Here is a 56,490-nt window from a genome sequence, read left to right on the forward strand (position 1 = left end):
TCTTGATCTTCACCAGCATCGCGTATTCCCTACCCTCATCCGGTTCACCCCGGCGTCCCACCATCCACCGCGCCGGTACTGATGATGACCCGCCGTCGCCGCGAAGACCACCGGAAAGCCAAGAAGACCAGCACAATTCAGCAATAGAAACCGATCAGTCGGATCTATCCCGACCGGCCGATCCCCTAGTGGTACCCCTAGGGATCCGCGGATAAGCCGAGATCCCGGAGCCGCGCACCGCACAATTCGGCACCGCCGCCCCGCCGATCACGGACCTACCCGCTAGTACGCTCGGATTCGGTCCGGCAGGACGGACCCCGCCACCGGCGGCGGACAAGGAGGCATGAGCATGGTTTCGGCGTTGCAACCACGCATTTCACCCGGTCGACTCCGGGAGCTGGGCCCGATCAATTGGATTGTCTGGCAGATACTTTCACGTGCGGCGGGGACGGACGACGCACATCTGTTCAGCACACTCGGCCGCACCAAAGGACTGTTCCGCGGCTGGCTGCACTTCTCCGGGCGGCTGATGCCGGGCGGCCGACTGCCCAGGCACGAATCCGAGCTGGTCATCCTGCGCGTCGCACAACTGCGCGACTGCGCCTACGAAATGGACCATCACATTCGCCTCGGCAGGCGGGCCGGCGTCACGCCGGAGATCCTGGACCGGGTTCGCACCGGCCCCGCCGCCGACGGGTGGTCGGATAAGCATCGCGCGCTGCTCACCGCCGTCGACAAGTTGGTCGAAACCCGCGATATCGACGACGCCACCTGGTCCGCGCTTGCCGAGCACTACGACGAGCGCAGCCTGATCGAAATCGTGCTGCTCATCAATCAGTACGAGGGGCTGGCCGCGACCATCACCGCGCTGCGGATCCAGCGCGACGGCGTCTGACCGACCACGGCGTTGGCGCACAGTTCGCCACCCCTCGCCAACGCCACCCATTCTCGATTTAGCAATTCCATAGCGATCACCCGCGATAGCCCCTAAACTGAAACGCGACACGCACAGAATGACGACTTTCATCCCCGTCGTCATGCAGCACCATAGCTTTCGAGACATCAACCGACGTGTGTCGCACGCCATAGTGTGACAGCACCAGGATCGGAAACCCCTCCATCAAGCTAGCTGGCAATTAACTGTCGGCTCTAGAGGAGAAAGGGGCCGTCATGACTGTCAGCCTCGTGTTGATCGTGGCGGGATTCATTCTTCTGTCCATCGTGATCACAAGCTTCCTGCTTCCCGGCAGTGCGGACACCGCGCGGCATCCGAAACCGCACAACGAGACCGGCGATCAGTAGCCCTGCGGCTCAGCGGCTTTCGATGAGCTGCGCCAGGCCGTCCAGGACTCGCACCAGACCGAATTCGTAGGCGTGGTCGGCGCTGTAGGCGGAGTCGTACGCCTGCCCCGCGACCGCGCCGACGCGGGCGGCCAGCGGGTAGCGCTCGGCATCGAAGAACTGCGCCAGTAGCGGAGCTGCACGCTCCCACCATTGCCGGTCGGACATGGCGCTATCGGTTGCGGCGCGTTCGGTGTCGATGGCGATGCGAGCCGCCGAGGTGACAAAGCCGAGGACGTAGGTGACGGCGGCGTCCAGCTCGAGGTCGTCGAGACCGAGGCCGTCGAAGGCGCGCAGTTCGTGTTCGTATTTGGCGGCGACACCCGGGCCGAGCGGTGGCCGCGTGGTCGGCAGATAGGCGACCCACGGGTGACGGACCAGCATGGCGCGATTCTCGGCGGCGATCGTCGTGACGCGATCGCGCCAGGGCAGACCGGTCAGGTCGGCCCGCGGCATCTCCCGATAGACCGCGTCGAGCATCAGGTCGACGAGTTCCGCCTTGCCCGGCACGTAGGTGTAGGTGGCCATGGGGGTCAAGCCCAGCTTGGTGGCGACCGCTCGCATGGTGAGCGCGCCGATCCCATCCGCGTCCGCGATTTCGATGGCCGCCGCGACCACGGCATCCACACTGCTGCGCTGCTTCGGTCCGCGCACCGATGCGGCAGGCACGCGCCACAGCAGTTCCAAGGTGCGCACGGGATCGCCCGCGCTGCTGCGGTCCCGTGACTGCTCGGCCATGCCGCCTCCTCGTGTTCGCGAGATCCCCGTGCGAAAGCCGATCGTATCGGCGTGACCCACATAACAGTGCGGCCACTCGGGAATTCCTCTACAGAGTACAGCATACTTAGTATAGTATTTGAGTCCAGCTCCCGAGGAGGACCTTGTGAAAATCACCGCTTCCGCCATCTCGCTCAATGTCGCCGACCCGCAGGCCTCGGCAAAGTTCGCCATCGACCACCTCGGCTTCACCGAGCAGATGTCGGCCGACGGTTTCGTCTCGGTCGCCCGCCCCGATGCCGGTTTCACCGTGTGCTACCTGCGTACGGGTCTCGACAGCTTCAAGCCGAAAGACAAAGCGGGAAGTGCTGGCGAGGGGCTACTGGTCGCGTTCGTCGTGGACGATATCGATGCCGAGTACGAACGGCTCCAGAGCGAGGGCGTGCCGATCGTCACCCCGATCGAGACCGAGCCCTGGGGTGAGCGCTACTTCCAGACGGCCGATCCGAACGGCATCATCCTGCAATTGGTGCAGTGGGTCTGATGCGAGTCGAGGTCGCATGCCGTGCGGTAAGCAGGGCATACGACCTCGGTTGATGCAACCGGGCCTGCACGCCGTCTCAACGCCTCACGGCCGCGGCGTGCGAGCCCGGTGAACCTACCCATGGTTGCAACGCTGCGGCGGCGTATGCCCCCCGCGACTCAGCTACCAATTCCATTGACACAGAACGGGATTGCACACCGTATCGACGAACGCGGATAACGCGCGACCGAAATACGGGCGTGCAAGTTGGGTGACCTGCCTTTGGACGCGTGGAGCTGGGAGGCGCACGACCTCGGCGTCTTAGCCAACCAATTTAGGCGAGGGCGGCGCCGAAGACCTCGACGGCGGGAGTGGAGGGGCGGCCGAGCAGTTTCTGGAGGTCGCCGGAATCCACATCGAGGATGCCGTCGCCGACTCCGGCGTCCGCATCCGCGAGCACCGCGGCGTAGTCGCCGGGCAGACCGGCCTGCTCGAGCGCCGCGCTGTAGTCCTCCTTGGACAGGTTCTCGTAGCGCACCGGCTTGCCGGATGCCTGCGAAATCACCTGGGCGAGTTCGGCATAGGTGAGGCGCTCATCGCCGCCGAGTTCGTAGATCCGGCCCGCGTGGCCGTCGGTGGTCAGCACCTTGGCGGCCGCCTCGGCATAGTCGGCGCGCGCGGCACCGGCAACGCGACCCGTACCCGCAGCACCGCGCAGCACGCCGGACTCGACCGTGTGCCCGAGCGCGCCGAAGTAGTTCTCCCAGTACCAGCCGTTGCGCAGGAGTGTGTGCGGGACAGTCGATCCCGCGAGTACCTCCTCGGTGCCCCGGTGCTCCTGGGCCAGGATGAGCGGGTTCTCGGTGGCGCGCGGAATGCTCGTGTAGGCGAGCAGCTGCACGCCCGCACGCTCGGCGGCCCGAATTACATTGGTGTGCTGGGCGACTCGGGACCCGAATTCGTTTCCGGAGACCAGCAGTACCCGATCGACACCGGCCAAGGCCCGGTCGAGGGCTTCGGCGTCGTCATAGGAGGCCTGCCGGACCTCGACGCCCCGCTCGGCCAGATCGGCAACCTTCTGCGGATCACGCACGATCGCGACCACGGGCGTGGTCCCCTCACGCAACAGCGCCTCGACGACGAGACGGCCCAGCTGCCCACCAGCTCCGGTTACGGCGACGGTCATGACTTACCTCCATGGGTCTGTACGGTTCATCAAGTACTAACTAATAGTAAGCACTATGCATTCCGCATCCACTTTGGTCAAGTTGGGTACTATCGATTCCATGACCACTCAGCGCACGCCGTTGGTGGATACCGACGATCCGACGCTGGAAGCCGACGTATTCGCCCGGAACTGCACGTCACGACCGGTGCTCCAGAATGTGATCAGCCGCTGGGGCACCCTCGCCCTGGTCGCGCTGCGCGAGGGGCCGTACCGGTTCAGCGCCCTGCGCCGCCGCGTCGACGGCGTCAGCGAGCGCATGCTCTCGCAGACTCTGCAGGCCCTGGAGCGCGACGGCATGGTCCATCGCGAGGTGCAGGAAACCATCCCCCCGCGAGTCGAATACACCCTCACCGAGCTTGGCACTCTGGTCGCCGAACGCCTGGAAGACCTCATCCAGATCGTCGAAACCAACATGCCCCGAGTCCTCGAAGCCCAAGCCGCGTACCACCGCGACTGACCCCAACTCGGTCGGCGGATGCGCGCCCGGGAAGCTCGGGGCGTTGTCGCGGGTTGGTGTGGGTATGGAAATTTCCTCGGCTGTTGATTTCGCGCGGACCACCAAGCGGTCCGTGCTCACCACCATCCGGCGCAATGGTCGCCCACAGCTGTCCAATGTGCTGCATGTGGTGGGTGACGACGGGGTCATCCGCATCTCCATCACCGCCGACCGGGCCAAGTACCACAATCTGGTGCGCGATCCGTGGGCCGCAATCCACGTCACCCGCGACGACTTCTTCGCCTACGCCGTCATCGAGGGCACCGTCGATCTCACGCCCGTCGCCGCCGACCCCAACGACTCCACTGTCGACGAACTGGTCGCCTACTACCGAGCGGGCTCAGGCGAGCACCCCGACTGGGACGAATACCGCAAGGCCATGGTCACCGACCGCCGCGCCCTCGTTCGCCTGACGCCCACCCACGCCTACGGCATGCTCTGACGATTCTCAGTGCTTCAGAAGCTCCGACACCGTGACGAATTGGTAACCGGCGGAACGCAGTTCGCTGACTATGCGCGGAATGGCGGCAAGGGATTCATGCCATTGGCCCATGACGTGCAGTAGGACGATGGAGCCGGGCCGCACCTTGGACACGGTTTCGGCGACGATGGCATCGGCACTCGCCTGCTTGCCCGAGTCGGGTTCCACATCCCAGGTGATCGTCGTGCGGTCGTGGTCGGAGAGGTACTTCGGGAGCGCCCAGAGCTTCTTGCCGTAGGGCGGGCGGAAGGTGACCGGGCCCTGGTAACCGGTTTTCGCGATTTCCGCGTCGGTTCGCTCGATCTCGTCGCGAACGGTGTCGCCGGAGACGAGCACCATGCGGCGATGGTCGTAGGTGTGATTGCCGATCTCGTGACCGGCCTGCGCAATGGCCCTGCCGTATTCGGGATGCGCGGCCAGATCACGGCCCATGAGATAGAAAGTGGCCGGAATCGCCGCTTCGGCAAGGACTTTCAACACTTCGGGCGCTTTGTCCGTCGGCCCGTCGTCCAGGGTCAATGCGACCACCTTGTCGGTGGTATCGACTCGGTTCACGAGCCGCCCCGCCAGTTGGAAGGTGCGCGAGTTCATCAGGTAGTAGCCGCCGACCGCCAGCGCCAACACCACCACGAGCACCAGCGCACTACCGATCAACCATTTGCGTCGCATCGTTCAGCTCCAATGAAAAACGGTGGCGCCCGGACCTTTCGGCCCGAACACCACCGTCTCCGACACGGATCAGAAGTTGATCATGTGGCCGGCGAGGCCGTGGAACGCTTCCTGCAGGGCTTCGCTCAACGTCGGGTGAGTGTGGACGTTGCGGGTCAGCTCATTGACGGTCAGGTCCCACTTCTGGGCCAGGGTCAGCTCCGGCAGCAGTTCGGAGACATCCGGACCGATGAGGTGGCCGCCGAGGAGTTCACCGTACTTGGCGTCGGCGACCAGCTTGACGAAACCGGTCGGATCGCCGAGACCGTGCGCCTTGCCGTTGGCGGTGAACGGGAAGGTGGCGACCTTCACGTCGTAGCCCTCGTCGCGGGCCTGCTGCTCGGTGAGGCCGAAGCTGGCGACCTGCGGCTGGCAGAAGGTGGCGCGCGGCATCATCCGGTAGTCGCCGAGGGTCACCGTCGGCGCGCCGGCGATGGTCTCCGACGCCACGACCCCCTGGGCCTCCGCGACGTGGGCGAGCTGCAGCTTCCCGGTCACGTCACCGATGGCGTAGATATGCGGCACATTGGTGCGCATGTTGTCGTCGATGGCGATGGCGCCGCGCTCGAGCGCGACACCGGTGTTCTCCAGGCCGTAGCCCTCGACCCGCGGCGCGAAGCCGACGGCCTGCAGCACCTTGTCGACGGTGACCGTCTCCAGGTTGCCGGTCTTGTTGTCCTTGATCGACACGGTGACCTTGGAACCGTCGTCGTCGATCGACTGCACGGCCGCACCGGTGGTGATGGTGATGCCGAGCTTCTTGTACTGCTTGGTGATCTCCTTGGAGACGTCGGCGTCCTCGTTCGGCAGCGCACGATCCAGGAACTCCACGATGCGCACATCGACGCCGTAGTTCTTCAGGACGTAGCCGAACTCCATGCCGATCGCGCCAGCGCCGACGATCAGGATCGAGCCGGGCAGGTCGCGGGTGAGGATCTGCTCCTCGTAGGTCACCACATTCGCGCTGAGCGAGGTGCCCGGCAGCAGCTTGGTGACGGTGCCCGTGGCGATGATGACATTGCTGAAGGTGATCGTCTCGGTGCCGCCGCTGGACAGGGCGACCGAGAGGGTGTTCGCGTCGGTGAAGGTGCCCTTACCGTCGAACTCGTCGATCTTGTTCTTCTTCATCAGGAAGTGGACGCCCTTGACCCGGCCGTCGGCGACCTTGCGGCTGCGGTCGAACGCGACACCGAAGTCGAAGCTCACGTCGCCGGAAATGCCGAAGGTCTTGGCTTCCTTGGTGAAGATATGCGCGAGTTCCGCGTTGCGCAGCAGCGCCTTGGAGGGGATGCAGCCCACGTTGAGGCAGACACCACCCCAATACTTCTGCTCGACGATCGCGGTACGGAGGCCAAGTTGTGCCGCGCGGATGGCGGCGACATAACCGCCAGGACCGGCACCGAGAACGACAACGTCGTAATGGGAAGTCACGCCGTCGAGCCTAACTCTGTCGAGCAAACTTCACCCACCCGTCCCCCACCAAGGTTGGATGCGCCTGGTCAACGCCTCGGATGCCCCGGGCCTGGCGATTCCCGGCTCGGCCGCAGATCACTACGGCTCGCGACGCCCGGTTCGCCGTGCCGATCCCGGTCGAGAACAAAATGAACGGATTGTGGGTGCCGCGGATCAGTCCCGCCAGACCTGCTGGGCGACCCGAGCGAAGTTGCCACCGAACACCGCCGCCCGGTCCCCAGCACTGAAACCACGACCGGCAAGCTCGGCATCCAATCCGGGCAGCTCGTTCAGTCCGAGCAGATCTTCCGGCGGCACCCATTGCAGCGGCCCCCACTTGGTATACGCGTCGGAAAACGCCCCCGGATCCTGCGTGAGCATGTCATTGAAATCCTCGGCATCGAAGGAGTAGTCGGATCCGATGCCGATATGTTCGATCCCGACGAGCTCCGCACCGTATTCGATATGCGCGGCCATTGCCGCGACCCGCTCGGCCCGGCCATCGATCGCATTCTGGCCGAGGAAGATTCCCACTCCATTGATACCGATAACCCCGCCGGTCCGGGCACAAGCCAGCGCCTGTTCGTCGGTGATATTGCGCGGATGCGCCCACAGTGCGGCGAAATTGGAATGGCTGTAGATCATCGGAACCCCGGTGCATTCGGCGAGGTCAAGTCCGGTGCGGCGGGAGCAGTGCGAACCGTCGACGAATATGCCGACCTCGTTCTGTTTGCGCACCAGATCTCGGCCGTAGGCGGTGAGTCCGGTGTCGTCGGTATCCAGACAGCCGCAACCGGCCGCATTGGCGTGGTTGTAGGTCGGCAGCATTGAGCGAACGCCCAGTTCGTAGAACATCTCGAGGTTATCCGGATCACCACCCAGCGGCCCCGAATCCTCCAGGTCGAAAGCCAGCGAAATGGTCTCGGCGGCACCGATATCGGCGAACCGGTCGACCAGCCGGAACCGACCGTCGCCCAGCGCGTCCCGGCGGAACTTGTGCAGCAGCGCCAGCGAATCCTCCGTCGACTGCCGCGAATACCCGACGTTCACCGATAAATACGAGCCGAGCGGATAGCGCGCCAGATCGGCGATCCGAGCGGAATGCAGTAATGGCAGGCAGCAGTGCTGCTCCCAGAGAAACTGTGGCAAACCGGCCACCTTCCACCTCGGTTCGGTATCGGACCAGCGATCCTACTGATCCGACCGGTACGTATGTCACGCCTTGAATCGATGTCGAGCAACCGGTAACAGGCCGCCCGAATTGCCCGATTCATCGAGTGATATCTCACCTTTAAAGCCTCTCGGCAACAATGTGGACATGACGGGCGTTGAGCAAACTGTGACCGATCCCTACCTGTGGCTCGAAGAAGTAACCGATGAGCGGGCCCTCGACTTCGCCCGCGCGCACAACGATGTGGTTGTCGAGCGTTTCGCCAGCTCCGGTCGGTTCACCGAGCTCGAGCGCCGCATTCTGGACATGCTCGACACCGATACCAAGATCGCCTACCCGGGTCGGCGCGGCCGCTGGCTCTACAACTTCTGGCGCGATGCCGAACATCCGCGCGGGCTGTGGCGGCGCACCACCTTCGCCGAATACGCCAAGGAAGCGCCGGACTGGGATGTGCTGATCGACCTGGACGCACTCGGCACCGCCGAGGGCGAGAACTGGGTGTGGGGTGGTGCCGCGGTGCTGCGGCCGGAACAGTCGCGTGCGCTCATCAGCCTGTCCCGCGGCGGCGCGGATGCCAAGGTCGTGCGTGAATTCGATATCGAAACAAGGGAATTCATCGATCCCGCCGACGGCGGTTACTTCCTGCCCGAGGCGAAATCCGAGATCCGCTGGATCGATATCGACTCGGTCTATGTCGGCACCGATTTCGGACCGGGTTCGCTCACCGATTCCGGCTATCCGCGAATCGCCAAGCGCTGGCGGCGCGGTACCCCGCTAACCGAGGCCGAGACGGTATTCGAGGGCGAGGCAGGCGATGTCGCGGTCTCGGCCGGCTACGACCGGACGCCCGGCTATGAACGGCATTTCGTCGGTCGTGCCACCGACTTCTTCAACGAAGAGGTGTACCTGCTCGAACGCGACGGCAGTCTGCGGCATCTCGATGTACCGACCGACGCCAGCGAGTCCTGGTACAAGGATTGGTTCCTGGTCCGACTGAAGTCGCCGTGGGAAATCGGTGACAAGACCTACCCGGCCGGTGCGTTGCTGGCCATGGACTTCGAGAAATTCCTTTCCGGCGCACGGGAGTTCGAGGTGATCTTCACCCCGGACGAGCACACTTCATTGCACGGCTACGGCTGGACCGAGAACCATCTGCTGCTGATCACCCTCGAGGATGTGCAGACCAAGCTCTACGTCCTCACGCCCGGTCCGGACGGCTGGCACAGGGAGCCACTCGCCGACACCCCGCCGATGGCGACCACCAGCGTGATGAATCTCGACCCGCTCGAGGGCGGCGACGAATTCATGCTGACCACAAGCGGATTCACCACTCCCGCCACCCTGCTCGCAAGTTCGGTGGGCGGCCGGTCCGAACAACTCAAACAGGAACCCGGCTTCTTCGACGCCGACGGCATCGAGACCGAGCAGTTCTTCGCGCGCTCCGATGACGGAACCGTGGTGCCGTATTTCGTGATCCGCCACCGCGACCGCAAGGACACCCCCGGCCCCACGGTGATGTCCGGCTACGGCGGCTTCGAGGTATCCCGCACCCCCTCCTACAGCGGCGCCTCCGGGATGGGCTGGCTGGAACGCGGCGGCACCTGGGTGATGACCAATATCCGCGGCGGCGGCGAATACGGCCCGCAGTGGCACACCTCGGTGCAGAAGGCCAACCGGCACAAGGTCTACGAGGACTTCTCCTCGATCGCCAAGGATCTGGTGGCCCGCGGCATCACCACGCATGAACAACTGGGCGCGGTCGGCGGTAGCAACGGCGGCCTGCTCATGGGCGTCATGCTGACCCGCTATCCGGAACTGTTCGGCGCCATCGTCTGCCAGGTCCCGCTGCTCGATATGCAGCGGTATCACCTGCTGCTGGCCGGTGCGTCGTGGGTGGCCGAATACGGCGATCCGGACAAACCCGAGGAGTGGGAGTACATCAGCAAGTACTCGCCCTACCAGAACGTCCGCGCCGACGCGTCCTATCCGCCGATCCTGCTGACCACCTCCACCCGCGACGACCGGGTCCACCCGGGCCATGCCCGCAAGATGGCTGCGCTGCTGGAGGAACAGGGCCACACGATCTGGTACCACGAGAACATCGAGGGCGGCCACGGCGGTGCGGCCGACAACAAGCAGTCGGCGTTCCAGGCCGGACTTATCTACGAGTTCTTCACCCAGATGTTGATGGAACGGTAATCAGGTTCAACCGGCCCGGTGCATCCTGCACCGGGCCGACTTCTTGCGGCGGTATGTCTACGATGTAGACTAGATCTACAGCGTAGACAAGGAGCCGCTATGGCCGAAACCGCCATACGAATCGTCGAAACCCTCGGCGCACAACTGCACACCGAAACGGCCGGAACCGGGCCGGATCTGGTCCTCATTTCCGGCGGCGGCGGTGATGCCGGAATGTATGAGGCTGTAGTGCCATTGCTGGCCGACCGCTTCCGCGTCATCACCTTCGACCGGCGCGGCAATTCGCGCAGCGCGCTAACCGATCCGCACGCCACGATCGATGTCGCGACGCAGGCGGCGGATGTCATCGCGGTCCTCGACGCCTACGCGATCGAGCGCGCACACGTCTTCGGCAGCAGCGGTGCCGCGATCATCACGCTCGAACTGCTTGCCGCACACGCAGATCGGCTTATCGATGCAGTCGTGCACGAACCGCCGCTGGTCCAACTGCTGCCCGTCGAAAGCCCTGCGCGGCAGGAGATCGCCGACATAGGCGCACTCGCCGTTGCGAAGAGTCCGATGCGCGCGTTCGCGGCATTCGGCGTTATGACCATGCCGAATGTGCCACGGATCCTTCGGTCGAGTCTGGGACAAACTCTGCTGGCCGGTGCAAGTCGCGTATCGCTCGCGATCGGAGCCGCGCTTCGCCGGATCACCCGAACTCAGCCGTCGACCATGACCCGCCAACTGAACAATGCCGACCTGCTGCTGCGACGCGAACTGCCCGCCTTCTGCTTCGACTACCACCCGGACCTGGCCGCCCTCCGGAAGGTCGAGGTGCCGTGGCAGCTGGCGACCGGACGCGAGAGCGTCGGCAAGCCGTACTACGCCGCCGCACACGCACTGGCCGACGAACTCGGCCGGGACTGTATGGAATTCCCTGGCGGACATGTGCCCTATCAGTTGCAGCCGGAACAGTTCGTCGCCCGGCTGGTGGAGCTGTTCGACGAGATGAGCGCATGAGCAAGCCGAAGCCACCCACCCGAACCGCATTGAATCGCGACTACATTGCCGCGACGGCGCTGACCGTCATCGATACTGCGGGCCTCGACGGCTTCACCATGCGGAAATTGGGTACCGCACTCGGCGCAGACCCGATGGCGGCCTACCGGCACTTCACCGACCAGCAGGACCTGTTCGACGGCATCGCCGAAGCAATGTTCGACGAATTGGAGATGGAAACTCTTCCGTGGCAGGAAGATTGGCCGGAGCTGATGACCGCCTACGCCCATCGCCTACGTTCCACCCTGCGCCGACACCCGAACGCCGTACCGATCTTCGCAACCCGACCGGTCCGCAGCGCCGTGGCGATCGAAACCGGAAACTGGATGCTCGAACGCCTCCAAAGCGGCGGCTTCACCCCCGCGGTAGCCCTGCAATTCGCCCGCTGCCTACGCGAATACGTAATCGGCCACATCCTCAGCCACACCGTAGCCGCCGTAGCATCCCAACGCAGCCGCAAACCCACCCCGAACGCCCCCGACTACAACACCCTCTCCGCAGCCGCCGACGCCACCGCGAACACCGACCACTTCGATATCGGCCTCACGGCGATGCTCGACGGCTTCAGCAAGCATCTCGGCGAAATCGCCGACCACACTTAGCACCTTTCGAAGGTCGCAGCTGATTCAGCGCCCCTTCGGCGGGCGATAGGCTCGATGTCATGACCTCACGATTTGGTTCCGTCACCACAATCACTGGGGCGAGTCCGGCAGTGATTTCGCTGCTTCGTCGCGCCGCGCAGGTTGCCGAACAACACGGTCGCAACGATATGGCACCCGAGGATCTGCAAGTAGCCCTGCTGCAGGGCATCCCGTGGTCCACACTCGAGGTGTGGTGGCCTCGGGTCGGTGGAAAACCGTTGCAGCGTGGAGTCATCAACGACTTCGATCCGTCTGCGCCGCAGAAGGCGTATCGGCTCGAGCGAAAGCCGTTAGCAAGTGAGGGATTTCGATGGTTTCCGGTGTGGCCGTCTCCCACCCCTGGACGAGGTACGGCGCGCCACACAGGTAGAGCCCTCAGCCTGCTGGCTGAGGGCTCCCTGGTTTGGGCTATTCAGACCCGTCGATCTGTGCTCTGAACTCGTCGGCATCCGGCCCCGATAGTTCGTATGTGACGGTGACCGGCTCCACCGGGTTCAATTCGTCACGCCCCGCCGGGCCAGGCACTATCGAGGTCACCAACTCCACCAATTCCGTGTAGGTCAACATTCATCGGTGCCACCATGACGGACACCGGCCGGGGCACGTTCACCCTGTCGGGCCGACCGGTGACCGAGCCTGAGACGCTGGCTCAGCTCGAATTGGCAGACGATGAGGCGGCTATCGAGGTCGAGAAGAAAGTGAGGACGTTTTACGGTGCTACTGGTCGACGGTGCCACTGTGCCACTCAGCGGCTACCACCGTTGGCTACTGTCGATCACGGGCCGGAATATCGAATCCGGGGAGAACATCCGGTATCTGCCCCGTCACCTAGCCGGGGAAGTTCCGTAACGGGTTCGATTCAGCAAACAGCGCGAAGCTCTCGGGGGCCGGTTTGGTTGGTGTTCCAGCCGCGCCTAAGAATTGGCGTTGGCGGGAGCCAGGATGACCACCGGGATCTGCCAGGACACCTTGGCCTGGAAGTCCGCGAGGAATGGTGCGTCCACCAGCTTGCGGTCCCAAAGGTTTTGTCGTTCTTCACCTTCGGCAAAGGATGCGATTACCGGCCAGGACTCGGTGGCGACCTCGACGACGGCCTCGGGATGCGCGGTCAGATTGTGGTACCACCCCGGACGATTCGGGCGCCCGCCGTTCGCGGCGTAGACCACTACCCGGTCACCGTCGCGCTGATAGGCCAGTGGCCAGGTTCGGGATTCGCCCGTGCGGGCGCCGGTGGTGGTCAGCAGTAGCAGCGGTATGTTCGCGAACTGCCCGCCGACCTTTCCCGCATTGGCGCGGAATTCCGCGATGACATCCAGATGTAGTTGCCGCCGTTGCTCATTCGACACGAGCACCAGCCTATGACGGCTTGCTCGATTGCGCTTCGTCGCTGCGCAAACCCAAGCGGCCACCTACCCACGATCGCCGTGCGCCCAGTCGATGAAGCGCCGAGCCTGCGGTCACCATCAAGCGTCCGATCAGCGGTCCCGCAGCCATTTCTCGATTTGATCGACCGTGCTGCGGTACCGACGGATCCAGCCGTTATGCCCCAACGGTTCCGGTTGTACCCAGGTGGTCACCTCGGCCTTGGGCATCTTGGCCAGCAGGTGTGCGACTGAACTGCGCGGCGCGAGATCGTCGCCGGTCATGGTGATGGACAGCACCGGCAGCTTCAGTCTGGCGATCCGCTCCTCGTAGTCGATATCCGCATCGACCGGCACGAAGCGGCCGGTGCGGGCCAGCCGGGCCCAATCCGACATCAGCACCTTCGACTGACGTCCGAAGCCGCCGAGCGAGATCCGGTCGCCGGGCCAGAAGCCGGCCAGATTGGCCGTCAGCGACATGACCGCGGTGCCGGCCAGCATGCCAGGACCCGAAATACCCCGGAATCCACGGTGATACGGGGTGCCGGAGGCGATCAGGATCAGCCCACCCAGGCGGCCGCGGATCCGTGACGCGTACAGCACAGCGAGCTGGCCGCCCATGCTGTGGCCGAGCAGATACGGGGTGCTCTCCGGGAACCGGTCGCGCACCACCGAAAAGATCGCCGGGAAGTCGACCGATGCCAGTTCGTGGTAGCCGAAGGTGCTCGCGGCGCTCGGGCGCGGGCGACTATCACCCGCGCCGCGCAGCTCACCGATCGCGGCATCGAAGCCGCGCGCGGCCAGCTCTTGGGCGAACAGTTCGTAGTACCCGGCCGGGACACCGAGGCCGGGCACCATCACCACCACCGGACGCGGCGCATCCGGGCGCACCGGATGCCGATGCGCACCGGTCGCCGGGAACAGCCGCACCGGCACGGTGGTGCCGTCCGGCATCTGGATGGGAACCGTCTCCATAGAGCGCACGCTAGCCGACGGCCGCCGGAACTACGCGCCGACCGCACCCATGATCACTCGGCTGAGCACCCGGATCACGTCGTCTAGTGGCGGGCGTGGGTCCGAACCGCTCCAGGAATCCACCACGTAGTTGACCGCGCCGATGATGGCCAGCACCCGCATCTCGTAGTCGCCCGTTGGGATTTCGCCGTGCAAGGCGGCATCCTCCGCGGCGCCGGCGAGTAGCGAACCCCAGACGCGACGCAGCTCCAGCCGGAACTTCTCCACCTTCGGCCCGGCGCCGACGACCTCTACCAGCGCCACCCGCGCCTTGCGCGGATCGGAGCCGATGGATTCGACGTAGGCGCGCACCGAGGCATCGATGATCTCCAGCGCGGTCGCATCGGATTTCTTCTCGAGGGCGGCGGTCACCGCATCGCGCGATTCCCTATCGATCTGCTCGTAGAGCTCGAGTAGGAGGGATTCGCGGCCGGTGAACTCCTCATAGAACTGCCTCGAGGAGAGTCCGGCGTCCTTACAGATAGCGCCGACCGAACTATTGGCGTAGCCATCGCGCGCAAAGACCGTCAGGCCCGATTCCAGAAAACGCGCACGCCGCTGACGTTGCCGGTCCTCTACGGGTTGCCCGGCATACATTCGTCCCGTATTCGCATCCTGTGACATTGGGGCAGACAATACCGAAGGGCCCGATCGCCTCGTCATGGATCGGGCTGTTCGTCTCAACCTTCGGCGGAACAGGTGTTAGCCGAAAGTTGGCCGCTCGGTTGCTATTGCGCTCAGCTGATGCTGCTCTCCGATCTAGGTGCCGCAACAGTGGTCGTCACTGATTGTTTGCCGCAACGGAGGATGCCGAGGGGTTCGGCACGCCGAAAGTGTTTTGCAGGACTTTTTTAGAATAATTCTTTCGACAGATCTTTCAACAACGCGGGCAGTTCCGCCACGGAATCGATGACGTGATCCGGTGCGGCCGAAGCCGCCGCCAGAACGACGGGCCGGAATTTGCCGGTGCGCACCAGAACTCCGGTCATACCGACCTGTTGGGCGGCTAGCACATCGGAGTGCAGATCGTCACCGATCATCAGCACCTCGGCCGGGTCGAGGTCCATAAGGTCCGCGCAGGTTCGGAATCCGGCCGCCGCGGGCTTGCCGACCACGGCGATCTCGGCATTGCCTGCCGCCTCCAGACCCGGTAGGTACGCGCCCGCGTCGATGCGGAGTCCGGTATCGGTGGCCCAGCTCAGGCCGCTGTGCATCGCGACGACCGGAATGCCGTCCAGCATCAGCTCGGCCACCCGGCTCAGCGCGTCATGCGTGAATTCCGCACCGGCGCCGCCGATTACGATGACATCCGGATGTTCGTCGTCGAGAGTCAGCTCGGCGAGGTCGGCCGCGATATCGCCGTGATTGAGCACCCAGACTGCCGCATCCGGGTAGCGGCGGCCCACATATTCGCCGGTGAGCCGGGCAGCGGTGACAATCTCCGCGGGATCGACATCGAACCCGGCGTCGCGCAGCCGCTCGGCGATCTCATCGCAGGTTCGGGAGGTGGTGTTGGTGAGAAACCTTCGGCGCAAACCACTTTCGCGCACGCGGCGCACGGCGTCGACCGCACCGTGGATCTCGTGCCAGGAGGTCACCAGCACGCCGTCGATGTCGTAGAGCACCCCGCGTATGTCGCCGGACATGGGTTCAGCCTACGACCGCGGAACAGGGCGCGTCCCCGCATCTGTTCGACACGGCGGTCAGCGGGCGAAACTGCGGGCGGCGCGCGCAAGCATCCACGGCACGAGCCGACGATGGAATGGGCGCACGACGGCGAAATACCTTCGGCCCCAGCGATTTCGATACTTGACCAGCGAAGTGATGGTGACCGTACCATCGTCGACGAGAACCGAGACGACAAAGTCGAGGACCGCCAGCACATCGGCGGTCACATGCTCGCGCTCGTCGCATTCGCGATCGGGAAAAGGGTTGCCGAAGAATATCTTTCGGGTCCATTTCCGAGGGTCGATTGGAGCGCCTGGCGGCAACGCTATTTCGTAGGAATCGATGTAATCCCAATCGGTGCCCGACGAGCGCGCCAGGGCGGCTCGTTCGGGAATTTCGACTAGTTCATAAGTCGGCATCACATTCCTCCGATAACCCATACTGGGCCGCATGGAACGACCATACGGTAGCGTATGGGAATGGCACAAGGGGATGCGACCGCGAAGACACGGCTCAGCGCCGACGATTGGGCACAGGCCGCACTGGACGCGCTGGCGGAGGGCGGTCTGGCGGCGGTCGCCGTCGAGCCCATCGCCAAGCGGCTCGGCACCACCAAGGGCAGCTTCTACTGGCATTTCAAGGACCGCGCGGCCCTCGTCGAGGCGGCACTGGCGCGCTGGGAGCAGCGCAGCACCGACGATGTAATCGCCGAGATCGCCATCGAGACCGACCCGGCCGAGCGGTTGCACCGACTCTTCGCCCAGGTCATCGATTACGCGGCCACCGGACGCGTCGAATTGGCGCTATTGGCCTCGGCGGACCAGGAATCGGTCGCCGCGACACTGCGCCGAGTCGCGGACCGGCGCATCGAATACGTCGCGGAATTGCTTCGCGAATTGGGGCTGACCGCCGGGCAGGCGCGGACCAGAGCGGTTGTCGCCGTGAGCATTTACCACGGCTTCAACCAACTGGCCCGCGTCTCCCCCGACGCGCTCCCGAGCACCGAATCACAGCGAAGGATGTTGGTAGACAGCGCATTTCAGAGTCTGTTGCCGGACTGAATCAGCTGCCGCCGCCGCAACCACCACCACCGCAACCGCCCCCACCGCAGCCCGAACCACCGCCACAACTGGAGCCGCCGCCGCAACCGCCGCCGCCCTCGCCACCGCCGCCTGCGGCCCATCGACTCCGACTGCGGCGGTTGCGGCGCCCCCGACTGTCGCGGTGCGCGAGATTGATGATCACGAGCGCCCCGTACAGCAGCAGTACGACACCGATCACGATCACGACCAAAAACCCGTCCATTGTCCCCCCTGAGTGACGTTCAAGGCCTGTCCCCACCCCAAGTGCACCCGCTACGGGATCGCCGGTAAAGCCAATACTTCTGGGGCGTTTGAACACCAGGCGGTCGAGTGCTCAGGTCAGCGTTGCGAACCGTTGATAATCGCATCGAGCAGGCCGGGGAAACGTTCCTCCAGATCGTCACGCCGCAGTTCGACGAGTCGATTGCGGCCGGAGACGTAGGTGGTCGTGACACCCGCGTCGCGCAGCACCTTCCAGTGGTGCGACGCGGTGGCGGCGGTGATTTCGACATCGAATTTGTCGATGGCGCAACTGAGCGGTTCACGGACCCCGGCGAGCGAGCGGATCAGCTCCAGCCGGATCGGATCGGCGATGGCGCTGAGCACCCGGATCAGGTCCAGGTCGCCGGCGCTCGGCTGCGGTAGCTGGCGCATGTTCATCCTCCGATCGTTTGACAACCATCGAATTGTATCTCAGCATCATAAGATGCTTCGACAATCATCGAACAATCTGTATCGATCCCTGATCCCACTCGCCGTCGGCACTTTCGTGCTGGGCACCGACGGTTTCGTCCTCAATGGCATGCTCCCGCTCATCGCCCGCGACCTGGACGTCTCGGTGGCCACCGCGGGCCAGCTCACCACCATGTTCGCCTGGACCTACGCCATCGCCTCGCCGATCATCGCGGCCGCGACCGGATCCTGGGACCGGCGCTGGGTATTGGGCGGCGGTGCGGCGCTTTTCGTCATCGGCATGATCGGACAGGCTGTAGCGCAAGACTTTTCGGTAATGGCCGGAGCACGCATCGTTGCCGCCATCGGCGCGGCGGCATTCCAGGCCAATGCCTACGCCGTGGCCGGAGTGGTCGCCGACGACGCGCACCGCGGCCGGGCACTATCGGTCGTCACCGCCGGAATCACGCTATCCGCCGTCGCGGGCGTGCCGATCGGCATCTTCGTGGAGCGTTGGATCGGTTGGCGCGGGGTGCTCTGGGCGATTGTCGCGGGCGGCGCCATCGCGGCCGCGCTGGTGCTGCTGCTGCCGCGCGTCACCTTGCCGACTACCGGATTGCGCGATCGCGTCGGCGTGCTCGCTCGGCCCGCCGTGCTGCGAGTTCTGCTGGTGACGACGCTGCAGATGACCGCGGGCTATACGACCATCGTCTACCTGCCGGTCGTCGTTGCCCCATCGGTGCCGCAAGGACAACTCGCGTGGCTGCTGCTGGTCATGGGCATCGGTCAGGTCATCGGCAACTCCCAGGCGGGCCGGGCGGTGGACCGCTTCGGCCCGGCCCGCACACTGACCGTCGGACTCGTCGGCAGCCTCATCGGCCTGATGCTGCTCGGCCCGGCCACCCACGCCGGCTGGGCGGTTTTCGCGGTACTCGGCCTGACCGGCCTCTTCGGATCCGCGATCCTGATCCCGCAGCAATTCCGACTCTTCGCCATTGCCCATGACGCGCCGACCGTCGCGCTCGGTCTCAATGGCTCGGCCATCTACCTGGGCAGCGGCATCGGCTCACTGCTCGGCGGCACGGTGCTGGATTCGTCGGGCGCGAGCTGGCTCCCGTGGACCTCCGCCGCGGTCGGCTTCGGCGCCCTCGCGCTCGGCGTCGCAACCCTGCGCCGACCGGCACGCGCCGAAGCGGCAGCGGTCGCTCCGGCGTGAAATCGCCTGTACCCCAATAGCTCCCGGATCGATCCGATTCGGGAGCTATTTTTTCGGCGCGGATTCGGGGCGGATGGAGTCGAGCAGGTCGGCGCAGCGGGTGAGCAGTTCGCGCAGCGCGGCGTGTTCGGCCTCGGTGAATTCGTCGGCCAATGCGCGTTCCACGCGGACCGCATTCACGTCCGCCTCCTGCGCGAGCGCCGCCCCCGCTTCGGTGAGGCGGGTCTCCAGGATGTTCTTGTGCCAGGCGTGCGGGGTGCGCTCGATGAGGCCGCGATCCTGGAGATTGGTCAGGATCGTATTCATGGTCGGCGGGGTCACCCCGCACAGCCGGGCCAGCGCGGCGGCATTGATGCCCGGATTTTCGATGAGGAACAGCAGGGTCCCGTACTGGGGAACGGTGAGGCCCGCCGGTTTGAGCGCCGCGCTCTTCGCCGAGTTGAGGGCCTGTTCGGCGCGCTTGAGATACGAGCCGAGGCGCTCGGAGGAGTGCATGGACGTCATATCCGCATGGTAACTGCCCGTCTACTGATTAGGCCCTTGACGTTGATTAGAGTTCTAATATAGGTTCGAGCACATTCGACGATGTGAATGCATCCGGATGTTCGACTATCAGGAGCCCTGAGCATGTTCCGCACCATCTCGACCATCGCCACCGCCATTGCCTGCACCGCCGTCACGGCGTGCGGAACCGCGACGGAGGCCGCGAGCCAACCCACGACCCGCATCAGCACCGCATACGAACTGCCCGGTGATCGCGTCTACCCGGAGGGCATCGCCGTCGACCCCCGCACCGGTGACACCTACGTCGGCTCATACGCCAACGGCGCCGTCTACCGCGCGACACCCGGCGCCACGCGAGCCGAAATCTTCCTGGCCGAGGGGACCGACGGCCGCAAAACCGCCAATGGCCTGAAAGTCGATGCCGCAGGGCGACTGTGGGTCATCGACTCGACCGCCGGAGTCGCGGTGTACGACACCGGCAGCCGTGCGCTGGTCGCCCGCTTCGATATCACCGGCACCGAACCGAGCCTGGTCAATGATCTGGCCATTACGCCGGACGGCAGCGCATATCTGACCGACAGCCTGCGACCGGTGGTGTACCGGGTCACCCCGGAGCAGGTCACCGCGGCGCACGGCGGAAAGGCCGTGCTGACAACACAATTCGACCTGAGCACCATTATCAGCCCGCACGCGCCGGACGCGTTTACCTTGAACGGCATCGTGTCCGACGATTCCGGTCGCTATCTGCTGATCGTCGATATGAATTCCGGTGAGCTGTATCGCGTTGCGACCGCGGCGAATTCGCCGGAGATTCGCAAGGTGACCATGCGCGGCGCCGACCTGAAACACGGTGACGGACTGGAACTGCACGGCAGCACGCTGTGGGCGGCCCAGAATATCGGCAACACCATTACCCGCTGGCAGATCAGCGATGACGGCGCGACCGTCGAGCTGGAACGCACGGTCACCGATGACTCCCTGCGCATTCCCACCACATTGGTACGCAGCAATGGTCGAACGCTGGTTGTCTCTTCCCAATTCGATAAGGGCGGGCCGATGGGTCCTGGCACCCCGACCATGCCGTTCGCCGTCCTGACAGTTGACGGAATCTGATCCGCCGCGCGGCCGGTTCGTTCAGCGGACCGGCGATCGGCCTATTCGCCGCATGACAACTTGATCTAAATCACTCCGAAACGCCCGTACCCATCGCGGGTATGCCGCCGCGATGACGTAAGCTCGGCCGACTGACCGGGCACGCGGCTGGGGTGGCGACCTTCGGGCGAGTGTCATACGCTTCGCCGCGGAGGAAAACCGCCTCATGGAGGGACAATTGACCACTCCGAGCCATGGCGATGTCGGAACCGGCGGGCCACAAAAGGTTCCACTGTCGCAGCTGATCCACCTGATGGCCGAATATCAGAAGCTCGGCACGCACCGACAGACCTTTCTACCGGCGCCGGCGAGCGACACTTTCGTGCGTGGCTGCGGGATCGTCGGGGGCGGGTTCGCGGCCGTGGGAGTTATCTGTGTGACGGTCGGCGCCTATCCCGGTGCGCTCGCGGTCGGTCTGCTCGCCCTGGTGCCCGCGTCGATGGCATTCTTCCGCGGGCGGCGCAATCGTCGCCACCGCGCCGCACGGCTGGATCTGTTCGATGTCGGCATGACCGTGTACCGCTCCGGTGAGCAGGTGGCCGGGTTCCGCTGGGACAGCGCCGAAGTGCGCCAGCAGGTCATCCCCTTCCAGAATTCCGCCCACACCGAGTACTCGCTGCGGATGTCGGGCCCCGACGGCGCCGAGGCCGCATTCGACGACACCCTGTTCGGCGACGCGCGCGATTGGGGCCGGGCCATCCAGTCGGCCGTCACCCTGGCCCAGCTCCCCCGCGCCGTGGCCGCCATCGATGACGGCGCGACCGTCCATTTCGGCGAAATCGCCCTCGACCTCACCGCACTCTATTTCCACAGCCGGGCCTACACCTGGGAACAGATCCAATTGATCGACGCCCGAAGCGGTTTGGTCCGTATGAAGGTCGACGGCAGCTGGGTCTCCCTCACCCCCGTCGGCCAGATCCCCAACTTCTACATCTTCAACGAACTCGCCGAACGCCTACGCCTGGCCGCTGCCGCAGAGTCCGCCGCCGAATCGGCCGCAGCCGAACCCGCGGATCCCGAACTGCCGACCATCACACCGGCCGCCGAACCCGATCCCCCCGCGCCGACGGTCGACTCCGATCCACTCGCGCCGGTGGGCGCCTCCGATCCGACGGTCGATAATGCTCCCGAGACAGCCGCCGATCAACAAATCGAAACCCCCACTGCCAAAGGCACCGGCAAAACCCCCAACCGCCCCACCCAAGACCTGAGCGCCGCCTCGAATTAACCCCCGCCCCAACCCCTTTCCACCGAACCATCAGCCTCGTTCGGCTATCGCCATTCCGTTCATCGTTCTCGAATAGCCCAAAAAGGCCGAAGGCCGGGCCACCTGATGGTGGCCCGGCCTTCGGGTCTAAAGGTGTTGCTGGGGAGCGGGACTCAGAAGTCCATGCCGCCCATGCCACCGGTCGGGTCGCCGGCGGGAGCGGCGGCCTTCTCCGGCTTGTCGGCGACGACGGCCTCGGTGGTGAGGAACAGTGCCGCGATGGAGGCCGCGTTCTGCAGGGCCGAACGGGTGACCTTGACCGGGTCGGCGACACCGGCGGCCAGGAGGTCCTGGTACTCGCCCGAGTCGGCGTTCAGGCCGTGGCCCGCCGGAAGGTTGGAAACCTTCTCGGCGACAACGCCGGGCTCGAGGCCCGCGTTGAAGGCGATCTGCTTCAGCGGAGCCGACAGCGCGACGCGCACGATATTCGCGCCGGTCGCCTCGTCACCGGTGAGCTTCAGGTCGTCCAGCGCCGGAGCCGACTGCAGCAGGGCCACGCCACCACCGGCGACGATGCCCTCCTCGACGGCGGCCTTGGCGTTGCGCACTGCATCCTCGATGCGGTGCTTGCGCTCCTTGAGCTCGACCTCGGTCGCGGCGCCGGCCTTGATCACCGCAACACCGCCGGCCAGCTTGGCCAGACGCTCCTGCAGCTTCTCCCGGTCGTAGTCCGAGTCCGAGTTCTCGATCTCGGTGCGGATCTGCGCGACGCGGCCCTTGATGGCCTCCGCGTCACCCGCGCCCTCGACGATGGTGGTCTCGTCCTTGGTGATGACGACCTTGCGCGCCTGGCCGAGCAGCTCGATGCCAGCGGTCTCCAGGGAGAGGCCGACCTCTTCGCTGATGACCTCGCCACCGGTCAGGATGGCGATATCGGCGAGCTGCGCCTTGCGACGGTCACCGAAGCCCGGCGCCTTGACGGCAACGGACTTGAAGGTGCCGCGGATCTTGTTCACGACCAGGGTCGACAGGGCCTCGCCCTCGACGTCCTCGGCGATGATCAGCAGCGGCTTACCGGCCTGGATGACCTTCTCCAGCAGCGGCAGCAGGTCCTTGACGGTGGAAACCTTGGAACCGACGAGCAGGATGTACGGATCCTCGAGGACCGCTTCCTGACGCTCCGGGTCGGTCACGAAGTAACCCGAGATGTAGCCCTTGTCGAAGCGCATACCCTCGGTGAGCTCCAGCTGGAGCCCGAAGGTGTTGCTCTCCTCGACGGTGATGACGCCTTCCTTGCCGACCTTGTCCATGGCCTCGGCGATCAGCTCACCGATGGACGCGTCACCGGCCGAGATACCGGCGGTGGCGGCGATCTGCTCCTTGGTCTCGACCTCCTTGGCGGTCGCGAGGAGCTTGGTGGTGACGGCCTCGACGGCCTTCTCGATGCCGCGCTTCAGACCCAGCGGGTTGGCGCCGGCCGCAACGTTGCGCAGGCCCTCACGTACGAGCGCCTGGGCGAGCACGGTGGCGGTGGTGGTGCCGTCGCCCGCGACGTCGTCGGTCTTCTTGGCGACTTCCTTGACCAGCTCGGCGCCGATCTTCTCGTACGGGTCCTCCAGGTCGATCTCCTTGGCGATGGAAACACCATCGTTGGTGATCGTGGGGGCGCCCCACTTCTTCTCCAGGACAACGTTGCGACCCTTGGGGCCCAGCGTCACCTTGACCGCGTCGGCGAGGGCGTTCAGACCCCGCTCGAGGCCGCGACGGGCCTCTTCGTCGTACGCAATTGTCTTGGCCATTGCGTTGAGATCCTCCACATGTATATGGCTGACACACAGGACGACCGCAGGTTGGATCGCCCCATTTACGCTGGCCAGGTTCGGTGCCCGCGACGGACGACCGAGGGTGTCGATGGAACCCGGTCTCACCGTCCCGACCTGGCACTCACACGTCGAGAGTGCCAAGCCCTTTTTAGCACTCTGGGGTATCGAGTGCAAGGTCCGCCGCGCTGCTCAGCACCGGCTCAGGCCGAGCTGCGGTCGTCTACCCGGAGTATCAATGCGACGAAAGCATCGGCCCGACGCTCCTCGGGCGTGCGTGGTTCACCCTCATCGACCGTTACGAGTTCCGCGTCGTTCAGCAGCAACTCCGCCTCCACCCGCATGATCGCCCGAATGAACGGTGGCGCGACATCAGGCGGCAGGTCGCCGTTGATGATGTAGCTGCCATCGGGCTGCGATTCGGTGGAGACATAGGTCAGCGCACGCTCGAGATCAGCGCGTCGTTCCCCCGCAACCAGGTCGGAGTCCATGTCATCCGCCATTGCTATAGCTTACCGGTGCGCCGGACCAGCCCTTTCCCGACAGGCCGACCAGTCCGGGATCCGCGGCACCGGCCCAGGTCGCGCGACCAGCAAATCGCTGTCCGCCAATGGCTTACGATCCGCGTGGCGCGGCGCATGATCGGCGCCGACCTTATGGTGTCCAGGTGAGTGAAAGTCCCGGCTGGAACGCTATCGACGCCGCGTTGGAGCAGCTGTACCACGACACCGCACCCAGCCATTGGGGGACGGGGGTCCCCTGGTCGCTCGGCGGGCCCGATCCGCTGGACGGCATCAGTGCCTATCCACGCACCGAACCGGTCCCACACTGGCACTACATCAGCTACGGCATGACCGAGCTGTACGAGAAGGAATGGGATAACCCAGACGAATCGGGCTGGGGATTCGAATTCACCTTCCGCCTGCTGCGCACACCGGCCTACGAGAAGCCGCCGGTCTGGCCCGCGAACTTCCTGCAGAATCTGGCCCGCTATGTGTTCCAATCCGGGAATTGGTTCGCACCGGGCCACACCATCAAGTCGAACGGCCCGATCGCCGCGGATCATCCGGATTCGGAGATCCACGCCGTCGCCTTCACCGTCGACCCGGAGCTCGGCGCCATCGACACACCGCACGGGCGGATGCAGTTCCTGCAGATCGTCGGGCTGACCATGCCGGAGTACCGGGCCGCGCAGGGCGGGCGCACACTGGCGATGCTCGACGAACTCGAGCCGCGGCTGCCGCTGTTGGTCACCGATATCGAGCGCGGACCGCTCATGGAGGAACCGAAGACCAAGGCGAAATGGCCGCGCTGGGGCGGGGGGCTGCGCGGGCGAGCGTAGATTTCGCCATGGAGGAAGATCAACGATCCCGAAGGGGGACGCCCGTGCCCGCATTGCCGTTCGACTCGCTCTATCGGCACGGGTTCGCGCGGGTGGCGGTCGCGGTGCCGCGGATCCGGGTCGCCGATCCCGCGTTCAATGTCGAGCAGACCCTCGAGCTCGCTCGGCAAGCGGCCGCCGACGGCGTGATGCTGACGGTCTTTCCCGAACTCGGACTCTCCAGCTACACCGCCGACGATCTTTTCCACCAGGATGCGCTCGACGATGCGGTGGGCGCGGCAATCGAGCAGGTAGTCGCGGCGAGCGCGGAGATCGATACGGTGCTGGTGATCGGTGCGCCGGTGCGGACGCAGGGTCGGCTGTTCAATTGCGGCATCGCGGTATGCCGCGGCACGGTGCTCGGCGCCGCGCCGAAGAGCTACCTGCCCAACTATCGCGAGTTCTATGAGAAGCGCCAGTTCGCGGCGGCACGCGAAACGCTGGACGACCACATCACGATCGCGGGTCAGCGGGTGCCGTTCGGATCCGATCTGTTGTTCACCGCGACCAATCTCGACAACTTCGTATTCCACCTGGAGATCTGCGAAGACGGCTGGGTTCCGTTGCCGCCCAGTGGATATGCCGCGCTTGCCGGTGCGACCGTGCTGGTCAATCTGTCGGCGAGCAATATCGTCATCGGTAAGGCCGACTACCGCCGCGCGCTGTGCACCTCGCATTCCGCGCGCTATCTGGCCGCCTATCTGTATTCGGCTGCGGGACACGGTGAATCGACCACCGATCTGGCCTGGGACGGACAGGCACTGGTATGTGAGAACGGCGACCTGCTCGCCGAGGGTGAGCGGTTCTCCGACCATCCCCAGTTGGTCACCGCAGATCTCGATCTGCAGCGGCTGGCCGCGGATCGCATCCGCACCACCAGTTTCGCCGACAATGTGCACGATCACCGTGACCGCCTGGCGCGGCTGCGGCGCATCGAGGTCGAGTTGCCGGTTCCGACGAGTGCCATCACCTTGGGGCGCGAAATCCAGCGCTTCCCTTATGTTCCCAGCGATCCGGCCGCGCGCAACGAACGGTGTGCGGAGGTGCATCACATCCAGGTCGAGGGCCTGAGCACCCGGTTGCGTGCGACCGGCAGTCAGCGCGTGGTCATCGGCGTATCCGGTGGATTGGACTCCACCCAGGCGCTGATCGTCGCGGCCAAAACCATGGACCGGCTCGGACTGCCGCGCGCGAATGTGCTGGCCTACACCATGCCCGGCTTCGCGACCAGCACCCGAACGCGCACCGACGCGCACGCGCTGATGGACGCGCTCGGCGTGACCGCGCAGGAGATCGATATCCGCCCATCCGCCACCCAGATGCTGCGCGACCTGAATCACCCTGCCGCCGACAGTGTTCCGCAGTACGACGTCACCTACGAGAATGTGCAGGCGGGCGAGCGCACCTCGCATCTGTTCCGACTTGCCAACCAGCACGGCGCACTCGTGGTCGGCACCGGCGATCTCAGCGAACTCGCCTTGGGCTGGTGCACTTTCGGCGTCGGCGACCATATGGCGCACTACAGCGTGAACGCCTCGGTTCCCAAAACACTGATCAAATATCTGATCGCCTGGGCGGTCGACACCGATCAGTTCGGCCCCGAGGCGGGCCGGGTGCTGTCATCTATCCTGCAGACCGAGATCTCGCCGGAGTTGGTGCCCAGCCACGATTCCACCGCACCGAGCCAGAGCTCCGAGGCCACCGTCGGCCCCTATGAACTGCAGGACTTCCACCTCTACTACATGCTGCGCTTCGGTTATCGCCCGAGCCGGGTCGCCTACCTTGCCCGGCACGCCTGGTCCGAGCTCGACCGCGGCAGCTGGCCGGACCTCATTCCGGCCGACCAGCGCAACACCTACGACCTGCCGACCATCAAACACTGGCTCGCCGAATTCCTGCGCCGCTTCATTCAGACCAGCCAGTTCAAACGCTCCACCCTGCCCAATGCCCCGAAAGTCGGTTCGGGCGGCTCACTTTCACCACGCGGCGACTGGCGTGCGCCGAGCGACGCCTCCGCCGCCGCCTGGTTGGACGAACTCGCCCGCAACGTGCCCGAGGACTGAGCCGCCGTCACGCCGCAAGGGGCTCACGGTATTCGAGCGAAGCCGTGGGCTTGTGCCGCACCGACATCCCACGGGACCGGATGGCCCGCCGCTGCCTTGCCCTGACCGCGTGCACGGATCGAATGCCGATGACCAGCCAGGCAATTCGACGTCGTCCGGCGCCGAACGCGGCCCTGGCGTTCATGACTTCTCGGCGGCGATCACCGACAGCAGTTCGGTCAGATCGGCTTCGGCCTTCGCCTTGTCGACGCCGAGATCGGACAGGATTCCGGAACCGTTCTCCTGTTCGAGCAGGGCGAGCAGGACATGTTCGGTGCCGATGTAGTTGTGTCCCCAGCGAAGTGCCTCACGGAAGGTCAGCTCGAGCACCTTCTTGGCCTCGGGTCCGAATGGAATGAGCGCGCCCATATTCTCCGGATCGGCGGGCCGTTCGGCGATGGCCGCGGTCGCAGCATCCCGGACCGTGTCCAATTGCACCCCCTGGGCGGTAATCGCCCGCGCGCCGAGGCTTTCCGGTTGGGACAGCAGCGCCAGCACCAGATGCCCGATCGCGATCTCCGTATGACCGGAGGTGCGAGTTGCCTCCTGGGAGGCCACCACCATCTTTCGCGCGCGCGGGGTGAACTTCGCGAAGCCCGCATTGGGATCCATGGCCGTGGCTTCCGCCGGATCACCCGGCCCCTTGGGCACAAACCGCTTCTGCGCGGCCTGTTTGGTGACGCCCATGCTGGCGCCGATTTCGGTCCACGATGCGCCGGAGCGGCGGGCCTGATCCACGAAGTGGCCGATCAGATGGTCGGCCACTTCGCCGAAGTGCCCGGCCGTGACCACCGCATCGGAGAGTTGGTCGAGCACATTGTCCGGACGTGCTTTTTTGATGCCATCGATCAGATCGTCGAGGCGTACGTTGATTGCCATGCGTCAACCATAAGTTGACGATTCCGCTTCGTCAACCACTAGTTGACGATTTTTCAGGGACGTGCCGCCCCGGCCGCACCACGCACGATCTGCTCCTTGAACCAGGCAGCTGTCCGCCCGGTGAGCACGGTCCGTCCCGGCGAGTCGTCCGCGTGCAGAAACTGGATGACGCCATCGCGCCGACCGAGGCTGATGCACTGGAAGAAGTACCGGAACCGCAGCTCACGGGGTGCACGACCGGCCAGCCGTGCGACAACGGCATCGGCCGCGTACTTGCCGGTGGGCAATGCCGTCGCACATGCCATCCGCAGCTCCCGACCACCCGGACCCGCGATTACGGCAGCGTCACCCGCCGCGTAGACATCCGGATGCGATAGCGACCGCAATGTCTCGTCGGTCAGCACCCGACCATGCCCGTCCACCGCGAACCCGGCCCGCTGCGCCAGCTCCGGCACGCCGAAACCGGCGGTCCACACCGTCGCGACGGCCTCGACCACGGACCCGTCGGCCAACCGAACGCCTTCCGGAGTCACCTCGATAACTTTTGCGTCCGAACGGATCTCGACCCCGAGCCGCTCCAGCACCCGTCGCACATGATCACGCGCCCGCGGCGACAGCCAGGAGGCGGGCTCATCCGAGCCGAGCAGCACCACCCGCGAATCCGGTCGGGACTCGGCCAGTTCCGCGGCCAGCTCGATGCCGGTGGCGCCGCCACCGACCACCACGATCCGCCCGGTCGGGACGCCGTTCCGCAACCATTCCGAATCATCCGGTGTGGCAACCGAATACGCGTACTCCGCCACCCCTTGCACGTCCGCAGGATCGTTCGTGCTGCCCAGCGCATAGATGAGTGCGTCGTATTCGAGGTCCGGCGCGCCGTCGAGGATCACCTGCTTGTGCTCGGTATCGATTTCCCGCGCCCAAGCACGCACGAAGTGAATTCGCTTGGGTTCGAGCAACTCTCGCAGATCCCATTCCGGAATCGACTGCCCCGCACCGTATTGGTGCAGCCGCACCCGTTCGACGAAGGTCGCGCGGACGTCGACAACGGTGATGTGCGCGTCGCGGGCGGTGCGCGCCAACCTGCGGGCCGCCGCCAGCCCCGCGTATCCGGCGCCGAGGACGACGATTCGATGCTGTCCGGTCATGATGTGGCTCCCTTTCGATCGGCCGACACCCCTTAGACGGGACAGCCCTCCGATCCCTGACAGCCTCGGGAAATGACCCGCGTCACGCCCGCCCGATATAGGTCAGCTTCTCCGGATTGACGATCAAGCGCAGCGCGGTCACCGCATCGTCGAGGGTGTCCACGCCGACGACCAGTGCGGGCTCCCCCGCCAACCGCACGACGACCGCGAGCGCGCCGTTGATCTCCTCGAGCGCCATCACCATCCCCGGCACCTCCCACCGGAACAGCCCGGCCACATACCGCGCGACCGCGGGAGCCCCGACGATCGGGCGCCGAGCCGCGGTGACCTGACCGCCGCCGTCCGCGGTCGAGACGACATCGGCCGTGAGCATCCGCTCCAATGCCTCGATATCCCCGATGCGTGCCGCCTTCAGGAAGCGCTCGATCAGCTCACGGGCCTGATCGGCCGGAACATCGAAGCGCGCCCGCCCCTCGCGCACCCGGATACCGGCCCGGCGGAAGATCTGCTGCGAATTGGCCTCGGATACCGCGAGCATGTCCGCGATCTCCCGGTGTGCGTATCCGAATGCCTCGCGCAGCACGAAAACCGCACGCTCGATCGGGCTCAACCGTTCCAATGCCGTCAGCAGCGCCAGCGATACCAACTCGCGCTCCTCCACCGTCTCCAACGGCCCGAGCTCACCACGCGCGGTCGGTACCGGCTCGGGCAGCCACGGCCCGACGTAGGTCTCCCGGCGGGCCCGCGCCGAAACCAGCCAGGTGCGGCAGAGATTCACGACCGCGGTGGTCAGCCAGGCCTCGGCCGAGCGAATCGTGGTGCGGTCGGTGCCATCCCAGCGCAGGTAGGTCTCCTGTACCGCATCCTCGGCCTCGGTCGCGGAGCCGAGCATCCGATAGGCGAGCGCGAACAGGCGCGGGCGATGCGCCTGGAATTCGCGCAATCCATCCGGTTCCACCGCCACCTTCTTCCGTGCTCGGCCGCCGAAGATGACGGTACCGGTCGGGATCCACCCGGCCTTCGACAGTTCGGAGGCCGACCCGATGGTCCGGCCACCACCGAAAACCCGACCCGGATCGAATCCCCAGAACCCCAAACCACCAAGTGCCGCAACGCCGCTCATAGGCGCAGCATTCCCGCGCGACCTAGACGATTCCTTAAGGAATACCAGGCAAGCCCCAACAGCTCAGTGGTGCAGATCGTCCGCCCGACGCTCTTTACCCGGACTGCGCAGCCGCAGGCGGCTCGCCCCGCGGATCGCCGGACGCCGCAGTGCTGGCCGTCGCCGCTGCGCCCGCCGCTGGGCCCGGCGTTCGGATGGCTTGTGCTGCCAGGTTTCCGGACGCGCGGCCACCCAGCGCTGCGAATGCCAGGCGAACGGGATATGCCCGAGGTACAGCGCGACCAGCACCAGCAGCAGCACGATCGGATAGGTGACCAGCAGCGCCGCCGCGAGCGCAGTCAGCACCAGCAGCCCGGCAGCCGCCTGCGGCGCCACCGATACCGACTTCATGGCCAGCGTCGGAATCGTGCTGACCGCCAGCGCCGCCGCGAACAAGGTCCAGGCCGCGACCTCGTAGTAGCCGACCCACCAGCCGTCACCGAACTGCACGTACAGCCCGATCGGCACCAGCGCGATCAGCGCCGCCGCCGGTGCGGGGACGCCGACGAAATACTCGCGCGCCCACTGCGGTCGAGTGTCGTCGTCGAGCAGGGTGTTGAACCTGGCCAGGCGCAGCACAAGGCTCACCGCGAAAACCAGCGCGATGATCCAGCCCGCGCTGTTGCTGTCCAGCAGCGCGATGTAGATCACCAGACCGGGCGCGACACCGAAGGAGATGGCGTCGGAGAGCGAATCGAGTTCGGCGCCGATCTTGGTGGTGGCGTCGAGCATCCGGGCCAGCCGACCGTCGAGGGTGTCCAGTACGGCCGCCGCGCCGACCATCGCCAAGGAGATGTCGAGCCTGTCGTCCAAGGCGAACTTCACCGCGGACAATCCGGCGCACAGCGCCATGATTGTCACGATGCTCGGCAACAGCCGGATGCTGCGGCGCCTTCGCTGCGGTGTGGGCAGGGCCTGCTCCATCATGAGTCGGTGGCAAGTACGGCCAGCACGGTCTCGCCCCCGATCGTGCGCTGCCCGGGTTCGACGAGTAGTTCGGTACCCGCCGGGAAGTACGTGTCGACCCGGGACCCGAAACGGATCAGGCCGTAGGTATCACCGATGGTCAGTTTGTCACCGACCTGCGCGTCGCAGACGATGCGCCGCGCCAGCAGACCCGCGATCTGCACGACCACGACCTGCGCGCCACCGGCGGTATCGATGACCATGCTGTTGCGCTCGTTCACCGCACTGGCCTCGGGCAGATCCGCCGAACGGAACTGACCGGACTGGTGCAGTACGGTGCGGACGGTGCCGGAGATGGGGGTGCGCTGCACATGGACGTCGAGTACCGAAAGGAAGATGCTCACGCGCGGCAACGGCGCATCGCCGAGGCCCAGTTCGGCGGGCGGCGTCGCGGTATCGACCAGGGCGATCTCACCGTCGGCCGGGGCGACGACCACACCCGCCCGGTTCGGCGGGACCCGGTTCGGATGCCGGAAGAAGGTCGCGCAGGCCGCGGCGGCGAGCAGACCCGTGCGGCGCACCCACTTGCGCTTACCCCCGATGACCGCCACCGCGAGCGGCGCCGCGACGAAGGGCAGCCCCGCGGGATGCAGCGGGGGAATCGCGGCCCGGACCAGATCGACGACATGGCCGACTCCGGTCGTTTCGGGCGTGCCGGGCGGGGTGGGACGGCGTGCCACAGGCTCCTCTTTCGTGCTCGATGCATACGGTTTGCGCCCCTCAACGATAGGTCCGGCGCAAGCGTTCACACCTTACGGGAACCGAGCCTGTGGCACCCGCTCTCAGTGCACGGCTTTACGGCCGGTGAACAGCCGCACCAGGAACAGCAAGATCACCGCGCCACCGAGGCAGGTGAAGAAGCTGAACCAGAGTCCGCCGCCCTCGACGTCGACGCCGAGCAATTTGAGTAGGAATCCGCCTAGTAGACCGCCGACCACGCCGACCACGATGTTGAGGAGGATGCCCTGTTGCGCGTCCGTCTTCATGAACTTGCTGGCGATCCAGCCGGCGAGTCCGCCGATGATGATCCACCCGATAATTCCGAGTCCGAGCATGGTGTCCTCGAATCACTAGTTGGGGCGACGCCGCACCATAGGGCGTGCTTCGAGGGTATACCCGCCAAATGTGAGAATACGCACTCCCAACACGCGCGACACGGGCTAATATGAGGGGGCCTCATGTCTACGGTGACGTAGGCGGCCGGCCGATGAGGGACTCATTTCGATGCTTTCGGGGTACAACCCGGCGGCGCCGCCGCAGGTACATAGGAGACGCATTATGGCTGCTCAAATCACCCAGACCACAGGGGCTGAGCACACGGCGATCCTCGGGCTCGGCGTTTACCGCCCCGCTCGAATCGTCACCAACGACGAGGTCGCCGGACCCATCGACTCGAGTGACGAGTGGATCCGCACCCGTTCCGGAATCAAAACGCGGCGTTTCGCCTCGAAGGAAGAGACGATTCACAGCATGAGCGTCGCGGCCTCCCGCGGCGCGCTCGAATCCGCGGGAGTCGAGGCCGATCAGATCGACTGCGTCATCGTCGCCACCTCCACCCACCTCTTGCTGACTCCGGCAGCCGCGCCGCAGATCGCGACCGAGCTGGGCATGAACGGCACCGCGGCGTTCGATATTTCGGCCGGATGCGCGGGCTTCTGTCATGCGCTCGCGCTGGCCTCGGATCTGGTGCGCGCCGGGACGGCCGGACATGTACTGGTGATCGGCGTGGAGAAACTCACCAACACCATCAATCCGAAGGACCGCGCGACCGCCTTCCTGTTCGCCGACGGCGCGGGCGCGGTGGTGGTGGGTCCGTCGGAGGAACAGGGCATCGGCCCGACGGTCTGGGGTTCGGACGGCACCCAGCACCACGCGATCCGGCAGGACAAGGACTGGATCGAATTCTTCGAGGAAATCGAGGAGAAGGGCCTGGACGCGGTGCGGCCCTACCTCGCCATGGAGGGTACGGCGGTATTCCGCTGGGCGGCACATTCATTGGAGAAGGTCTGCCGCGACGCCATCGATCGCGCGGGCCTATCCACCGACGACCTGGACGCGATGATCCCGCACCAGGCCAACGGCCGGATCATCGAGATCATGGCCCGGGTGCTGAAGCTGCCCGAGCACTGCGCGCTGGCCAACGATATCGAAGAGACCGGAAATACCTCGGCCGCCTCGATTCCACTGGCCATGGAGGCGCTGCTGCGCAAGGGTGAGTCGAAGCCGGGCGATACCGCGCTGCTGATCGCCTTCGGCGCCGGTCTCTCCTACGCAGCGCAGGTCGTGACGCTGCCCAACTGGCAGTAACTCAGCCCAGACCTCGGTGACCTTCACAGTGAAGGTCACCGTCCGGGTGCGCCGACGATGGCCGCGGATATGTTGTCGGCGTTCACCTCGACGCCGAGGTCGGCATTCAGGTTGTCCGGCGCACCTGACCGGTGCCGACCACCCTGAATTCGCGCTCGGGCGCCGGATCGGATTTACCGCATCCGGTGGGCAGCAGGGCCGAATCGAGTACGGCGACAATGACTACCGAATAGCGCGCAATCTAGGCAGCCGCCTCCACCGCGGACTTGATCTTGCTGAGCGTTTCGTTCATCCCGCGCTCGAGCAGTTCCTCGAACGGCGCCTCGCCGCCCAGCGCGGCGTCGATGGACTTGCGGGAGAACCAGCTGGTGCCGTTGGGCACATCACGGCGTTCGATCAGCCGCGTGCCGGTGGCGGTCGGCTCCAGCGTGTAGCTCCAGATGCTGCGGTTCTCGTTGATCCGAAATGCGAAGGCCTGATTGGGCTCATAGCGCACGATGCGCGCGGTGGTCGGCCAGTACTTCTTGCCGTCGGTATTGAGGTTGATCGTCCAGGTGCCCGCCTTCGGCGTGCCGAGCGCGAGCATCCGCACGCATTGCGGGCTGAACTCCGGCATCCGCTTGAGATCGGCGACGACAGCCCAGACCTGTTCCGGCGGTGCCGCGATCTCGATCGTGGCTTCGATATTTTTCGGCAACGCTGCCTCCGGAGGACTGTGCGACGGACGTGCTCGCCCTTTCGAGCGACCTGCAAGCAATCGCTACGGCTAGCACGACTTGACGATTTGGCAACAGCCTAGTCGGCGACTCTTGGAAGACAAATGTGTCACTTTTTCGCGATTTGATTACCCGGCCGTGTAATGGCGCGCGCACAATGGCGGATAGACGAAGCATCAGACACTGCCACAAGCTTTTCCGTCAAGCGTGAGGTGATCGGCCGTGAAACTGCGCTCGCTCTTACATCGTCGGCACGGGGGTCAGGTCCCGCTGCTTCCCGCCATCGCACCCGAGACACCCGCAACTCGAGACACCTTCGCGCCGCGCATCGCTCGCCCGATAGTTCCGGACGAACAACTGGAGCGCCTGCTCACGCCCACCGAGCTCGACTTGGTGCGCGAGCATCGCGTTTGACGAGCGTTCCATACTCGATAGGTGACTGCACCCGCTGCTGCTACGAAGCCGGCCATCCTCAGCGTCGACGACGATCCGGGAGTTTCCCGCGCGGTCGTTCGCGACCTGCGCCGCCGTTATGGGGCCGAGTACCGGATTCTGCGCGCGGAGTCGGGCGCGGACGCACTCGACGCACTGCGTGAGATGAAACTGCGCGGCCAACCGGTCGCGGTCCTGATCGCCGATTATCGGATGCCGGGCATGGACGGCATCGAATTCCTGGAGCAGGCCATGGACCTGCACCCGTACGCGCGGCGCGTGCTGCTGACCGCCTACGCCGATACCAGCGCCGCGATCGACGCGATCAATGTCGTCGACCTCGACCACTATCTGCTCAAGCCGTGGGATCCGCCGGAGGAGAAGCTCTATCCGGTGCTGGACGGACTGCTCGAGGCCTGGCGCAGCAACGACCACAAACCCGTCACCGAGACCAAGGTGGTCGGCAACCGCTGGTCCCCGCGGTCGTCGGAGGTGCGCGAATTCCTGGCCCGCAATCAGCTGCCCTACCGCTGGTACCTGGCCGAGGAACCGGAAGGCGCACGGCTGCTGGAAGCGGCGGGTGCCGATCCCGATATCTGTCCGGTGGTGATCACCCCGGGTGGGCAGGCACTGGTGCAACCGAGCGACGGCGAGCTCGCCGAAAGTGTCGGGCTGAACACCAATCCGACCGGCGACTTCTACGACCTCATCGTGGTCGGCGGTGGACCGGCCGGACTCGGTGCGGCGGTGTACGGCGCCTCCGAGGGGCTGCGCACGGTGCTCGTCGAGCGCACCGCGACCGGCGGCCAGGCGGGCCAGAGTTCACGCATCGAGAACTATTTGGGCTTCCCGGACGGGCTGTCCGGCGCGCAGCTGGCCGATCGGGCGCGGCGGCAGGCCGCGAAGTTCGGCGCCGAGGTGATCACCACGCGCGAGGTGGTCGGGCTCGAGGTGAACGGATCCGCGCGGACCGTGCGGTTCGCCGACGGCGGGCGGCTGTGCGCGCACACGGTGATCATCGCGACGGGTGTGGACTACCGGCGTCATCCCGCACCGGGCGTGGACGATTTCACCGGGCGCGGTGTCTATTACGGCTCGGCCATGACCGAGGCCTCCGAATGCGCCGACCACGATGTCTACATCGTCGGCGGGGCGAATTCGGCGGGGCAGGCGGCGGTATTCCTGTCGCGCAACGCGCGCACGGTGCATCTGGTGGTCCGCGCGGATTCACTGGAGAAGTCCATGTCGCACTATCTGATCCAGCAGATCGCGCAGATACCGAATATCCGCGTGCACACCGATACCGAAGTGATCGCCGCCGACGGCGACGATCACCTGCAGCAGATCGTGGTGCGCAACAACCGGACCGGCGCGGAAGAAAAAGCCGAGGCCGAACGGTTGTTCCTGTTCATCGGTGCCGCACCACAGACCGACTGGCTCGACGGCGTGGTCAAGCGGGACGAGGCGGGCTATGTGCTGGCCGGTCCCGATCTGCTCGTCGACGGAACCAGACCCGCGGGCTGGGAGCTACCCAGACCGCCGCATCACCTGGAGACCAGCGTCCCCGGCGTTTTCGTCGCGGGTGACGTGCACGCCGATTCGGCGAAGCGGGTCGCCTCGGCGGTCGGCGAGGGTGCGATGGCGGTCATGCTCGTGCATCGGTACCTGGCGTGATAGGAGGCTGGACCATGAATTCGAAGGAGACAGCGGATCGCAGCAGTCATCTGGTCTGCGATCCGGCGGAGCTGCGCAGCCTCTTTCTCTTCGAGAAGCTCACCGACGAACAGCTGAGTCTGCTGTGCGCCGATGGCCGCATCGAGATCGTCGAACCGGGACTGGTGTTCCGCGAGGGCGATCCGGCCACCTGCTTCTACGTGATGATCGAGGGCGAGGTGCAGCTCACCAAGCTCTCCGGCGGTGCGGAGATCGAGACGACGCGCACCGACTACCGCGGCGCGTACGCGGGCGCGTGGACGGCCTATCTCGGCGACAAGGTCGACCAGAACTACACCGGTTCGATGTACGTGACCCGTCGGTCGCGGTTCTTCGTACTGGATGCGGGCGCCTTCGCGCGGATGATGCACGACTGGTTCCCGATGGCCGTGCACCTGCTCGAGGGCGCGTTCTTCGGCAACCGCAAGAGCAGCGAGCGGATCGCCGAGCGCGAACGCCTGCTGGCGCTCGGTTCGCTGTCGGCTGGTCTGACCCATGAGTTGAACAACCCGGCCGCCGCGGCGGTGCGCGCCACCTCCGGGCTGCGCGACCGGATCGCCGGTATGCGGCACAAGCTGGCGATGATGGCGCAGGGCAAGTTCGATACGGTGTCGCTGGAGGCGCTGGTGCGGCTGCAAGAGGAGGCGGCGGCCCAGGTCGCCAAGGCCCCTGAGCTCACCACGCTGGAGGCCTCCGAACGCGAGGATCTGCTCAGCGAATGGCTGGAGGACCGCGGGATCGACGACGGCTGGAATCTGGCCCCGAATTTCGTGCAGGCCGGCTTCGATGTGGATTGGCTGGAACGGGTTTCGGCAACTCTCGATGGCTCTCCCGACCAGGTGTTCCAGGGCGCGATCCGCTGGCTGAACTACACCATCGAGACCGAGTTGCTGATGAACGAGATCGCCGATTCGACCACGCGTATCTCGACCCTGATCGGCGCGGCCAAACAGTATTCGCAGATGGACCGGGCGCCGTTCCAGGTGGTCGACATCCACGAACTGCTCGACAGCACGCTGGTGATGCTGAGTCGCAAGATCGGCGATGGCGTCAAGGTGGTCAAGGAATACGACCGGACATTGCCCGAAGTGCCCTGCTACGCGGCGGAATTGAATCAGGTGTGGACCAACCTGATCGATAACGCGGTATACGCGATGAACAGCGAGGGCACGCTCACCATCCGCACCAGGCACGAAAACGACTGCGCCGTCGTCGAGATCGGTGATACCGGCCCCGGCGTACCGGCCGAGGTGCGCAGCCGTATCTTCGAACCGTTCTTCACCACCAAGCCGGTGGGCGAGGGAACCGGTCTCGGCCTGGACATTTCGTTCCGGATCGTGGTGAACAAGCACCACGGCGATATCCAGCTCGATTCCGAGCCGGGCAATACCCGATTCACGGTCTGGCTCCCGCTGCACCGTCCCGAGGAAATGCCGGAGTCCGGCGACCGTTCCGAAGCCAATGCAGGAGGTCAGTGATGACGCAGGAGTTGGAGGGTATCGATCCCGCGGTCGCGCCCAGCGGTCCGGGCTGTATGGAATGTGAAGCGGCCCAGGGCTGGTGGGTGCACCTGCGGCGCTGTGCGCAGTGCGGCCATATCGGCTGCTGCGACACCTCGCCGGAGCAGCACGCCTCCAAACACGCCAAGGACACCGGACATCCGTTCATCCAGAGCTATGAGCCGGGCGAGGACTGGTTCTTCGACTTCCGCTCCGACGAGATGTACAGCGGCGGACCGGAACTCGCACCGCCGACACATCATCCGGTGGACCAGCCTGCGCCCGGCCCGCGCGGCCGGGTGCCCGCCGATTGGCAGCGTCACATCCACTGACCATCAGGGATCGTCTGGAAAACGTAAGAGCCGCGCCGCGCTATGGGCTCCATGACAACCGAACGATCTCACCCGGTACCCTGCACCGGACGCGCCGGAGACTCCGGCGCCGCGAGTTACCTGGGAACGCACGTGATCAAGCGAGTTACCGCCATCGTCCTAGCCACCGGGGCGGTGGCCGTCGCGCTGGCCGGATGTGGCAGTTCGGACGATTCCAGCTCCGACGCGAACGGTCTGCGCAAGGGCGCGACGGGCACCAGTACGCCCGCTAGCACCACCTCCGCGACCGGCGCAGCGCCGACGACGGCCGCCGACGCACCGACCACCACCAAGACCACGGCGAGTTACCCCTCGCTCGGCCCCGCGTCGAGCACCACCTGCGGTGAATTCAAGAAGTTGGACAGCACCGAGGAGAAGGCGTTGATCGAGAAGGTGCTCACGGAGAATCCGGGCAGCGAGTTCGAGGGCAGCCCGAACGTCGCCCTCGGCACCGCCAAACTCGTCTGCCTGGCCCCCACTTACGCCGATACCCCGGTCGCGGTGGCCGCCGGGATCGTCGCAAAGGACAAGTAGGGCCGCCGCTGCTCGGTCGCAGCACCGACGGCACATACACAGAACGCGCGTACACAGCGGGCAGGCGCTGTGTACGCGCGTTCTACTTATGGCGCGACGATCAGGGCTGACCGGTGGCGAACGCGATCACGGCGTCGAGGAACTCCTGGCCGCCCATGACGTATCCGCCGATCAGCGCACCGGCCGGGATGCTGATGATCCACAGGAAGGGGATGAAAGCCCCGATGACGGCACCGATGACGATGCCCGGCAGGTTCTTGTTGACCTGCTCCATGAGCCGGTCGTAGGAGCTGATGTCCTTCAGCCCCGCAATGTCCTTCAGCTTCGCGGTGTCCGCCGGGGTCATCGTCGAAGCCAGCGCGAGGGTGTGGCCGTCCGCGCTGATCTGCTGGCTCACCGCGATCGGAAGTCCAGCGACCTCGGAGCGCAGCGGCACCTGGTCCACGGTCACGCCGTCGTCGGACTTCAACAGCACTGCGGCACCGTCCGAGGCGAGCTCGAACCGGCCGCTGTCAACCGCCCAGGTGATGGTCTTATCAGTTGGGGAAACCGTTGTGTGGTAGTTGATTCCGTGTGCAACACCAGAAGTCACGCCCCCCGGGGTCACTGCCGCCGGCTGGTCAGTCGCCACGGCGGGCTGTCCATTGGCGGTAGCTGCGGTAATCCCCACCGCGGTGACAGCCATGAAGACAGCAGTAGTGATCTTTCCGAACTTCATTTCTTGAATTCCCTCCACTTTGTTGTCCCGCCCGACAAGGGGCGGGACCAGAACGTTAGCGTGCGGAATTCGTTGTCGCACATTGGGGTTCGTCAATCATGAAATCATTGCCGAAGTTTAGCTATCCACAATTCCGCGGATCGATTTGCGATGCAGTCGGGCCACATGAGGGATGCCCCGCATTTGCTCGAGCCGAGCTTCTGAGTCGGCAACCCGCGCCCGTCATATCCCGAGTGAGCCGTATGCCCAGGTCGATCCGCGGTAGGGCGGCGTATTTGCCGAGGCTTGTGAGATCGACTCGGACAGGCGTACCAGTCTCCGTTGCGAAATTACTGGTCAGAGCGCACCGCCGCGATTACACGTCCGATCGGCGATATCGACGACGATCCCAGGCCGTTTTCGGTTCCGTGAGTACATTCACAATTTCGAGTTGCAAGGGGCAAATAGCGGATCGGGGCACTCGCCCGCGACGATTTTCCGCAGATCTCGGATCTTTCCGACGGACCGCCGACCAACCGGGGCCGGACGCGGGCAGAATGACACAGTGGCAGAACTCGCGCTCACCGCTCGACTGAATCCCTCCGCCGCAGATGCCAGGCGCGGGGTGGTCCGGTTGCATCCAGAGGCACTGACCGCGCTCGGCCTGCGGGAATGGGACGGTATCGCGCTGATCGGGGCGCGGCGCACCGCCGCGGTGGTCGGGGTGGCTCCGGCGGGCACACCGGCCGGAGTCGCGCTGCTCGATGACGTCACATTGTCCAACGCGGGGCTGCGCGAGGACGCGAATGTGGTGGTCTCGCCCGCGACGGTATACGGGGCCAAGCAGATCTCGGTGAGCGGTTCGGTGCATGCCACCAGGACCATTCCGGCGGCGACGCTGCGGCAGGCGCTGCTGGGCAAGGTGGTCACGATCGGCGACGCGGTCTCGCTACTGCCCCGCGACCTCGGTCCGGATATCAGCTCCTCCGCTGCTACACAGGCACTTTCGCGCACCTTCGGCATCGCGTGGACCACCGAGTTGCTGACCGTCACCGCGACCGATCCCGGCCGCGCTCCGGTGAGCGTGCAGCCGAATACCGCGGTGGTCTGGGGCGCGAGTGCGGTGGCGGCCCGGGATTCCGCCGATCGGGCGGCGGCCGGGCTGCCGGCACCGGCAGGTGAGGCCGCGCGTGGGGCCACCGAGGCCGCGGCGCTGGCCGCGACCAATGGGGCGGGCGCGGGTTGGACCGCGACCGTCGGCGAGTCGGCCATTCCGGTCGAGGACCTGGTTGGTGCGCATGGGCAGGCGGCGAAACTCCAGGAGTGGCTCAGCCTCGCACTCGACGAACCGGAACTGCTGAAGGCTCTGGGCGCTACACCGCATCTCGGGGTTTTGATCACCGGCCCGGCCGGGGTCGGCAAGGCCACGCTGGCCCGTGCGGTGGCCGCGCCGCGGCGCATTGTCGAACTGGATGGTCCGACGGTCGGTGCGGCGGAAAGCGGTGCGCGGTTGCGCGAGGTCGCGGCCGCGGTGGCCGAAATCGGTAGCGGGCGAGGCGGAATCCTGCTCGTCACCGATATCGACGCACTGCTGCCCGCACCGGCCGAACCGGTCGCCACGCTGATCCTGGACCAGTTGCGCGCGGCGATCGCCGAGCCCTGCGTGACACTCCTGGCGACCACCGCACATCCGGCCGGTATCGATCCGCGGCTGCGCGCACCCGATCTCTGCGATCGCGAACTCGCACTCGCGCTGCCGACCGCCGCCGTACGCAAGGCACTGCTCGAGCAGCTGTTGCGCAAGGTACCGACCAAAGATCTGAAACTCGACGAGATCGCCTCGCGCACACCCGGATTCGTGGTCTCGGACCTGGCCGCACTGTGCCGCGAGGCAGCACTGCGCGCGGCTTCGCGGGCCAGTAAACAACAGTCGGAACCGGAGCTGACCCAACCCGACCTGCTCGGCGCCACCGAGGTGATCCGGCCGCTATCGCGTTCCGGGACCGAGGAACTCGCGATCGGCAGCCTCAGCCTGGACGACGTCGGGGACATGGCCGAAACCAAAGAGGCGCTCACCGAAACCGTGCTCTGGCCGCTGCGCCACCCGGATTCGTTCGCCCGCCTCGGTATTCGTCCGCCGCGCGGCGTACTGCTCTACGGCCCGCCGGGCTGCGGTAAGACCTTCCTGATCCGCGCACTGGCCGGGACCGGTCAGCTCAGCGTGCATTCGGTCAAGGGCGCCGAGTTGATGGACAAATGGGTTGGCGCCTCCGAGCGCGCGGTGCGCGAATTGTTCCAGCGCGCACGCGATTCCGCGCCATCGCTGATCTTCCTGGACGAGGTGGACGCACTCGCGCCGCGCCGCGGTCAGAACAGCGACTCCGGCGTCGGTGACCGCGTGGTCGCGGCACTGCTCACCGAACTCGACGGTGTGGAACCGCTGCGCGATGTGGTGGTGCTCGGCGCGACGAACCGTCCGGAACTGATCGATCCCGCACTGCTTCGCCCCGGCCGATTGGAACGGCTGATCTTCGTGCCGCCGCCGGATGGCGACGCCCGACTGGAGATCCTGCGGGCCGCTGGGAAATCGGTGCCGCTGGCCGCCGATGTCGACCTGGCCGCGCTCGCCGCCGATCTGGACGGCTATTCCGCGGCCGATTGCAGTGCGCTGCTGCGCGAAGCCGCATTTGCCGCGATGCGCCGGGATGTGGACGCCGCCGATGTCACCGCCGGGGATGTCGCGGCGGCCAGGGCGGTGGTGCGGCCGTCGCTCGATACCGAGCAGGTCGAGTCGCTGCGCCGGTACGCGGACAGCCGCCGATAGCCGATAGCCGCAATCCTCCGGTAATCGCTGTCTTACTGCGTTTTCCGCATATCCGACATATTCGGGCAATATGGGCGCAATCACCGGTTCCCGCGTCGCGCGCGGGTAAGTTCGACGAGGTGCGCAAGATCGGCAATGCGATCGATACGATCACGGCCTTCTTCGGGGCCGTGGTCGCGGGCGTCGCACTGTTCCTGCCGATCACCTTCAGCTGGAGCGCCGACACTTCGCCGTATCGGTTGGCCAGTCTGAACAACAGCGTCCCGCGCGGTGCCGCGATCGGGGTGATCGTCGCGGTGGCCGTCGCGGTGCTGGTGGTCACCTTCCACAAGCCGCTGGTGGCATGGGCGGCAGCACTGTTCGGCGCGATCGCCATGGACGTCAATCACTTCGCCGGACGCCATGTTTCCTCGGCCGACCTGCTGACCACCCAGAACTATCTGGATTCGATTCTGGCCGGTGTGCTGCTCGGTGCGTTGGGCGCGGCAGTGCTGCGCCGACCGGGTCCCGCGGCCGGCTTCGCGATCGGCGCCGCCAGCTTTTTCGTCTTCGATGATTTCGCGGAGCTACTGGAGATCGCCGACGACAATCCGTACGCGGTGCTCGAGACACCGCCGCGCTGGCTCGTCAGTGTCGCGGTGGTACTGCTGATCGTCAGTACGCTGCGCAATCGGTCCCAGCCCGAGAAATCGAAGCCACCGCGGATCGCCGTCGAACTACCGGTCACGCCGATCCTGGCCTCGATGGTGCTGGCGCTGGTGATCCTGGCCATTACCGAATGGCTGGCGCGGCAGTATCAACATGCGCCGAACGTCAGTCATGCGGTCGAAATCGGGATGGCGGTCGGCGCGACGGTCATCGCCGCCACCGCCGCGGCCATGCTGCTACCCGGGCGCGACGGCACCGGGGTGTATCTGGCGGTGAGTCTGGTGGCCGCCGCCGAGGCGATCGGCGGCAATCCGCGGCCCGGGTGGAGCATCGCCGCGCTGATCGCGGTCGCCACCGTCGGACTGCTGATCGGGATCCGCCTGCCCTCGACCTTCATCGCCATCCTGCTGATCACCGGACTCGCGGTATTCGCCCTGGTGAAATCCACCGACGCCCATCGCTATGTGACCGCGGCGGGCAGCGCGGTCCTGGCACTCACGGCCGGTTACTGCTGTGGCACCGCGCGTCCCCGCTATGCACCGAGCGGAGTGCTCGCCCTTTCCGCGCTGTATCTGCCGTCGATCATCACGGCCCTGCCGCACGACACCGCCGAATGGCCGCTGAACGGTGGCGCCGACCATCAAGCGCTGGCCGGCCGGACCGCGCTCGCGATCGCCTGTGGCTCGGCCATCGGGTTGGTGGTGCTGCGCCGATTCCGGCCGCGCAGCCGACCCAAGCCGGGGCGATCCGTCGACGACGAAACGTTAGCGGACATATAGCCCACCAGCCCGGAGATGGCATACGCCATACTCGCTCGGCCGACGAAACCCCCATCCCCAGGCTCCAAGTAGGATCATTCGGTATCACCCCGCCGCAACGACCCGACGGAGTGCAGTTTGCTCGGAATCCTGCTCGCGCTCGTAACAGCCGCACTTGCGGCACCGTTGTGCGTGCGGGCGTTGGGGCGCAACGGTTTCTACGTACTCGCGCTCGTCCCGTTCGGCGGTCTCGGCTGGGTGATCGCGAATTGGGGTAGGACACAGCGGGTTCGGGTCGGTTGGGCGCCGAGCATCGAAATGAATATCGAGCTGCGCTTCGATTCGCTGGCCGCCATCATGTCCGCGCTGGTGCTCGGCATCGGCGCTGTGATTCTCGCTTATTGCGCACGATATTTCGAGGACGACGAACCGCGGTTGCAGGTGTTCGCGGCCCAGTTGGTCGCCTTCGCCGGGGCCATGTTCGGCCTGGTCACCAGCGATAATATGTTGCTGCTCTTCGTCTTCTGGGAAATGACGACGGTGTTGTCGTTCCTGTTGGTCGGCCACAATGCCGAACAGGCGGTGAGCAGGCGGGCCGCGATCCAGGCGCTCTTGGTGACCGGGGCGGGCGGGCTGGCGATGCTGGTCGGGATCGTCATCCTCGGTCAGGTGAGCGGCAGTTATCTGCTGTCGGATCTGTTCGCCGGACCGCCTTCCGGCATCGCGGTAGATGTCGCGGTGGTGCTGCTGCTGGTCGGGGCATTGAGCAAATCGGCGATCGTGCCGCTGCACTTCTGGCTGCCGGGTGCGATGGCGGCGCCGACGCCGGTGAGCGCGTACCTGCATGCGGCGGCCATGGTGAAGGCGGGTGTTTATCTGGTGGCGCGGTTGGCGCCGGTCTTCGCAACAAGCCCGGCTTGGCATCCGCTGATCCTTACGCTCGGTGTGGCGTCGATGGTGCTCGCGGGATTGCGGTCGTTGCAGGTGACGGATCTGAAGCTGGTGCTCGCCTTCGGGACGGTGAGCCAGTTGGGGTTCCTGATCATGCTGGTCGGGCTGGGAACGCCGGATGCGGCACTGGCCGGGGTGACCTTGATCGTGGCGCATGCGCTGTTCAAGGCGTGTTTGTTCATGGTGGTCGGGATTATCGATCACGGGGCCGGTACGCGGGATCTGCGGGAGTTGTCGGGGCTGGGGCGGCGTGCGCCGGTGCTGTGCGGGGTCGCGGTGCTGGCGGCGCTCAGTATGGCCGGGATTCCGCCGCTGGTGGGGTTCGTGGGCAAGGAAAGTGCGTTGGCCGCGGTGTTGGATGCCGATGTCCTCGGCGAACCGGCCAAGGCCGCGTTGGCCGTCGGGGTGGTGCTGGGATCCATCCTGACTGTCGGCTACAGCATTCGGTTCATCTGGGGAGCCTTTGCGGATAGGGAGGTGCTATCCGATGGCGCGCCCGAGAGCGGAGATCTGCACGCTGACGGGGACCTGCACCTTCCGGAGCACGGTTATGGTCACTGGCATGCGCCGGGAGCGCTGTTCACGGCTGCGCCCGGCTTGCTCGCGGTGGGGAGCCTGGCAGCGGGTCTCTGCGCACCATGGCTGGACGAACTACTGAACCCCTACGCGAAAACCCTTCCCGGCGTGCTCGATTCGCATATCGCACTCTGGCACGGTTTCAATGTCCCACTGGCACTGACGATCCTGATCATCTGCGCGGGCATCGTGGTTTTCCAGCTGCGCGGTCGCATCGGCGAATCCGCGACCATGCTCGGCAATGCCGACCGCGCCTACGACGCCACCCTGCGGGCCATGGACCGGGTGTCACTGCGGATGACCGGCGCGGTGCAGCGCGGTTCGCTGCCGCTGAGTCAGGCGGCGATCCTGGTGACATTGATCCTGCTGCCGACGGTGCTGCTAGCGGTCGGCACGCGCACCGGAGTTCACCTGCGCCTGTGGGATTCGCCGTTCCAGGTCGCCATCGGCGCGATCATGGCCGTCATGGCGCTGGCCGCGACGGTGCTGCGCAACCGGTTGGCCGCCGTGCTCGTCGTCGGCGTCACCGGTTACGGCTGCGGTGTGATCTTCGCGCTGCACGGTGCGCCCGATCTGGCGCTCACCCAATTCCTGGTCGAAACACTGACTTTGGTGATCTTCGTGCTGGTGCTGCGTGCCTTCCCTGCCGAAATCGACGAAAGCCGCACGGCCGCATTCAAAGTGCGTCGGGCGATCCTGTCGGCACTGGTCGGTGCGACGGTCGCGGTGCTGGCCGCCTTCGCCGTCGCGGCCCGCTCCACCGAACCCATATGGCGCCTGATCCCCGATGCCGCATACACATTCGGCGGCGGCAAGAATGCCGTCAACGTTCTGCTCGTCGATGTCCGGGCCTGGGATACCCTCGGCGAGATCTCGGTGCTCGTCGTGGCCGCGACCGGTGTGGCATCGCTGGTATTTCGCAGCCGACGCTTCGGCAGTGCGCCGCGCGCGGCGGACTCACCGGACTACGATCCGGACCTGATCAGCTGGTTGCCCGCGGGGCGACTGGTGGATCGGCGCGAACGATCGATGGTCCTGCAGGTCACCACCCGACTGGTCTTCCCGACCATCATGGTGCTGTCGGTGTACTTCTTCTTCTCCGGCCACAATGCGCCGGGCGGCGGTTTCGCGGGCGGACTGACCGCCGGACTAGCACTGACGCTGCGCTATCTCGCGGGCGGCCGCTATGAACTCGGCGAGGCACTGCCCGTCGATGCGGGGCATCTGCTCGGCGGCGGGCTGGCGCTGGCCGCCGGAACCGCGAGCACCTCACTGCTGCTCGGCGCGCCGCCACTGTCGTCGGCGATCGTGGAAGTGACGCTGCCGGTGATCGGGCACGTCAAGGTGGTCACCGCATTGTTCTTCGATCTCGGCGTCTATCTCATCGTGGTCGGGCTGGTCCTGGACGTGCTGCGCAGCCTGGGCGCGCGTCTGGACAGTGAGCTGGCCACCGACGAGGACGACTCCGCCTCGGCGCAAGGACGTTTCCAGTGAGTGCGAACCTGACCCTGCTGATCCTGATCGGGATTCTCGTCGCGTGCGGTGTCTATCTGATACTCGAACGCGCGGTGTCGAAAATGCTGCTCGGCATGATCCTGTTCGGCAATGCGGTGAATCTGCTGATCCTGACCGTCGGCGGGCGGAACGGTCGGCCACCGATCCGTGGTGAGGGCGAAGAGGTGGCCGATCCGCTGGCCCAGGCGATGGTGCTCACCGCGATCGTGATCACCATGGGTCTGGCGGCCTTCGTACTCGCCCTCGCCTATCGCTCCTACATCCTCACCACCACCGAAACCGTCCAGGACGACCCGGAGGACGCCGAGGTCGCCGCCCGGCGCGAGGCAGAGGATCCGGCGCAGTGAGTCTGCTGACCACGCTCGCGCCGCTACCTGTCCTGGTGCCCCTGCTCGGGGCGGCGGGCACGCTGGTGTTCGGGCGGCAGCCGCGCATCCAGCGCTCCGTCATGCTGTTCGTGCTGTCGGTCGTGGTGGCCATCTGCGGGATGCTGCTGTATCTGGTCGATCGCGACGGGACCACCGCGCTGCAGGTCGGCGGTTGGGGTACGCCGATCGGCATCACACTGGTGGTCGATCGACTTTCCGCGGCCATGCTGCTCGTCTCCGGGATCGTGCTGCTCGCGGTCTCGGTCTACGGTGCGGGCCAGAACATCCGCGACGGTGACGACCGCCAGCCGACCTCGATCTATCGACCGACATATCTCGTACTCACCGCGGGTGTTTCGGCCGCATTCCTGGCCGGTGACCTGTTCAACCTGTTCGTCGGCTTCGAAATCCTGCTCGCCGCATCGTTCGTGCTGCTCACCGTCGGCGCGACCGCGGACCGGATCCGCGCCGGTATCGCGTATGTGATGGTCTCGATGGTGTCGTCGCTCATCTTCCTGACCGGCATCGCGCTGGCCTATGCGGCCACCGGAACACTGAATCTGGCCCAGTTGGCGGTGCGAATGGGCGAGGTACCCAACGGTATTCGGATGGCCGTCTACGCGGTGCTGCTGGTCGCCTTCGGCATCAAGGCGGCGGTCTTCCCGCTCTCGAACTGGCTGCCCGATTCCTACCCCACCGCACCCGCACCGGTGACCGCGGTCTTCGCAGGCCTGCTGACGAAAGTCGGTGTGTACGCGATCATCCGGACGCATTCCCTGCTGTTCCCGGACGGCGGATTCGACGGTGTGCTGCTGGTCTGTGGCCTGCTCACCATGGTGGTCGGGATCTTCGGTGCGATCGCGCAGAGCGATATCCGGCGCCTGCTGTCGTTCACCCTGGTGAGCCACATCGGCTACATGGTGTTCGGCATCGGACTCTCCACCGCCGCGGGCCTTTCCGGCGCGGTGTTCTATGTGGCGCACCACATTCTGGTGCAGACGGCGCTGTTCCTGGTGGTCGGACTGATCGAACGGCAGGCGGGATCGGTATCACTGCGCCGACTGGGTGGTCTGGCGGCGGCGAGTCCGCTGCTGGCGATCCTGTTCCTGGTGCCCGCCTTGAATCTCGGTGGTATACCGCCGTTCTCGGGATTCATCGGGAAGGTCGCGCTGCTGCAGGCGGGCGCGGCGGCTGGCAGCGTACTGGCGTGGGTGCTGGTAGCGGGATCGGTAGTGACCAGCCTGCTGACGCTGTACGCCGTGGCGCGGGTGTGGAGCAAGGCGTTCTGGCGGCCGCGCGTCGAAGCGCCGGAGGGGCATCTCACTGCGGCGAAACCACCAACGCTGGTGGAGGATTCGACCGATATGCTCTACGACGAACGCACCGATCCGGGACGCATGCCACTTTTGATGGTGGGCTCGACGGCGGCGCTCGTGCTGGTCGGTCTGTGCCTGACCGTATTCGCCGGTCCGATTCTGCGCATCGCGGACCGCGCCGCCGACGATCTGAGCAATCCGGCGGTGTATATCGGTGCGGTGCTCGGTAATTCGCATGCCGATGCGAAGGGAACGAACCGATGAGCACCGTCCGTAGCCTTGTCCCGAATCGATCGACGGTCGTGCGCGTCGGCGTGCTGTTGTGGCTGACGGCCGTGTGGTTGACGCTCTGGGGCGATCTCAGCGTGGGCAATCTGCTGGCCGGTCTCGTGGTCGGCGCGTTGATCATGTTGACCCTGCCGCTGCCGCGCGTCCCGGTATCCGGACGACTACATCCGCTGTCGCTGATCGAATTGATCATCGTCAGTTCGTATTACGCGCTGGAATCCAGTCTGCAGGTGGCATGGTTCGCGATCCGTCCGGCGCCGCCGCCGGCCTCCGGTGTGCTGCGGGTGAACCTGAGTGTGCGATCCGATCTGGTGCTGGTGTTGTGCGCCGATGTGCTCAATCTGATTCCGGGCACCATGGTGCTGGAGATCGACCGGCAGCGCTGCGTCTTCTATGTGCACGTCCTGGACGTGAGCAGCGAAAAGGCGGTCGACACGTTCTACCGGACCACCAGGCGGCTGGAACGGCTGCTCATCTCGTCGTTCGAACGCCCCACCGAATGGCGTTCGACCCGAACAACTCCGGAGGTGGAGTCGTGAACGTTGTCGCGATTGTGGCGGGCATCATGCTGATGGCCGCCGCGGTGATCGTCAGTTACCGCATCCTGGCCGGTCCGAACACCCTGGACCGCGTTGTCGGCATCGATTCGCTGGTGGCCATTGCCGCCTCCGGCCTGGCGGTCTGGGCCGCCTACAGTGACGACACCACGGTTGTTCCCGCGATCGTCGCGCTGGCGCTGGTCGGCTTCCTCGGCTCCGCAGCGGTGTCCCGATTCCGCGTTCGGGATGACGTATGAATCTGTGGCACTTGGCCTCCGGCGTCCTCATCCTGAGCGGCGCGACACTCGCGCTGACCGCGTCGATCGCAATCGTGCGCTTTCCGGACACCCTCTCGCGCATGCACGCCGCCACCAAACCCCAGGTCGTCGGCCTGATCCTGGTTCTGGAAGGTGTGGCGATCCAGTTGCGCGGGCACGGCAATATCTGGCTGCTGGTGCTGGTCGGGCTGTTCACACTGCTCACCGCGCCGGTCATCGCGCATCTGATCGGGCGGACGGCCTATCGGGAGCAGCGCTACCGTGACGGGCTGTTGCGGGTGAACGAGTTGCGGGACGACACGTTGTAAGCCGGGCGCTCGGCTACGACAGGAAGAAGCGCTCAGGACACCCGGGCAGCATCGACAGGAACCTCTTCCGCCTCGGCCACCGGAGCCCCGGCAAACCACGTCGCATGAAATGCCGCGGCCATAGCGGCCAGCAGCGCAAGCACTACCGTCCCGGCGAGAACCGGGTACTCGGCCATCGAAACCGCCAGATAGCGGAACGAGAGCAACAGCGCTCCGAGGATCACCGCACCGAACAGCACCAGACGCACCCGGAACCAGCCCCAACCACGCTCAGGATCGCGCAGCGCGGATTCGACCGTCAGGCACAGCACCGCACCGGCGACCAGATCGACGCCGTAGTGGTAGCCGAAGCCCAGCGTCGCGGTAAGCGTGGCGGCCAACCAGAACGCACCGAGGCAGCGCAGCCACAGCGGGGCCTGCGAGCCGTCGGTGTCCCGGCGGGTGTGCAGGAAGACCGACAGCGCCCAAGCCGTGTGCATGGAGGGCACGCAGTTGCGTGGCGTGAAGGAGTCGAAGGGCAGCGGCGTCGGATTGCGATCGATCGGCGGGACGAAATCGGGCCAGAAGTTGCCCACCTGCATGCCGTGGCCATCGGCACCGTAGCCGAACATCGGCCCGACCACGGGGAAGATCACATAGATGACCGGACCGATCAGTCCGAGCACCAGGAAGGTTCGCACCAGATAGTGGGTCGGCCACACCCCGCTCGAGACCACCCGGCGCAGCTGCCACACCGCGACGACGATCGCCGCCACCGGCAGTTCGATATAGACCCAGTGCAGCACCGCATAGACCACCGGTCCGAGCGCATCCACCACGCGGCCCATCACCCAGGACGGATCACCGAGCGCATGGTCGGCCAGCGCCACATAGACGTCATAGACCTGCGGCCGACTGACGACCGTAATGTGCAGCCACACATCACCGACCTTGGTGGCCAGCACCAGCAATGCGCCCAGCGCGGCGGCGTGCAGCGCATTGCGTCGCTCCACCCCGCTCCAGCGGAATCCGGCGACCAGCGCCAGACCGGTGAGCACGAGCGTCGGCCCATTGCCGATGGCGAACGATTCGCCGCTCAGCAGTCGAATACTCGCCCACACCACGTCGATACCCGCCGCGATGCCGACCGCGATCATCCTGCGGCGCTTGGAGATTCCGACCAGCGCCAGCATGAGTCCGGCCCACGGCACGGACATGGACTTGGGTGTGCCGACATAGTCGTGCCACAGACTGCCGAGCGGCCCCTCGAAATCGTGCCCGATCGAACCCACCTGTAGGGCGATCAGCAGCACCGGCACCGCCGCGATCGCGGCCGCCGTCCAGATCCGCGAACGCGGCACGCGCACCCGCGCAGTGTTCGATTTGCGGCGCTCCCGGGTCCCTCCGTGGTTACGCTCCGCTACCGCCTCCGGGCCCGTCGCTCGCGCCGCGGCGACGCTGCCACCCTTTGGACTCGGATCTTCGACAAGCACGTCGACCATAGTAAACGGCGGATGAACGCCATCCCCCTGAGCAGCTGAACGTCAGCCGACCTTTCGACCAGGCAGGACTACTGGTCCAACTCCTTGACCAGGGCATCGACCACCGCGACCAGATCACCCTGGGTGCTCGCGGCCACTTTGCGCTGCCGCTGATAGGACGCGCCGCGCTGTGGGATCTCCGCCACCAGTGCGAGTTCGTCCGCACAACCGAGCCGCTTGGCGGTCGGCTCCAACCGCTGCAGCAGATCCATCAGATCATCGGTGACCAACCGCTCATTGCTGTCGTCGTCCACGATGACGATCGCGTCGAGGCCGTAGCGGGCCGCGCGCCATTTGTTCTCCTGGACATGCCACGGCGGGATGGTCGGCAGCGTCTCGCCGTTGTCGAGGCGCTGATCGAGATCGACGATCAGGCAGTGGATGAGCGCGGCCATGGCCGCCAGCTCCGCGCGGGTCGAGATCCCATCGCAGACGCGCACCTCGATGGTGCCCCATTTCGGTGCGGGCCGGATATCCCAGTGCATGCCGCCGAGCTGTTCGAAAACCCCCGTCTTCATCTGGTCGTGCACGAAATACTCGAACTGGGTCCAGTTTTCGAATTGGAACGGCAGACCGGCGGTGGGCAGCTGCTGGAACATCAACGTCCGATTGCTGGCATAGCCGGTATCGGCGCCCGCCCACATCGGCGAGGACGCGGACAGCGACAGCAGATGCGGATACGACAGCAGCAGCGAGTTGAGGATCGGAAAAACCTTGTCGGCGTGCGAAACTCCGACATGCACATGGACGCCCCAGATCATCATCTGGCGGCCCCACCACTGGGTGCGATCGATCAGTTCGTCGTAATGCGCTGAGCGCGTTAGTTGTTGGGCCGACCACTGGGCGAACGGATGGGTGCCTGCGCAGAACAGATCGACGCCGAGCGGATCGGCGGCACGGCGCACGATATCCATGGTGCCGCGCAGATCGTCGACCGCCTCGCCCACGGTGTTGTGCACACCGGTGACGAGTTCGACCGTATTGCGCAGTAATTCCTTGGTGACCTGCGGGGTTCCATCGTGGGCGTGTAGGTCACCGAGCGAATCGAATACGGCCGCAGCGGTATTCGACAGATCGCGGGTCACCTTGTCGACGAGCGCGATCTCCCATTCGATACCGATGGTCGGCCGGGGCGACCCGGGGAAGGGAACCCGCGCGATTGCTGTCCCGGCCATATCGGTGACCTTGCTACTGGATTACACCGCAGGCGATGCGACCGCCAGCGTCGCCCGTCGCCAGTGTGGTGTCGTCCGGACCGGCAACGCCGTCGGCGCGGACATAACGGTTGGGGATATTGCCGAAGTTGTCGGCGTCGGCGTGGATCATCAGGGCCTTGCCCTTGAGGTCATCGAGCGTCACCGCATCGGTGGTGGTGACCAGCTTGGCCGAACCGTCGGAACGGACCTCGAGCGAGGTCAGGTCGCCGCTGGCCGGATGGGCGTTGGCGCTGCCGACCTGCAGGTGGCCGCCGGCCGACAGGAAGTCACCCGCGGGTCCGCCGGTGGGCGCGACCGAGTTGGGCTCGCACTTGCCGACCTGGTGGACGTGCAGGCCGTGGAAGCCGGGACGCAGGCCGTGCGCCTCGATGCTGACCTGGAGGTGGTTGCCGTCCTTGGTGATGTTCGCGACGGCGACCGAGGAACCTGCGGGGTCCTTGAGGTCGACCTTCACCCCGGGGTTGGCATTCGGCGCGCCGGTCTCGGTGCCGGATTCGCCGGCTTGCGGGGCGGACGCACCGGTCCACACGGGCGGCGTAGTTCCCTGGACGTCGCTCGACTCCTGGCTGTTCGAGCAGGCGGCCAGCCCGAAGACCGCGACAGCGAGCACCGGGGTCACAGTCCGCCAGGACGGGCGACGAGTTGTGGACGGGGCCATCGGGGGAACTCCTTTACGAGTACCGAGTTTACGAGTAAAGCTGGGTGGACACGTTCGTTACCGGACAAGATGATGCCACGCCCGCCGTGTCGCACCCGTGACCGGGCCGTGTCGCGAGCCCCCGGACTGGTCAGTTGCCCGTGACAACTACTGTCACGCCCGAACCCGACCCACCGGAGCGCGGCTCGGCAGTCGCGCCCAGTTCATCGGCTATGGCCAGTGCGGCTTCTTTCTCGCCGGGGTTATTGCCGTAATACACAGTCGTATTCGTGAGATTGGGGCCGGGATAGTTGCCGACCTCGGCGACCGTCCAGCCGTTGGCGGTGAGCTCGCCCGCGGTGCGCGAGGCCAGTCCGACAATGGTGCTGTTGTTCAGAACATGTACCGGGACAGCGCGATTCGCCGTGGTGGTCGCGGGCGTCGTCGTGCTGGTCGACGGCTTCGTGGTGGCCGACGCCGAACTGGTCAGTGCCGCACTCGTGGTCTGCACCGGCGAGTTGGTCGTCGCGACCGCCGTGGTGGCGGCGGCCCGACTCGTCGTGCTCGAGGGATCACCCGCCCCCGAGGCATCGGAATCCGAACTCGATAACGACATCGCACCGAGCCCGGCGAACACGATGGCCAGCGCGATCAACACCATCGCCAGCGCGCGCAACGGCGGCCCGCCGGAGGTGGGATTCGGGTTGCTCACGCTAATGACCCTATCCGCAAACCGGCCCCTGTGGTCTTTGCGCAGGGTCCGCTTTTACGGCGGCGCGTCATACCTGGAAGCCGAGCCTCCGAGCGGCTCGCGCCTTCTGCCTGCTCGCCCGCAGTCGACGCAACCGCTTCACCAGCATGGGATCGGCCGCCAGTGCCTCCGGCCGATCCACCACCGCATTGAGTACCTGGTAGTACCTGGTCGGCGACATGCCGAACAGTTCACGAATGGCCTCTTCTTTAGCCCCGGCGTACTTCCACCATTGCCGTTCGAAGGCCAGGATGTCGTGTTCGCGACGGCTGAGACCGTCACCGTCACCATCGACCTGCTCGGCTGCCGTGACATCTTCGCTCGCAGAAGGGCCGTCCTGGATCGCGGAAAGATTCCGAGCCGCTGCGCCGTCCATCTTGCTCCCTCGCCAAGTGACCACCAGACGAAAATGATGCTTGTACGTCGCGGATCATTCAACCATGGGCCGCGGGATTGCCCCAGCACTGTCGCGGCGTGTTCGCTACCCGCCGGTAGCGAGTCGCCACCACCCGCGATCGCGGCGGCTGCGACCCGTACGAGCCCATCGGCAATAATTGCCCCCATGGCTATCCTCCCCATCGTGATCGTCGGTGACCCGGTTCTGCACAATCCGACCGAGCAGGTCACCCAGACGCCGGAGGAACTGGCCGAGCTGATCGCGGATATGTACGAGACGCTCGATGCCGCCAACGGCGTCGGACTGGCCGCGAACCAGGTCGGCGTGCCGCTGCGGCTGTTCGTCTACGACTGCCCGGATGTCGGTGCCAACGGTTCGGCCGTGCGGCGCAGGGGCGCGGTGATCAATCCGGTGCTGGAGACCTCGGAGATTCCGGAGACCATGCCGGACCCCGATGACAATGACGAGGGCTGCCTGTCGGTGCCCGGTGAGCAGTTCCCCACCGGTCGCGCCGAATGGGCGCGCGTCACCGGAACCGATGAGCACGGGGAACCGGTCGAGATCGAGGGCAAGGGTTTCTTCGCCCGCATGCTGCAGCACGAGGTCGGACATCTCGACGGTTTCCTCTATGTGGATGTGCTGATCGGCCGCAATGCCCGCGCGGCCAAGAAGGCGATCAAGCGGAACGGTTGGGGCACACCGGGACTCAGCTGGATTCCGGGTACCGTGCCCGACCCGTTCGGACACGATGACTGATCCTGCGGCACAACCGGGTGATTCGATATTGCCCGATATCCAGCTGGGTCGCCGCGTGGTGCTGCGGTATCGGTTGCCCGCGGGTTATCCCCAGTCACTCACAGATGTGATCGGCGAACTGGTTTCGCTGGATCCGCCTACCGTGCGGGCCGCGGACGGGCAGGTTGTTGCGGTCGCGGTGGATCGGGTGGTCGCGATGAAAGCGTTGGGGCCGAGGCCGATTCGCACCAGGGAGATTCGGGCGCTGGAGGCCGCCGCCGCCTACGGCTGGCCCGGTATCGAACAGGGTTGGATCGACGGCTGGCTGCTGCGCGCCGGAAACGGCTACACCAACCGCGCCAATTCCGCTGTGCCGCTCGGCAGCTCGGACGGCCCGGCGGCGCTGGGCGCGGATACGCTGCAGCGGATCGGCGAGTGGTATACCGCGCACGGGCTGCCGGTGCAGATCGCGCTGCCGGATCGGCTGGCGGCGCTGCCGCCGGGCTGGCGGAGTCGGCGGGAAACCCAGCTGCTGGCCATCGATATCGAGAATTTCGTACTGCCGCAGGGGCCGCGGATGGTGCGCATCGTGCCCGCACCCGATGACGCCTGGCTGTCGATGCACCGCTACAGCGGTGAAGATCCTGCGACACAGCCTGTTTCGACGCCGCCGGTGGTGCAGGTGCTGACAGCCGTGCACGACGGCGAAGTGGGTTTCGCCTCGCTCGGATTGCCGCAGCCCATCGCGATCGGACGCGGCGCGCTCACCACCGCACCGGACGGCCGCCGTTGGATCGGCCTGACCTGCGTCGCGGTGGCGGCCGAGCATCGCAGGCACGGACTGGGTTCGCTGATCTGCGCGGAGCTGATCCGCTGGGGCGCCGACCGCGGCGCCACCCACGCCTATCTCCAGGTCGAGGCCGAAAATACCGGGGCCATCGCGATGTATCACGAGTTGGGCTTCCTCGACCACCACACCTACCGCTATGCCACGCCGGACGGCTCTCGCTGAACCTACTCCTCCTGCGGTACAACAGATCTATAGCCCATTGCGAAGGAAGGCATCCGTGCGTCTCGCGACCTGGAACGTCAATTCGATCCGCTCCCGCCTCGACCGGGTCGCGGACTTCCTCGACCGCCAGGACATCGATGTGCTCGCGATGCAGGAGACCAAATGCCGCGACGACCAGTTCCCGTTCGAGCGCTTCGACGAACTCGGCTATGAAGTCGCCCACATCGGGCTGAACCAGTGGAACGGCGTCG

The 56,490-nt window shown here is 65.7% G+C and carries 61 protein-coding genes (1 of these 61 only partly in view); 32 read left to right on the top strand and 29 right to left on the bottom strand.

Annotated elements, in window-relative coordinates:
• Positions 1-361: 361 nt before the first annotated feature.
• Both ON44_RS30865 and ON44_RS53530 read left to right on the top strand, forming a co-directional pair.
• Positions 362-895 (top strand): carboxymuconolactone decarboxylase family protein, encoded by a 534-nt coding sequence (locus ON44_RS30865; RefSeq protein WP_083898240.1) that lies wholly within the window; start codon positions 362-364, stop codon positions 893-895.
• 275 nt (positions 896-1,170) lie between these two features.
• Entirely contained in the window at positions 1,171-1,302 is a 132-nt protein-coding gene (locus ON44_RS53530) for a hypothetical protein (RefSeq protein ID WP_281005305.1), read from the top strand.
• 9 nt (positions 1,303-1,311) lie between these two features.
• Here ON44_RS53530 and ON44_RS30870 read toward each other — a convergent pair whose 3' ends face one another.
• Positions 1,312-2,079: a TetR/AcrR family transcriptional regulator C-terminal domain-containing protein gene (locus ON44_RS30870; protein ID WP_040696552.1), complete on the bottom strand. Its 768-nt coding sequence runs from the start codon at positions 2,077-2,079 to the stop codon at positions 1,312-1,314.
• A 145-nt stretch (positions 2,080-2,224) separates the two neighbouring features.
• Here ON44_RS30870 and ON44_RS30875 point away from each other — a divergent pair, with 145 nt between their 5' ends.
• Positions 2,225-2,602 carry a VOC family protein gene (locus ON44_RS30875; protein WP_040696555.1) on the top strand — a complete coding sequence of 126 codons (378 nt, stop codon included), beginning with the start codon at positions 2,225-2,227 and terminating at the stop codon, positions 2,600-2,602.
• A 313-nt stretch (positions 2,603-2,915) separates the two neighbouring features.
• Here ON44_RS30875 and ON44_RS30880 read toward each other — a convergent pair whose 3' ends face one another.
• Positions 2,916-3,767, bottom strand: a complete 852-nt coding sequence (locus tag ON44_RS30880) for an SDR family oxidoreductase (protein ID WP_040696558.1) — start codon at positions 3,765-3,767, stop codon at positions 2,916-2,918.
• 100 nt (positions 3,768-3,867) lie between these two features.
• Here ON44_RS30880 and ON44_RS30885 point away from each other — a divergent pair, with 100 nt between their 5' ends.
• Positions 3,868-4,266: a winged helix-turn-helix transcriptional regulator gene (locus ON44_RS30885; RefSeq protein WP_051182630.1), complete on the top strand. Its 399-nt coding sequence runs from the start codon at positions 3,868-3,870 to the stop codon at positions 4,264-4,266.
• Between the two features lie 64 nt (positions 4,267-4,330).
• Complete coding sequence (locus ON44_RS30890) at positions 4,331-4,747, top strand: PPOX class F420-dependent oxidoreductase (protein ID WP_040696561.1); 417 nt, start codon at positions 4,331-4,333, stop codon at positions 4,745-4,747.
• A 6-nt stretch (positions 4,748-4,753) separates the two neighbouring features.
• On the opposite strand, the gene ON44_RS30895 is transcribed toward ON44_RS30890, so the two are convergent.
• The 3 genes from ON44_RS30895 to ON44_RS30905 all read right to left on the bottom strand — a co-directional run bounded on the left by ON44_RS30895 (position 4,754) and on the right by ON44_RS30905 (position 8,095).
• Positions 4,754-5,455: a polysaccharide deacetylase family protein gene (locus ON44_RS30895; RefSeq protein ID WP_040696564.1), complete on the bottom strand. Its 702-nt coding sequence runs from the start codon at positions 5,453-5,455 to the stop codon at positions 4,754-4,756.
• 69 nt (positions 5,456-5,524) lie between these two features.
• Positions 5,525-6,925, bottom strand: a complete 1,401-nt coding sequence (gene lpdA, locus ON44_RS30900; protein ID WP_040696565.1) for a dihydrolipoyl dehydrogenase — start codon at positions 6,923-6,925, stop codon at positions 5,525-5,527.
• Between the two features lie 195 nt (positions 6,926-7,120).
• Entirely contained in the window at positions 7,121-8,095 is a 975-nt protein-coding gene (locus ON44_RS30905) for a dipeptidase (protein WP_040696733.1), read from the bottom strand.
• A 169-nt stretch (positions 8,096-8,264) separates the two neighbouring features.
• Between ON44_RS30905 and ON44_RS30910 the strand changes: the two genes are divergently transcribed.
• The 3 genes from ON44_RS30910 to ON44_RS47160 all read left to right on the top strand — a co-directional run bounded on the left by ON44_RS30910 (position 8,265) and on the right by ON44_RS47160 (position 11,959).
• Positions 8,265-10,316, top strand: a complete 2,052-nt coding sequence (locus ON44_RS30910; RefSeq protein ID WP_051182645.1) for a prolyl oligopeptidase family serine peptidase — start codon at positions 8,265-8,267, stop codon at positions 10,314-10,316.
• A gap of 99 nt (positions 10,317-10,415) precedes the next feature.
• Positions 10,416-11,318 (top strand): alpha/beta fold hydrolase, encoded by a 903-nt coding sequence (locus tag ON44_RS47155; RefSeq protein ID WP_051182631.1) that lies wholly within the window; start codon positions 10,416-10,418, stop codon positions 11,316-11,318.
• On the top strand, positions 11,315-11,959 hold the full coding sequence (locus tag ON44_RS47160) for a TetR/AcrR family transcriptional regulator C-terminal domain-containing protein (protein ID WP_051182632.1): 645 nt from the start codon (positions 11,315-11,317) through the stop codon (positions 11,957-11,959). The genes ON44_RS47155 and ON44_RS47160 overlap by 4 nt, the downstream gene beginning before the upstream one ends.
• A gap of 447 nt (positions 11,960-12,406) precedes the next feature.
• On the opposite strand, the gene ON44_RS50610 is transcribed toward ON44_RS47160, so the two are convergent.
• Entirely contained in the window at positions 12,407-12,565 is a 159-nt protein-coding gene (locus ON44_RS50610; protein ID WP_157187359.1) for a hypothetical protein, read from the bottom strand.
• Between the two features lie 171 nt (positions 12,566-12,736).
• Here ON44_RS50610 and ON44_RS54145 point away from each other — a divergent pair, with 171 nt between their 5' ends.
• Positions 12,737-12,847: a DUF6879 family protein gene (locus ON44_RS54145; RefSeq protein WP_373283227.1), complete on the top strand. Its 111-nt coding sequence runs from the start codon at positions 12,737-12,739 to the stop codon at positions 12,845-12,847.
• Positions 12,848-12,912: 65 nt separating this feature from the next.
• Here ON44_RS54145 and ON44_RS30925 read toward each other — a convergent pair whose 3' ends face one another.
• The 5 genes from ON44_RS30925 to ON44_RS30945 all read right to left on the bottom strand — a co-directional run bounded on the left by ON44_RS30925 (position 12,913) and on the right by ON44_RS30945 (position 16,460).
• Positions 12,913-13,344 (bottom strand): nitroreductase family deazaflavin-dependent oxidoreductase, encoded by a 432-nt coding sequence (locus ON44_RS30925; RefSeq protein WP_051182646.1) that lies wholly within the window; start codon positions 13,342-13,344, stop codon positions 12,913-12,915.
• A gap of 129 nt (positions 13,345-13,473) precedes the next feature.
• Complete coding sequence (locus ON44_RS30930; protein WP_040696567.1) at positions 13,474-14,334, bottom strand: alpha/beta hydrolase family protein; 861 nt, start codon at positions 14,332-14,334, stop codon at positions 13,474-13,476.
• Between the two features lie 30 nt (positions 14,335-14,364).
• Entirely contained in the window at positions 14,365-14,997 is a 633-nt protein-coding gene (locus ON44_RS30935; RefSeq protein ID WP_040696569.1) for a TetR/AcrR family transcriptional regulator, read from the bottom strand.
• A 227-nt stretch (positions 14,998-15,224) separates the two neighbouring features.
• Positions 15,225-16,019, bottom strand: a complete 795-nt coding sequence (locus ON44_RS30940; protein ID WP_040696570.1) for an HAD-IIA family hydrolase — start codon at positions 16,017-16,019, stop codon at positions 15,225-15,227.
• 57 nt (positions 16,020-16,076) lie between these two features.
• Positions 16,077-16,460, bottom strand: a complete 384-nt coding sequence (locus ON44_RS30945) for a DUF2867 domain-containing protein (protein WP_051182633.1) — start codon at positions 16,458-16,460, stop codon at positions 16,077-16,079.
• Positions 16,461-16,520: 60 nt separating this feature from the next.
• On the opposite strand from ON44_RS30945, the gene ON44_RS30950 reads away from it, so the two are divergent.
• Positions 16,521-17,102 carry a TetR/AcrR family transcriptional regulator gene (locus ON44_RS30950; protein WP_051182634.1) on the top strand — a complete coding sequence of 194 codons (582 nt, stop codon included), beginning with the start codon at positions 16,521-16,523 and terminating at the stop codon, positions 17,100-17,102.
• Position 17,103: 1 nt separating this feature from the next.
• On the opposite strand, the gene ON44_RS30955 is transcribed toward ON44_RS30950, so the two are convergent.
• Both ON44_RS30955 and ON44_RS30960 read right to left on the bottom strand, forming a co-directional pair.
• Positions 17,104-17,346, bottom strand: coding sequence for a hypothetical protein (locus tag ON44_RS30955; protein ID WP_040696574.1), 243 nt, complete (start codon positions 17,344-17,346; stop codon positions 17,104-17,106).
• A gap of 116 nt (positions 17,347-17,462) precedes the next feature.
• Positions 17,463-17,783, bottom strand: a complete 321-nt coding sequence (locus ON44_RS30960; RefSeq protein WP_245567402.1) for an ArsR/SmtB family transcription factor — start codon at positions 17,781-17,783, stop codon at positions 17,463-17,465.
• A 46-nt stretch (positions 17,784-17,829) separates the two neighbouring features.
• Here ON44_RS30960 and ON44_RS30965 point away from each other — a divergent pair, with 46 nt between their 5' ends.
• The gene (locus ON44_RS30965) at positions 17,830-19,011 is read left to right on the top strand and encodes an MFS transporter (RefSeq protein ID WP_051182635.1); all 1,182 of its coding nucleotides are present in this window, start codon (positions 17,830-17,832) and stop codon (positions 19,009-19,011) included.
• Between the two features lie 45 nt (positions 19,012-19,056).
• On the opposite strand, the gene ON44_RS30970 is transcribed toward ON44_RS30965, so the two are convergent.
• A complete protein-coding gene (locus ON44_RS30970; protein WP_245567403.1) occupies positions 19,057-19,515 on the bottom strand; it encodes a MarR family winged helix-turn-helix transcriptional regulator in 459 nt (152 codons plus the stop codon).
• A 123-nt stretch (positions 19,516-19,638) separates the two neighbouring features.
• On the opposite strand from ON44_RS30970, the gene ON44_RS30975 reads away from it, so the two are divergent.
• Both ON44_RS30975 and ON44_RS30980 read left to right on the top strand, forming a co-directional pair.
• A complete protein-coding gene (locus tag ON44_RS30975) occupies positions 19,639-20,628 on the top strand; it encodes an SMP-30/gluconolactonase/LRE family protein (protein WP_040696578.1) in 990 nt (329 codons plus the stop codon).
• A 217-nt stretch (positions 20,629-20,845) separates the two neighbouring features.
• A complete protein-coding gene (locus ON44_RS30980; RefSeq protein ID WP_174415172.1) occupies positions 20,846-21,895 on the top strand; it encodes a DUF6585 family protein in 1,050 nt (349 codons plus the stop codon).
• A 152-nt stretch (positions 21,896-22,047) separates the two neighbouring features.
• Here the strand turns inward: ON44_RS30980 and groL are convergent, their stop codons facing one another.
• Positions 22,048-23,673, bottom strand: coding sequence for a chaperonin GroEL (gene groL / locus ON44_RS30985; protein ID WP_040696754.1), 1,626 nt, complete (start codon positions 23,671-23,673; stop codon positions 22,048-22,050).
• A gap of 224 nt (positions 23,674-23,897) precedes the next feature.
• Positions 23,898-24,197 (bottom strand): DUF222 domain-containing protein, encoded by a 300-nt coding sequence (locus ON44_RS30990; RefSeq protein WP_040696580.1) that lies wholly within the window; start codon positions 24,195-24,197, stop codon positions 23,898-23,900.
• 164 nt (positions 24,198-24,361) lie between these two features.
• Between ON44_RS30990 and ON44_RS30995 the strand changes: the two genes are divergently transcribed.
• Together ON44_RS30995 and ON44_RS31000 are read left to right on the top strand one after the other, a co-directional pair.
• Positions 24,362-25,036 (top strand): suppressor of fused domain protein, encoded by a 675-nt coding sequence (locus ON44_RS30995; RefSeq protein ID WP_040696757.1) that lies wholly within the window; start codon positions 24,362-24,364, stop codon positions 25,034-25,036.
• A gap of 44 nt (positions 25,037-25,080) precedes the next feature.
• On the top strand, positions 25,081-27,138 hold the full coding sequence (locus ON44_RS31000) for an NAD(+) synthase (RefSeq protein ID WP_245567404.1): 2,058 nt from the start codon (positions 25,081-25,083) through the stop codon (positions 27,136-27,138).
• A 180-nt stretch (positions 27,139-27,318) separates the two neighbouring features.
• Here ON44_RS31000 and ON44_RS31005 read toward each other — a convergent pair whose 3' ends face one another.
• The 6 genes from ON44_RS31005 to ON44_RS31030 form a co-directional block, all read right to left on the bottom strand.
• Positions 27,319-28,056, bottom strand: coding sequence for a Clp protease N-terminal domain-containing protein (locus tag ON44_RS31005; RefSeq protein WP_040696582.1), 738 nt, complete (start codon positions 28,054-28,056; stop codon positions 27,319-27,321).
• A gap of 53 nt (positions 28,057-28,109) precedes the next feature.
• Positions 28,110-29,204 (bottom strand): NAD(P)/FAD-dependent oxidoreductase, encoded by a 1,095-nt coding sequence (locus tag ON44_RS31010; RefSeq protein WP_040696584.1) that lies wholly within the window; start codon positions 29,202-29,204, stop codon positions 28,110-28,112.
• Positions 29,205-29,286: 82 nt separating this feature from the next.
• Complete coding sequence (locus tag ON44_RS31015) at positions 29,287-30,327, bottom strand: RNA polymerase sigma-70 factor (RefSeq protein WP_218007660.1); 1,041 nt, start codon at positions 30,325-30,327, stop codon at positions 29,287-29,289.
• 63 nt (positions 30,328-30,390) lie between these two features.
• The gene (locus ON44_RS31020; protein ID WP_040696586.1) at positions 30,391-31,293 is read right to left on the bottom strand and encodes a CDP-alcohol phosphatidyltransferase family protein; all 903 of its coding nucleotides are present in this window, start codon (positions 31,291-31,293) and stop codon (positions 30,391-30,393) included.
• Positions 31,290-32,012, bottom strand: a complete 723-nt coding sequence (locus ON44_RS31025) for a phosphatidylserine decarboxylase (protein ID WP_040696589.1) — start codon at positions 32,010-32,012, stop codon at positions 31,290-31,292. The genes ON44_RS31020 and ON44_RS31025 overlap by 4 nt, the downstream gene beginning before the upstream one ends.
• 102 nt (positions 32,013-32,114) lie before the next feature.
• Positions 32,115-32,387, bottom strand: a complete 273-nt coding sequence (locus ON44_RS31030) for a GlsB/YeaQ/YmgE family stress response membrane protein (RefSeq protein WP_040696591.1) — start codon at positions 32,385-32,387, stop codon at positions 32,115-32,117.
• Between the two features lie 223 nt (positions 32,388-32,610).
• Between ON44_RS31030 and ON44_RS31035 the strand changes: the two genes are divergently transcribed.
• On the top strand, positions 32,611-33,639 hold the full coding sequence (locus ON44_RS31035) for a beta-ketoacyl-ACP synthase III (protein ID WP_040696594.1): 1,029 nt from the start codon (positions 32,611-32,613) through the stop codon (positions 33,637-33,639).
• A gap of 241 nt (positions 33,640-33,880) precedes the next feature.
• Here the strand turns inward: ON44_RS31035 and ON44_RS31040 are convergent, their stop codons facing one another.
• Positions 33,881-34,336, bottom strand: coding sequence for an SRPBCC family protein (locus ON44_RS31040; RefSeq protein ID WP_040696597.1), 456 nt, complete (start codon positions 34,334-34,336; stop codon positions 33,881-33,883).
• A gap of 241 nt (positions 34,337-34,577) precedes the next feature.
• Between ON44_RS31040 and ON44_RS50615 the strand changes: the two genes are divergently transcribed.
• The 5 genes from ON44_RS50615 to ON44_RS31060 all read left to right on the top strand — a co-directional run bounded on the left by ON44_RS50615 (position 34,578) and on the right by ON44_RS31060 (position 38,904).
• Entirely contained in the window at positions 34,578-34,769 is a 192-nt protein-coding gene (locus ON44_RS50615; protein ID WP_157187360.1) for a hypothetical protein, read from the top strand.
• Between the two features lie 21 nt (positions 34,770-34,790).
• Positions 34,791-36,461 (top strand): NAD(P)/FAD-dependent oxidoreductase, encoded by a 1,671-nt coding sequence (locus ON44_RS31045; protein ID WP_040696599.1) that lies wholly within the window; start codon positions 34,791-34,793, stop codon positions 36,459-36,461.
• A gap of 14 nt (positions 36,462-36,475) precedes the next feature.
• Positions 36,476-37,978 (top strand): ATP-binding protein, encoded by a 1,503-nt coding sequence (locus ON44_RS31050; RefSeq protein ID WP_040696602.1) that lies wholly within the window; start codon positions 36,476-36,478, stop codon positions 37,976-37,978.
• Positions 37,978-38,331 (top strand): UBP-type zinc finger domain-containing protein, encoded by a 354-nt coding sequence (locus ON44_RS31055; RefSeq protein ID WP_040696605.1) that lies wholly within the window; start codon positions 37,978-37,980, stop codon positions 38,329-38,331. Before ON44_RS31050 ends, ON44_RS31055 begins: the two co-directional genes overlap by 1 nt.
• Positions 38,332-38,463: 132 nt before the next feature.
• Positions 38,464-38,904, top strand: coding sequence for a hypothetical protein (locus tag ON44_RS31060; RefSeq protein ID WP_245567405.1), 441 nt, complete (start codon positions 38,464-38,466; stop codon positions 38,902-38,904).
• Positions 38,905-39,004: 100 nt separating this feature from the next.
• On the opposite strand, the gene ON44_RS31065 is transcribed toward ON44_RS31060, so the two are convergent.
• Positions 39,005-39,622 carry a DUF8020 domain-containing protein gene (locus tag ON44_RS31065; RefSeq protein ID WP_040696607.1) on the bottom strand — a complete coding sequence of 206 codons (618 nt, stop codon included), beginning with the start codon at positions 39,620-39,622 and terminating at the stop codon, positions 39,005-39,007.
• A gap of 544 nt (positions 39,623-40,166) precedes the next feature.
• Between ON44_RS31065 and ON44_RS31070 the strand changes: the two genes are divergently transcribed.
• From ON44_RS31070 to mnhG, 8 genes are all read left to right on the top strand, one after another.
• On the top strand, positions 40,167-42,425 hold the full coding sequence (locus tag ON44_RS31070; protein WP_040696610.1) for an AAA family ATPase: 2,259 nt from the start codon (positions 40,167-40,169) through the stop codon (positions 42,423-42,425).
• 119 nt (positions 42,426-42,544) lie between these two features.
• Entirely contained in the window at positions 42,545-43,852 is a 1,308-nt protein-coding gene (locus ON44_RS31075; protein ID WP_040696613.1) for a hypothetical protein, read from the top strand.
• 117 nt (positions 43,853-43,969) lie between these two features.
• Positions 43,970-46,852, top strand: coding sequence for a Na+/H+ antiporter subunit A (locus ON44_RS31080; protein ID WP_040696616.1), 2,883 nt, complete (start codon positions 43,970-43,972; stop codon positions 46,850-46,852).
• A complete protein-coding gene (locus ON44_RS31085; protein ID WP_040696619.1) occupies positions 46,849-47,220 on the top strand; it encodes a Na(+)/H(+) antiporter subunit C in 372 nt (123 codons plus the stop codon). Before ON44_RS31080 ends, ON44_RS31085 begins: the two co-directional genes overlap by 4 nt.
• Positions 47,217-48,821: a Na+/H+ antiporter subunit D gene (locus ON44_RS31090; protein WP_040696622.1), complete on the top strand. Its 1,605-nt coding sequence runs from the start codon at positions 47,217-47,219 to the stop codon at positions 48,819-48,821. The genes ON44_RS31085 and ON44_RS31090 overlap by 4 nt, the downstream gene beginning before the upstream one ends.
• On the top strand, positions 48,818-49,384 hold the full coding sequence (locus tag ON44_RS31095; protein WP_051182636.1) for a Na+/H+ antiporter subunit E: 567 nt from the start codon (positions 48,818-48,820) through the stop codon (positions 49,382-49,384). The genes ON44_RS31090 and ON44_RS31095 overlap by 4 nt, the downstream gene beginning before the upstream one ends.
• The gene (locus tag ON44_RS31100) at positions 49,381-49,641 is read left to right on the top strand and encodes a monovalent cation/H+ antiporter complex subunit F (RefSeq protein ID WP_040696628.1); all 261 of its coding nucleotides are present in this window, start codon (positions 49,381-49,383) and stop codon (positions 49,639-49,641) included. The genes ON44_RS31095 and ON44_RS31100 overlap by 4 nt, the downstream gene beginning before the upstream one ends.
• Complete coding sequence (gene mnhG / locus ON44_RS31105; protein WP_040696631.1) at positions 49,638-49,970, top strand: monovalent cation/H(+) antiporter subunit G; 333 nt, start codon at positions 49,638-49,640, stop codon at positions 49,968-49,970. The genes ON44_RS31100 and mnhG overlap by 4 nt, the downstream gene beginning before the upstream one ends.
• Positions 49,971-50,002: 32 nt before the next feature.
• On the opposite strand, the gene ON44_RS31110 is transcribed toward mnhG, so the two are convergent.
• From ON44_RS31110 to napA, 5 genes are all read right to left on the bottom strand, one after another.
• Positions 50,003-51,295, bottom strand: a complete 1,293-nt coding sequence (locus ON44_RS31110) for a phosphatase PAP2 family protein (protein ID WP_373283228.1) — start codon at positions 51,293-51,295, stop codon at positions 50,003-50,005.
• A 224-nt stretch (positions 51,296-51,519) separates the two neighbouring features.
• Positions 51,520-52,665, bottom strand: a complete 1,146-nt coding sequence (locus ON44_RS31115; protein ID WP_040696633.1) for a glutamate--cysteine ligase — start codon at positions 52,663-52,665, stop codon at positions 51,520-51,522.
• 13 nt (positions 52,666-52,678) lie between these two features.
• Positions 52,679-53,365: a superoxide dismutase[Cu-Zn] gene (gene sodC, locus ON44_RS31120; RefSeq protein ID WP_040696635.1), complete on the bottom strand. Its 687-nt coding sequence runs from the start codon at positions 53,363-53,365 to the stop codon at positions 52,679-52,681.
• A gap of 130 nt (positions 53,366-53,495) precedes the next feature.
• The gene (locus ON44_RS31125) at positions 53,496-54,056 is read right to left on the bottom strand and encodes a LytR C-terminal domain-containing protein (protein WP_040696637.1); all 561 of its coding nucleotides are present in this window, start codon (positions 54,054-54,056) and stop codon (positions 53,496-53,498) included.
• 67 nt (positions 54,057-54,123) lie between these two features.
• Complete coding sequence (gene napA, locus ON44_RS31130) at positions 54,124-54,471, bottom strand: nucleoid-associated protein NapA (protein ID WP_040696639.1); 348 nt, start codon at positions 54,469-54,471, stop codon at positions 54,124-54,126.
• 186 nt (positions 54,472-54,657) lie between these two features.
• Here napA and ON44_RS31135 point away from each other — a divergent pair, with 186 nt between their 5' ends.
• The 3 genes in view from ON44_RS31135 to ON44_RS31145 are tightly spaced (at most 55 nt apart) and all read left to right on the top strand, a layout consistent with a single transcriptional unit that may run on beyond the window.
• The gene (locus tag ON44_RS31135) at positions 54,658-55,248 is read left to right on the top strand and encodes a peptide deformylase (protein ID WP_040696641.1); all 591 of its coding nucleotides are present in this window, start codon (positions 54,658-54,660) and stop codon (positions 55,246-55,248) included.
• On the top strand, positions 55,241-56,239 hold the full coding sequence (locus ON44_RS31140; protein WP_063721656.1) for an N-acetylglutamate synthase, CG3035 family: 999 nt from the start codon (positions 55,241-55,243) through the stop codon (positions 56,237-56,239). Before ON44_RS31135 ends, ON44_RS31140 begins: the two co-directional genes overlap by 8 nt.
• A 55-nt stretch (positions 56,240-56,294) precedes the next feature.
• A protein-coding gene (locus tag ON44_RS31145) for an exodeoxyribonuclease III (RefSeq protein WP_040696644.1) crosses the window boundary here: on the top strand, positions 56,295-56,490 show its beginning. 620 nt of this gene lie beyond the right edge of the window; the window shows 196 of its 816 coding nt (coding positions 1-196); it begins with the start codon at positions 56,295-56,297; its stop codon lies off the right edge, out of view.

The organism is Nocardia vinacea NBRC 16497, assembly GCF_000308835.1.
Lineage (GTDB): Bacteria > Actinomycetota > Actinomycetes > Mycobacteriales > Mycobacteriaceae > Nocardia > Nocardia vinacea.

Excerpts from the sequence above, each read along its gene's own strand:
- ON44_RS53530 (WP_281005305.1), top strand. The coding sequence starts at position 1,171 with ATGACTGTCAGCCTCGTGTTGATCGTGGCGGGATTCATTCTTCTGTCC.
- ON44_RS30870 (WP_040696552.1), bottom strand. The coding sequence starts at position 2,079 with ATGGCCGAGCAGTCACGGGACCGCAGCAGCGCGGGCGATCCCGTGCGC.
- ON44_RS30880 (WP_040696558.1), bottom strand. The coding sequence starts at position 3,767 with ATGACCGTCGCCGTAACCGGAGCTGGTGGGCAGCTGGGCCGTCTCGTC.
- ON44_RS30885 (WP_051182630.1), top strand. The coding sequence starts at position 3,868 with ATGACCACTCAGCGCACGCCGTTGGTGGATACCGACGATCCGACGCTG.
- ON44_RS30890 (WP_040696561.1), top strand. The coding sequence starts at position 4,331 with ATGGAAATTTCCTCGGCTGTTGATTTCGCGCGGACCACCAAGCGGTCC.
- ON44_RS30895 (WP_040696564.1), bottom strand. The coding sequence starts at position 5,455 with ATGCGACGCAAATGGTTGATCGGTAGTGCGCTGGTGCTCGTGGTGGTG.
- ON44_RS30910 (WP_051182645.1), top strand. The coding sequence starts at position 8,265 with ATGACGGGCGTTGAGCAAACTGTGACCGATCCCTACCTGTGGCTCGAA.
- ON44_RS47155 (WP_051182631.1), top strand. The coding sequence starts at position 10,416 with ATGGCCGAAACCGCCATACGAATCGTCGAAACCCTCGGCGCACAACTG.
- ON44_RS47160 (WP_051182632.1), top strand. The coding sequence starts at position 11,315 with ATGAGCAAGCCGAAGCCACCCACCCGAACCGCATTGAATCGCGACTAC.
- ON44_RS50610 (WP_157187359.1), bottom strand. The coding sequence starts at position 12,565 with ATGTTGACCTACACGGAATTGGTGGAGTTGGTGACCTCGATAGTGCCT.
- ON44_RS30930 (WP_040696567.1), bottom strand. The coding sequence starts at position 14,334 with ATGGAGACGGTTCCCATCCAGATGCCGGACGGCACCACCGTGCCGGTG.
- ON44_RS30935 (WP_040696569.1), bottom strand. The coding sequence starts at position 14,997 with ATGTCACAGGATGCGAATACGGGACGAATGTATGCCGGGCAACCCGTA.
- ON44_RS30940 (WP_040696570.1), bottom strand. The coding sequence starts at position 16,019 with ATGTCCGGCGACATACGCGGGGTGCTCTACGACATCGACGGCGTGCTG.
- ON44_RS30945 (WP_051182633.1), bottom strand. The coding sequence starts at position 16,460 with ATGCCGACTTATGAACTAGTCGAAATTCCCGAACGAGCCGCCCTGGCG.
- ON44_RS30950 (WP_051182634.1), top strand. The coding sequence starts at position 16,521 with ATGGCACAAGGGGATGCGACCGCGAAGACACGGCTCAGCGCCGACGAT.
- ON44_RS30955 (WP_040696574.1), bottom strand. The coding sequence starts at position 17,346 with ATGGACGGGTTTTTGGTCGTGATCGTGATCGGTGTCGTACTGCTGCTG.
- ON44_RS30960 (WP_245567402.1), bottom strand. The coding sequence starts at position 17,783 with ATGAACATGCGCCAGCTACCGCAGCCGAGCGCCGGCGACCTGGACCTG.
- ON44_RS30965 (WP_051182635.1), top strand. The coding sequence starts at position 17,830 with ATGCTTCGACAATCATCGAACAATCTGTATCGATCCCTGATCCCACTC.
- ON44_RS30970 (WP_245567403.1), bottom strand. The coding sequence starts at position 19,515 with ATGACGTCCATGCACTCCTCCGAGCGCCTCGGCTCGTATCTCAAGCGC.
- ON44_RS30975 (WP_040696578.1), top strand. The coding sequence starts at position 19,639 with ATGTTCCGCACCATCTCGACCATCGCCACCGCCATTGCCTGCACCGCC.
- groL (WP_040696754.1), bottom strand. The coding sequence starts at position 23,673 with ATGGCCAAGACAATTGCGTACGACGAAGAGGCCCGTCGCGGCCTCGAG.
- ON44_RS30990 (WP_040696580.1), bottom strand. The coding sequence starts at position 24,197 with ATGGCGGATGACATGGACTCCGACCTGGTTGCGGGGGAACGACGCGCT.
- ON44_RS31005 (WP_040696582.1), bottom strand. The coding sequence starts at position 28,056 with ATGGCAATCAACGTACGCCTCGACGATCTGATCGATGGCATCAAAAAA.
- ON44_RS31010 (WP_040696584.1), bottom strand. The coding sequence starts at position 29,204 with ATGACCGGACAGCATCGAATCGTCGTCCTCGGCGCCGGATACGCGGGG.
- ON44_RS31015 (WP_218007660.1), bottom strand. The coding sequence starts at position 30,327 with ATGAGCGGCGTTGCGGCACTTGGTGGTTTGGGGTTCTGGGGATTCGAT.
- ON44_RS31020 (WP_040696586.1), bottom strand. The coding sequence starts at position 31,293 with ATGATGGAGCAGGCCCTGCCCACACCGCAGCGAAGGCGCCGCAGCATC.
- ON44_RS31030 (WP_040696591.1), bottom strand. The coding sequence starts at position 32,387 with ATGCTCGGACTCGGAATTATCGGGTGGATCATCATCGGCGGACTCGCC.
- ON44_RS31035 (WP_040696594.1), top strand. The coding sequence starts at position 32,611 with ATGGCTGCTCAAATCACCCAGACCACAGGGGCTGAGCACACGGCGATC.
- ON44_RS31050 (WP_040696602.1), top strand. The coding sequence starts at position 36,476 with ATGAATTCGAAGGAGACAGCGGATCGCAGCAGTCATCTGGTCTGCGAT.
- ON44_RS31055 (WP_040696605.1), top strand. The coding sequence starts at position 37,978 with ATGACGCAGGAGTTGGAGGGTATCGATCCCGCGGTCGCGCCCAGCGGT.
- ON44_RS31065 (WP_040696607.1), bottom strand. The coding sequence starts at position 39,622 with ATGAAGTTCGGAAAGATCACTACTGCTGTCTTCATGGCTGTCACCGCG.
- ON44_RS31095 (WP_051182636.1), top strand. The coding sequence starts at position 48,818 with ATGAGCACCGTCCGTAGCCTTGTCCCGAATCGATCGACGGTCGTGCGC.
- mnhG (WP_040696631.1), top strand. The coding sequence starts at position 49,638 with ATGAATCTGTGGCACTTGGCCTCCGGCGTCCTCATCCTGAGCGGCGCG.
- ON44_RS31115 (WP_040696633.1), bottom strand. The coding sequence starts at position 52,665 with ATGGCCGGGACAGCAATCGCGCGGGTTCCCTTCCCCGGGTCGCCCCGG.
- sodC (WP_040696635.1), bottom strand. The coding sequence starts at position 53,365 with ATGGCCCCGTCCACAACTCGTCGCCCGTCCTGGCGGACTGTGACCCCG.
- napA (WP_040696639.1), bottom strand. The coding sequence starts at position 54,471 with ATGGACGGCGCAGCGGCTCGGAATCTTTCCGCGATCCAGGACGGCCCT.
- ON44_RS31135 (WP_040696641.1), top strand. The coding sequence starts at position 54,658 with ATGGCTATCCTCCCCATCGTGATCGTCGGTGACCCGGTTCTGCACAAT.
- ON44_RS31140 (WP_063721656.1), top strand. The coding sequence starts at position 55,241 with ATGACTGATCCTGCGGCACAACCGGGTGATTCGATATTGCCCGATATC.